This is a genomic window from Rhizobium sp. BK212 (genome assembly GCF_014197475.1).
Classification (GTDB): Bacteria; Pseudomonadota; Alphaproteobacteria; order Rhizobiales; family Rhizobiaceae; genus Rhizobium; species Rhizobium anhuiense.
The window spans coordinates 1-55,503 of record NZ_JACIFS010000004.1 but is presented as its reverse complement, the minus strand read 5'-3'; the positions used below and the strand labels follow the sequence as shown (position 1 = coordinate 55,503).

The 55,503-nt window shown below is 60.3% G+C and carries 57 protein-coding genes (1 of these 57 only partly in view); 31 read left to right on the top strand and 26 right to left on the bottom strand.

What is annotated here, in order from left to right:
- The 7 genes from infB to FHT79_RS14875 form a co-directional block, all read left to right on the top strand.
- Positions 1-1,841, top strand: the 3' portion of a protein-coding gene (gene infB / locus FHT79_RS14905; protein WP_097544483.1) for a translation initiation factor IF-2. It extends 910 nt beyond the left edge of the window; only the last 1,841 of its 2,751 coding nucleotides appear in the window; its start codon lies beyond the left edge, outside the window; it ends in the stop codon at positions 1,839-1,841.
- Between the two features lie 31 nt (positions 1,842-1,872).
- Complete coding sequence (locus FHT79_RS14900) at positions 1,873-2,481, top strand: YcxB family protein (RefSeq protein ID WP_183903587.1); 609 nt, start codon at positions 1,873-1,875, stop codon at positions 2,479-2,481.
- Positions 2,482-2,595: 114 nt separating this feature from the next.
- Positions 2,596-3,000 (top strand): 30S ribosome-binding factor RbfA, encoded by a 405-nt coding sequence (gene rbfA, locus FHT79_RS14895; RefSeq protein WP_047617355.1) that lies wholly within the window; start codon positions 2,596-2,598, stop codon positions 2,998-3,000.
- Between the two features lie 13 nt (positions 3,001-3,013).
- Positions 3,014-3,946 carry a tRNA pseudouridine(55) synthase TruB gene (gene truB / locus FHT79_RS14890; protein WP_047617637.1) on the top strand — a complete coding sequence of 311 codons (933 nt, stop codon included), beginning with the start codon at positions 3,014-3,016 and terminating at the stop codon, positions 3,944-3,946.
- A 267-nt stretch (positions 3,947-4,213) separates the two neighbouring features.
- Positions 4,214-4,483: a 30S ribosomal protein S15 gene (gene rpsO / locus FHT79_RS14885; RefSeq protein WP_047617353.1), complete on the top strand. Its 270-nt coding sequence runs from the start codon at positions 4,214-4,216 to the stop codon at positions 4,481-4,483.
- Positions 4,484-4,857: 374 nt separating this feature from the next.
- On the top strand, positions 4,858-6,996 hold the full coding sequence (pnp, locus tag FHT79_RS14880; protein ID WP_127431376.1) for a polyribonucleotide nucleotidyltransferase: 2,139 nt from the start codon (positions 4,858-4,860) through the stop codon (positions 6,994-6,996).
- A gap of 76 nt (positions 6,997-7,072) precedes the next feature.
- Positions 7,073-8,089, top strand: a complete 1,017-nt coding sequence (locus FHT79_RS14875; RefSeq protein ID WP_048338306.1) for a class I SAM-dependent methyltransferase — start codon at positions 7,073-7,075, stop codon at positions 8,087-8,089.
- A 98-nt stretch (positions 8,090-8,187) separates the two neighbouring features.
- On the opposite strand, the gene fabI is transcribed toward FHT79_RS14875, so the two are convergent.
- The 3 genes from fabI to fabA are packed head-to-tail and all read right to left on the bottom strand — an operon-like array spanning position 8,188 to position 10,792.
- Positions 8,188-8,994: an enoyl-ACP reductase FabI gene (fabI, locus tag FHT79_RS14870; RefSeq protein ID WP_063473396.1), complete on the bottom strand. Its 807-nt coding sequence runs from the start codon at positions 8,992-8,994 to the stop codon at positions 8,188-8,190.
- A 4-nt stretch (positions 8,995-8,998) separates the two neighbouring features.
- On the bottom strand, positions 8,999-10,231 hold the full coding sequence (gene fabB, locus FHT79_RS14865) for a beta-ketoacyl-ACP synthase I (protein ID WP_047617350.1): 1,233 nt from the start codon (positions 10,229-10,231) through the stop codon (positions 8,999-9,001).
- Between the two features lie 45 nt (positions 10,232-10,276).
- Complete coding sequence (gene fabA / locus FHT79_RS14860) at positions 10,277-10,792, bottom strand: 3-hydroxyacyl-[acyl-carrier-protein] dehydratase FabA (RefSeq protein WP_047617348.1); 516 nt, start codon at positions 10,790-10,792, stop codon at positions 10,277-10,279.
- 301 nt (positions 10,793-11,093) lie between these two features.
- Between fabA and irrA the strand changes: the two genes are divergently transcribed.
- A complete protein-coding gene (gene irrA / locus FHT79_RS14855; RefSeq protein ID WP_047617346.1) occupies positions 11,094-11,513 on the top strand; it encodes an iron response transcriptional regulator IrrA in 420 nt (139 codons plus the stop codon).
- Between the two features lie 13 nt (positions 11,514-11,526).
- Here irrA and FHT79_RS14850 read toward each other — a convergent pair whose 3' ends face one another.
- The gene (locus tag FHT79_RS14850) at positions 11,527-12,162 is read right to left on the bottom strand and encodes a trimeric intracellular cation channel family protein (RefSeq protein ID WP_183903586.1); all 636 of its coding nucleotides are present in this window, start codon (positions 12,160-12,162) and stop codon (positions 11,527-11,529) included.
- Positions 12,163-12,450: 288 nt separating this feature from the next.
- Here FHT79_RS14850 and FHT79_RS14845 point away from each other — a divergent pair, with 288 nt between their 5' ends.
- Entirely contained in the window at positions 12,451-12,924 is a 474-nt protein-coding gene (locus FHT79_RS14845; protein WP_029868354.1) for a hypothetical protein, read from the top strand.
- 97 nt (positions 12,925-13,021) lie between these two features.
- Here FHT79_RS14845 and FHT79_RS14840 read toward each other — a convergent pair whose 3' ends face one another.
- On the bottom strand, positions 13,022-13,810 hold the full coding sequence (locus FHT79_RS14840) for a YdcF family protein (RefSeq protein ID WP_183903584.1): 789 nt from the start codon (positions 13,808-13,810) through the stop codon (positions 13,022-13,024).
- Between the two features lie 67 nt (positions 13,811-13,877).
- Positions 13,878-14,600: a YoaK family protein gene (locus tag FHT79_RS14835; RefSeq protein WP_183903582.1), complete on the bottom strand. Its 723-nt coding sequence runs from the start codon at positions 14,598-14,600 to the stop codon at positions 13,878-13,880.
- 236 nt (positions 14,601-14,836) lie between these two features.
- Between FHT79_RS14835 and FHT79_RS14830 the strand changes: the two genes are divergently transcribed.
- The 3 genes from FHT79_RS14830 (at position 14,837) to FHT79_RS14820 (ending at position 16,585) form a co-directional block, all read left to right on the top strand.
- Positions 14,837-15,073, top strand: coding sequence for a DUF2798 domain-containing protein (locus FHT79_RS14830; RefSeq protein WP_097544485.1), 237 nt, complete (start codon positions 14,837-14,839; stop codon positions 15,071-15,073).
- 231 nt (positions 15,074-15,304) lie between these two features.
- Positions 15,305-15,610: a hypothetical protein gene (locus FHT79_RS14825; protein WP_183903580.1), complete on the top strand. Its 306-nt coding sequence runs from the start codon at positions 15,305-15,307 to the stop codon at positions 15,608-15,610.
- A 150-nt stretch (positions 15,611-15,760) separates the two neighbouring features.
- A complete protein-coding gene (locus FHT79_RS14820; protein ID WP_029868358.1) occupies positions 15,761-16,585 on the top strand; it encodes a universal stress protein in 825 nt (274 codons plus the stop codon).
- 113 nt (positions 16,586-16,698) lie between these two features.
- Here the strand turns inward: FHT79_RS14820 and FHT79_RS14815 are convergent, their stop codons facing one another.
- Together FHT79_RS14815 and FHT79_RS14810 are read right to left on the bottom strand one after the other, a co-directional pair.
- Positions 16,699-17,064 carry a hypothetical protein gene (locus tag FHT79_RS14815; RefSeq protein WP_047617335.1) on the bottom strand — a complete coding sequence of 122 codons (366 nt, stop codon included), beginning with the start codon at positions 17,062-17,064 and terminating at the stop codon, positions 16,699-16,701.
- Complete coding sequence (locus tag FHT79_RS14810) at positions 17,064-18,665, bottom strand: MBL fold metallo-hydrolase (RefSeq protein WP_183903578.1); 1,602 nt, start codon at positions 18,663-18,665, stop codon at positions 17,064-17,066. The genes FHT79_RS14815 and FHT79_RS14810 overlap by 1 nt, the downstream gene beginning before the upstream one ends.
- 125 nt (positions 18,666-18,790) lie before the next feature.
- Between FHT79_RS14810 and FHT79_RS14805 the strand changes: the two genes are divergently transcribed.
- Positions 18,791-19,624, top strand: coding sequence for a universal stress protein (locus tag FHT79_RS14805; protein WP_097544487.1), 834 nt, complete (start codon positions 18,791-18,793; stop codon positions 19,622-19,624).
- Between the two features lie 41 nt (positions 19,625-19,665).
- Here the strand turns inward: FHT79_RS14805 and FHT79_RS14800 are convergent, their stop codons facing one another.
- Complete coding sequence (locus tag FHT79_RS14800; protein WP_183903576.1) at positions 19,666-20,130, bottom strand: pyridoxamine 5'-phosphate oxidase family protein; 465 nt, start codon at positions 20,128-20,130, stop codon at positions 19,666-19,668.
- A 120-nt stretch (positions 20,131-20,250) separates the two neighbouring features.
- Positions 20,251-21,075, bottom strand: a complete 825-nt coding sequence (locus FHT79_RS14795; protein WP_183903574.1) for a universal stress protein — start codon at positions 21,073-21,075, stop codon at positions 20,251-20,253.
- A 131-nt stretch (positions 21,076-21,206) separates the two neighbouring features.
- Between FHT79_RS14795 and FHT79_RS14790 the strand changes: the two genes are divergently transcribed.
- On the top strand, positions 21,207-22,028 hold the full coding sequence (locus FHT79_RS14790; RefSeq protein ID WP_183903572.1) for a universal stress protein: 822 nt from the start codon (positions 21,207-21,209) through the stop codon (positions 22,026-22,028).
- On the opposite strand, the gene FHT79_RS14785 is transcribed toward FHT79_RS14790, so the two are convergent.
- The 3 genes from FHT79_RS14785 to FHT79_RS14775 all read right to left on the bottom strand — a co-directional run bounded on the left by FHT79_RS14785 (position 22,029) and on the right by FHT79_RS14775 (position 25,671).
- Positions 22,029-23,888, bottom strand: a complete 1,860-nt coding sequence (locus FHT79_RS14785; protein ID WP_183903571.1) for a heavy metal translocating P-type ATPase — start codon at positions 23,886-23,888, stop codon at positions 22,029-22,031.
- On the bottom strand, positions 23,885-25,147 hold the full coding sequence (locus FHT79_RS14780; protein ID WP_047617626.1) for a DUF4010 domain-containing protein: 1,263 nt from the start codon (positions 25,145-25,147) through the stop codon (positions 23,885-23,887). The genes FHT79_RS14785 and FHT79_RS14780 overlap by 4 nt, the downstream gene beginning before the upstream one ends.
- A 92-nt stretch (positions 25,148-25,239) precedes the next feature.
- Positions 25,240-25,671: a DUF3775 domain-containing protein gene (locus tag FHT79_RS14775; protein ID WP_183903569.1), complete on the bottom strand. Its 432-nt coding sequence runs from the start codon at positions 25,669-25,671 to the stop codon at positions 25,240-25,242.
- Positions 25,672-25,873: 202 nt separating this feature from the next.
- Here FHT79_RS14775 and FHT79_RS14770 point away from each other — a divergent pair, with 202 nt between their 5' ends.
- The gene (locus tag FHT79_RS14770; protein ID WP_183903567.1) at positions 25,874-26,857 is read left to right on the top strand and encodes a zinc-dependent alcohol dehydrogenase family protein; all 984 of its coding nucleotides are present in this window, start codon (positions 25,874-25,876) and stop codon (positions 26,855-26,857) included.
- 86 nt (positions 26,858-26,943) lie between these two features.
- Here FHT79_RS14770 and FHT79_RS14765 read toward each other — a convergent pair whose 3' ends face one another.
- From FHT79_RS14765 to FHT79_RS14750, 4 genes are all read right to left on the bottom strand, one after another.
- The gene (locus FHT79_RS14765) at positions 26,944-29,574 is read right to left on the bottom strand and encodes an HAD-IC family P-type ATPase (RefSeq protein ID WP_246714021.1); all 2,631 of its coding nucleotides are present in this window, start codon (positions 29,572-29,574) and stop codon (positions 26,944-26,946) included.
- A 101-nt stretch (positions 29,575-29,675) separates the two neighbouring features.
- Complete coding sequence (locus tag FHT79_RS14760) at positions 29,676-30,191, bottom strand: Hsp20/alpha crystallin family protein (RefSeq protein ID WP_183903563.1); 516 nt, start codon at positions 30,189-30,191, stop codon at positions 29,676-29,678.
- Between the two features lie 422 nt (positions 30,192-30,613).
- A complete protein-coding gene (locus FHT79_RS14755; RefSeq protein WP_063473404.1) occupies positions 30,614-30,913 on the bottom strand; it encodes a hypothetical protein in 300 nt (99 codons plus the stop codon).
- A gap of 66 nt (positions 30,914-30,979) precedes the next feature.
- Positions 30,980-31,627, bottom strand: coding sequence for a BON domain-containing protein (locus FHT79_RS14750; RefSeq protein ID WP_063473405.1), 648 nt, complete (start codon positions 31,625-31,627; stop codon positions 30,980-30,982).
- Between the two features lie 263 nt (positions 31,628-31,890).
- Here FHT79_RS14750 and FHT79_RS14745 point away from each other — a divergent pair, with 263 nt between their 5' ends.
- Entirely contained in the window at positions 31,891-33,381 is a 1,491-nt protein-coding gene (locus FHT79_RS14745; protein WP_028759091.1) for an acetyl-CoA hydrolase/transferase family protein, read from the top strand.
- Between the two features lie 101 nt (positions 33,382-33,482).
- Here the strand turns inward: FHT79_RS14745 and FHT79_RS14740 are convergent, their stop codons facing one another.
- The 5 genes from FHT79_RS14740 to FHT79_RS14725 all read right to left on the bottom strand — a co-directional run bounded on the left by FHT79_RS14740 (position 33,483) and on the right by FHT79_RS14725 (position 37,645).
- Positions 33,483-34,454, bottom strand: a complete 972-nt coding sequence (locus FHT79_RS14740) for an ABC transporter ATP-binding protein (RefSeq protein ID WP_028759092.1) — start codon at positions 34,452-34,454, stop codon at positions 33,483-33,485.
- Positions 34,455-34,470: 16 nt separating this feature from the next.
- Entirely contained in the window at positions 34,471-34,596 is a 126-nt protein-coding gene (locus FHT79_RS32400) for a hypothetical protein (protein WP_280178100.1), read from the bottom strand.
- A 15-nt stretch (positions 34,597-34,611) separates the two neighbouring features.
- On the bottom strand, positions 34,612-35,334 hold the full coding sequence (locus tag FHT79_RS14735) for a CBS domain-containing protein (protein ID WP_028759093.1): 723 nt from the start codon (positions 35,332-35,334) through the stop codon (positions 34,612-34,614).
- Positions 35,335-35,577: 243 nt separating this feature from the next.
- Complete coding sequence (adhP, locus tag FHT79_RS14730; protein ID WP_028757965.1) at positions 35,578-36,651, bottom strand: alcohol dehydrogenase AdhP; 1,074 nt, start codon at positions 36,649-36,651, stop codon at positions 35,578-35,580.
- Positions 36,652-36,919: 268 nt separating this feature from the next.
- Entirely contained in the window at positions 36,920-37,645 is a 726-nt protein-coding gene (locus FHT79_RS14725; RefSeq protein ID WP_028757964.1) for a response regulator, read from the bottom strand.
- Positions 37,646-37,772: 127 nt separating this feature from the next.
- On the opposite strand from FHT79_RS14725, the gene FHT79_RS14720 reads away from it, so the two are divergent.
- The gene (locus FHT79_RS14720) at positions 37,773-38,525 is read left to right on the top strand and encodes a cyclic nucleotide-binding domain-containing protein (RefSeq protein WP_028757963.1); all 753 of its coding nucleotides are present in this window, start codon (positions 37,773-37,775) and stop codon (positions 38,523-38,525) included.
- Between the two features lie 61 nt (positions 38,526-38,586).
- Here FHT79_RS14720 and FHT79_RS14715 read toward each other — a convergent pair whose 3' ends face one another.
- On the bottom strand, positions 38,587-38,988 hold the full coding sequence (locus tag FHT79_RS14715; RefSeq protein ID WP_246714018.1) for a hypothetical protein: 402 nt from the start codon (positions 38,986-38,988) through the stop codon (positions 38,587-38,589).
- Between the two features lie 289 nt (positions 38,989-39,277).
- Between FHT79_RS14715 and hemN the strand changes: the two genes are divergently transcribed.
- Positions 39,278-40,630 (top strand): oxygen-independent coproporphyrinogen III oxidase, encoded by a 1,353-nt coding sequence (gene hemN, locus FHT79_RS14710; RefSeq protein WP_183903561.1) that lies wholly within the window; start codon positions 39,278-39,280, stop codon positions 40,628-40,630.
- Between the two features lie 67 nt (positions 40,631-40,697).
- Positions 40,698-41,189, top strand: a complete 492-nt coding sequence (locus FHT79_RS14705) for a hypothetical protein (protein ID WP_028757961.1) — start codon at positions 40,698-40,700, stop codon at positions 41,187-41,189.
- 108 nt (positions 41,190-41,297) lie between these two features.
- On the opposite strand, the gene FHT79_RS14700 is transcribed toward FHT79_RS14705, so the two are convergent.
- The 3 genes from FHT79_RS14700 to FHT79_RS14690 form a co-directional block, all read right to left on the bottom strand.
- On the bottom strand, positions 41,298-41,756 hold the full coding sequence (locus tag FHT79_RS14700; RefSeq protein ID WP_028757960.1) for a pseudoazurin: 459 nt from the start codon (positions 41,754-41,756) through the stop codon (positions 41,298-41,300).
- A 158-nt stretch (positions 41,757-41,914) separates the two neighbouring features.
- Complete coding sequence (locus tag FHT79_RS14695) at positions 41,915-43,840, bottom strand: PAS domain S-box protein (protein ID WP_028757959.1); 1,926 nt, start codon at positions 43,838-43,840, stop codon at positions 41,915-41,917.
- A gap of 27 nt (positions 43,841-43,867) precedes the next feature.
- Entirely contained in the window at positions 43,868-44,599 is a 732-nt protein-coding gene (locus tag FHT79_RS14690; protein WP_028757958.1) for a helix-turn-helix domain-containing protein, read from the bottom strand.
- 228 nt (positions 44,600-44,827) lie between these two features.
- Between FHT79_RS14690 and ccoN the strand changes: the two genes are divergently transcribed.
- The 12 genes from ccoN to ccmE all read left to right on the top strand — a co-directional run bounded on the left by ccoN (position 44,828) and on the right by ccmE (position 55,461).
- Positions 44,828-46,450 (top strand): cytochrome-c oxidase, cbb3-type subunit I, encoded by a 1,623-nt coding sequence (gene ccoN / locus FHT79_RS14685; RefSeq protein WP_028757957.1) that lies wholly within the window; start codon positions 44,828-44,830, stop codon positions 46,448-46,450.
- Between the two features lie 8 nt (positions 46,451-46,458).
- The gene (ccoO, locus tag FHT79_RS14680; RefSeq protein WP_028757956.1) at positions 46,459-47,193 is read left to right on the top strand and encodes a cytochrome-c oxidase, cbb3-type subunit II; all 735 of its coding nucleotides are present in this window, start codon (positions 46,459-46,461) and stop codon (positions 47,191-47,193) included.
- An 8-nt stretch (positions 47,194-47,201) separates the two neighbouring features.
- Positions 47,202-47,354: a CcoQ/FixQ family Cbb3-type cytochrome c oxidase assembly chaperone gene (locus FHT79_RS14675; RefSeq protein WP_017969139.1), complete on the top strand. Its 153-nt coding sequence runs from the start codon at positions 47,202-47,204 to the stop codon at positions 47,352-47,354.
- Between the two features lies 1 nt (position 47,355).
- Positions 47,356-48,219: a cytochrome-c oxidase, cbb3-type subunit III gene (ccoP, locus tag FHT79_RS14670; protein WP_028757955.1), complete on the top strand. Its 864-nt coding sequence runs from the start codon at positions 47,356-47,358 to the stop codon at positions 48,217-48,219.
- 11 nt (positions 48,220-48,230) lie between these two features.
- Complete coding sequence (locus FHT79_RS14665; RefSeq protein ID WP_028757954.1) at positions 48,231-48,416, top strand: hypothetical protein; 186 nt, start codon at positions 48,231-48,233, stop codon at positions 48,414-48,416.
- Between the two features lie 174 nt (positions 48,417-48,590).
- Complete coding sequence (gene ccoG, locus FHT79_RS14660) at positions 48,591-50,159, top strand: cytochrome c oxidase accessory protein CcoG (protein WP_028757953.1); 1,569 nt, start codon at positions 48,591-48,593, stop codon at positions 50,157-50,159.
- Positions 50,156-50,641 (top strand): FixH family protein, encoded by a 486-nt coding sequence (locus FHT79_RS14655; protein WP_028757952.1) that lies wholly within the window; start codon positions 50,156-50,158, stop codon positions 50,639-50,641. Before ccoG ends, FHT79_RS14655 begins: the two co-directional genes overlap by 4 nt.
- Positions 50,638-52,923 carry a cation-translocating P-type ATPase gene (locus tag FHT79_RS14650; protein WP_028757951.1) on the top strand — a complete coding sequence of 762 codons (2,286 nt, stop codon included), beginning with the start codon at positions 50,638-50,640 and terminating at the stop codon, positions 52,921-52,923. Before FHT79_RS14655 ends, FHT79_RS14650 begins: the two co-directional genes overlap by 4 nt.
- The gene (gene ccoS, locus FHT79_RS14645) at positions 52,920-53,078 is read left to right on the top strand and encodes a cbb3-type cytochrome oxidase assembly protein CcoS (RefSeq protein ID WP_028757950.1); all 159 of its coding nucleotides are present in this window, start codon (positions 52,920-52,922) and stop codon (positions 53,076-53,078) included. The genes FHT79_RS14650 and ccoS overlap by 4 nt, the downstream gene beginning before the upstream one ends.
- A gap of 33 nt (positions 53,079-53,111) precedes the next feature.
- Entirely contained in the window at positions 53,112-53,783 is a 672-nt protein-coding gene (locus tag FHT79_RS14640) for a Crp/Fnr family transcriptional regulator (RefSeq protein ID WP_028757949.1), read from the top strand.
- A gap of 101 nt (positions 53,784-53,884) precedes the next feature.
- Complete coding sequence (gene ccmI / locus FHT79_RS14635) at positions 53,885-54,967, top strand: c-type cytochrome biogenesis protein CcmI (protein ID WP_028757948.1); 1,083 nt, start codon at positions 53,885-53,887, stop codon at positions 54,965-54,967.
- Positions 54,964-55,461, top strand: a complete 498-nt coding sequence (gene ccmE, locus FHT79_RS14630; protein ID WP_028757947.1) for a cytochrome c maturation protein CcmE — start codon at positions 54,964-54,966, stop codon at positions 55,459-55,461. The genes ccmI and ccmE overlap by 4 nt, the downstream gene beginning before the upstream one ends.
- Positions 55,462-55,503 lie beyond the last annotated feature (42 nt).

The window sequence follows — 55,503 nt, the reverse complement described above, 5'->3', positions numbered from 1 at the left end:
CTCGTGGCCGTTCGCTTTCGGCGATGCGCCGCCGGCAGGAGAAGTTCCGCCGCAGCCAGATGCAGGAAACCCGCGAGAAGATCTCCCGCGAAGTCGTTCTGCCTGAGACCATCACCATTCAGGAACTGTCGCAGCGCATGTCCGAACGCGCCGTCGACGTCATCAAGTACCTGATGAAGGAAGGCCAGATGATGAAGCCGGGCGACGTCATCGACGCCGATCTTGCCGAACTCATCGCCGGCGAATTCGGCCATACGGTCAGGCGCGTGTCGGAATCCGACGTCGAACTCGGCATCTTCAACGTGTCCGACGAAGATGGCGAACTGGTTTCGCGCCCGCCCGTCGTTACCATCATGGGTCACGTCGACCACGGCAAGACCTCGCTGCTCGACGCCATCCGCCATGCCAACGTGGTTGCCGGTGAAGCCGGTGGCATCACGCAGCATATCGGCGCCTATCAGGTGGAGCAGAACGGCCAGAAGATCACCTTCATCGACACCCCCGGCCACGCCGCCTTCACGGCTATGCGTGCCCGCGGCGCCCAGGCGACCGACATCGCGATCCTGGTCGTCGCAGCCGACGACAGCGTGATGCCGCAGACGATCGAATCGATCAACCACGCCAAGGCGGCCGGTGTTCCGATCATCGTTGCGATCAATAAGGTCGACAAGCACGAAGCGGATCCGCAGAAGGTCCGCAACCAGCTGCTGCAGCACGAAGTCTTCGTGGAATCCATGGGCGGTGAAGTGCTCGACGTCGAAGTTTCGGCCAAGACTGGCAAGAACCTCGACAAGCTGCTCGAGGCGATCCTGCTGCAGGCGGAAATTCTCGACCTCAAGGCCAATCCGAACCGGACGGCGGAAGGCACTGTCATCGAAGCCCAGCTCGACCGCGGCCGCGGTGCGGTCGCGACCGTGCTCGTCCAGAAGGGTACGCTGCGTCCTGGCCAGATCATCGTCGCCGGCGACGTCTGGGGCCGCGTGCGCGCGCTCGTCACCGACAAGGGCGACCATGTGAAGGAAGCCGGTCCGGCAATGCCGGTTGAAGTGCTCGGCCTGTCCGGCACGCCGCAGGCCGGCGACAAGTTCGCCGTCGTCGAAAGCGAAAGCCGCGCCCGCGAGATCTCGGAATACCGTCAGCGTCTGGCCCGCGACAAGGCGGCTGCCCGCCAGTCGGGACAGCGCGGTTCGCTGGAACAGATGATGATGCAGCGCCAGAGCGCCGGCATCAAGGAGTTCCCGCTTGTCATCAAGGGTGACGTGCAGGGCTCGATCGAGGCGATTGCCGGCGCGCTGGAGAAGCTCGGCACCGACGAGGTCCGCGCCCGCATCGTCCATTCTGGCGCCGGCGGCATCACCGAGTCGGATATCTCGCTCGCCGAAGCCTCGAACGCGGCCATCATCGGCTTCAACGTTCGTGCAAATACGCAGGCACGCCAGTTCGCCGAGCGCGAAGGCATCGAAATCCGCTACTACAACATCATCTACGACCTCGTGGATGACGTAAAGGCAGCGATGTCGGGCCTGCTGTCTCCGGAACGCCGCGAAACCTTCATCGGCAACGCCGAGATCCTCGAGGTGTTCAACATCACCAAGGTCGGCAAGGTCGCAGGCTGCCGTGTCGTCGAAGGCAAGGTCGAACGCGGTGCGGGCGTCCGCCTCATCCGCAACGACGTCGTCGTTCACGAAGGCAAGCTGAAGACCCTCAAGCGCTTCAAGGACGAAGTCTCCGAAGTGCCTATGGGTCAGGAATGCGGCATGGCCTTCGAAAACTACGAGGACATGCGCGCCGGCGACGTCATCGAGTGCTTCCGCGTCGAGCATATCACGCGCACGCTCTAATCTTTGAATGTCTCAACACAAGAGCAAGCCTTTGAAAAAGCCATCCGCCAAACTGGTGGATGGCTTTTGGCATCTCGAAACCGAATCGAGTTTGAGCGATACGATAGCTGCCGCTCAAGCGCTGGATGTCTTTCGTCGATTGAGCCGGCCAAGAATCTGGAGGTTCATAACTCAGATTTTCGTGGTTTGGCTTATCGTATTTTATTTTGCGGCCCTCTCAATTTTGTCGCTGATGATTGCCGGTATTCTCTTCAAGTTTAGCCCCTCCAGTGTCGATGAGGCTCTATTCGGATATTATTTCGTCTTACTATTCTGCACAGCAATGCTGTCGCTATATCTGCTGCTTCCAATTCTCTATCGATACCATAACCGTTCCATGTTGCCGCCGGGCAGCGAAGTTACACTTCCACGCGCCCAAGTGATAGGCAGACATACAATCGTCAACGAGCTGCCAGGCGCGAGAAGCGAGTGGCAATGGACCGCCGTGTTGGAGTTCATCGAGACAAAAAGCCATTTTTTCATAACTCATTCGGTTGGCTACTTTGTCGCTGTCCCAACATCGGCATTTTTGAACGAAACCGATGCGGCCTCTTTTGCGGAGCTATGTCGCAATGCGCTTGCCGAAGCCCGTAACCAGTAGGATTGTTCGCTTCACTTTTGGCACCTGCCGACTTGACCTTTTCGACCAAAAGAGTCATGGACGCTCTCCTTTGACGGGTTCGATTCCCAGCCGCATCGGCAAATAGAGATAACAATGACCAGACCAACTTCTTCCGCGCCTTCGCAGCGCATGCTGCGCGTTGGCGAACAGGTTCGCGCCGCTATCACCCAGGTGCTGCAACGCGGCGAAGTGCGCGACGACGTCATCGAGGCGACCGTGATCTCGATCTCGGAAGTGCGCATGTCGCCGGACCTCAAGATCGCCACCGCCTATGTGACGCCGCTCGGCGTTTCCGACCACAGCGTGGTCATCGAGGCGCTGAACCGTCATGCGAAGTTCATCCGCGGCCGGCTCGGGCCGCAGCTTCGGCAGATGAAATACATGCCGGAGGTGCGCTTCCGCGACGATACGAGCTTCGACAATTACAAGAAGATCGACGAGCTGCTGCGTTCGCCCGAGGTCCAACGCGACCTCGACGGCGATAATGACGAACAATAAACAGAAGAGACGCATGTCCAAACCACGCAAACCCAAGGGCCGGCCGATTTCCGGCTGGCTGATCCTCGACAAGCCGGTGGATTTCGGCTCGACGGAAGCCGTCTCCAAGATCAAGTGGCTCTACAAGGCACAGAAGGCCGGCCATGCCGGAACGCTCGATCCGCTCGCCTCCGGCATGCTGCCGATCGCGCTCGGCGATGCGACGAAGACCGTTCCCTATGTGATGGACGGCCGCAAGATCTACGAATTCACGGTGAGCTGGGGCGAAGAGCGGGCGACGGACGATCTCGAGGGCGAGGTGACCGAAAGCTCGGACAAGCGCCCAAGCGAACAACAGATCCGCGATATCCTGCCTGGATATATCGGCACCATCAGCCAGGTGCCGCCGCAGTTTTCCGCTATCAAGATAGCGGGCGAACGCGCCTATGATCTGGCGCGCGAAGGCGAAGCCGTCGACATCCCGTCGCGCGAGGTCGATATCTTCCGGCTGACATTGCTCGCCTGCCCGGATGCCAACACTGCGCATTTCGAAGTGGAATGCGGCAAGGGTACCTATGTCAGGGCGCTGGCGCGCGATTTCGGCCGAGAGCTCGGCTGCTACGGCCATGTGTCGGGGCTGCGGCGCACCTTCGTCGCGCCCTTTGCGGAAGAGTCCATGGTGCCGCTTGCCGATCTCGTGGCACTGGAGGCGATCGAGGATATGGACGAGCGGCTGGCGGCCCTCGACGCGCTGCTGATCGACACCTGCGAAGCGCTATCGGCCCTGCCCCATCTCGTCATCAACGACGACCAGGCACACCGGCTGAAGATGGGCAACCCGATCCTGGTGCGTGGCCGCGATGCGCCGGTTGCCGAAAGCGAAGCTTATGCGACGGCCCGCGGCAAGCTGATCGCGATCGGCGAAATCGGCCAGGGCGAGTTTCGCCCGAAGCGCGTCTTCGGCTGATCGGCTATCCCAATGCATGTCGCCCAAAAGTGCTCAGCGGTTTTGCGAATAACGACATGCATAAATCAAAGACCTAAAGCGCGTCGCATGAATCCGGATTGACGCGAAGCGCTTTAGAGAGGCGCAGTTTACGCCTCTTCCCTTTGCTGCCTGAATGGTTTATAGGCAGCGCCAGCATCGGGTCCGCCCGATTGCATTCGCGGCCAAAGCTGGACGACATCCCGGCTTTTGGCGACCTTTATCTCCTCTCTTAGAAAGGATCACCCGATGTCGATCACTGCTGAGCGCAAGGCTGCGCTGATCAAGGAATATGCGACCGTTGAAGGCGATACCGGTTCTCCGGAAGTCCAGGTCGCGATCCTGACCGAACGCATCAACAACCTGACCGAACACTTCAAGGACCACAAGAAGGATAACCATTCCCGCCGTGGCCTGTTGACGATGGTTTCGAGCCGCCGCTCGCTTCTTGATTATCTCAAGAAGAAGGATGAAGGCCGCTATTCCAAGCTGATCGCCAGCCTGGGTATCCGCCGCTAAGATTGTCCGGCGGGCGCTTCCGAGCGTCCGCCGGATCTGTTTCGGGACAAGGCTCCCGATGAAATGTTCCAGCCGCGCCCTATCTAAGCGGTGGAACGACCGGCGGACCCGGATGGGCCGGATCTGCCAAACCAACCGTTGACCTGTCATGGGGCAGGATTGCCGGATGCTTTCGGCCAAGGCTCATCAGTGAGTGCTGGCCCGGTTCCCCAGGGAACCTTCGCGTTTGCTGGAAATCCTCGGATTTCCCGGGAACCCGAGGATTGAAAAGCCTCCCGTTGTCTTGCCCGTGATACGTCACATTGATTGCGGTCGACTGTGCGCTGCGCCTTGATATCGGCGATGGCGCGTGCTCCCGCATTGAAGGACAAGACATGTTTGATACACACACCGTGGAAATCGAGTGGGCCGGCCGCCCGCTGAAGCTTGAAACCGGCAAGATTGCCCGTCAGGCCGACGGCGCGGTTCTCGCCACCTACGGCGAAACCGTCGTTCTCGCCACCGTCGTCTCGGCCAAGGCGCCGAAGCCCGGCCAGGACTTCTTTCCGCTCACCGTCAACTACCAGGAAAAGACCTACGCAGCCGGCAAGATCCCCGGCGGCTATTTCAAGCGCGAAGGCCGTCCGAGCGAGAACGAGACCCTCGTTTCCCGCCTGATCGACCGCCCGATCCGCCCGCTCTTCCCGGAAGGCTACAAGAACGACACGCAGGTCGTCGTCACCGTCATCCAGCACGACCTTGAAAACAATCCCGACATCCTGTCGATGGTCGCCACCTCGGCCGCGCTGACGCTGTCCGGCGTTCCCTTCATGGGCCCGGTCGGCGGTGCACGCGTCGGCTACATCAACGGCGAATATGTTCTCAACCCGCATCTCGACGAGATGGACGAATCGAGCCTCGATCTCGTCGTCGCCGGCACCTACGACGCCGTGCTGATGGTGGAATCCGAAGCCAAGGAACTCAACGAAGACGTCATGCTCGGCGCCGTCATGTTCGGCCACAGGGGCTTCCAGCCGGTTCTCGACGCGATCATCAAGCTCGCCGAAGTTGCCGCCAAGGAGCCGCGCGACTTCCAGCCGGAAGATTACTCCGCTCTCGAAACCGAAATGCTCGGCCTTGCCGAAGGTGAACTTCGCGAAGCCTACAAGATCACCCAGAAGGCCGACCGCTACGCCGCCGTCGATGCCGTCAAGGCAAAGGTGAAGGCACACTTCCTCCCCGAGGAAGGCGAAGCCCGCTACACGGCCGAGGAAGTCGGCGCGATCTTCAAGCATCTGCAGGCGAAAATCGTCCGCTGGAACATCCTCGACACCAAGAGCCGCATCGACGGCCGCGACCTCGAAACCGTCCGTCCGATCGTTTCGGAAGTCGGCCTTCTGCCGCGTACGCATGGTTCGGCGCTGTTTACCCGTGGTGAAACGCAGGCGATCGTGGTTGCCACCCTCGGCACCGGCGAAGACGAGCAGTATGTCGACAGCCTGACGGGCATGTACAAGGAGCGCTTCCTGCTCCATTACAACTTCCCTCCCTACTCGGTTGGCGAGACCGGCCGCATGGGCTCCCCGGGTCGCCGCGAAATCGGCCACGGCAAGCTTGCATGGCGCGCGATCCGTCCGATGCTGCCGACGGCTGAGCAGTTCCCCTACACGCTGCGCGTCGTCTCCGAGATCACCGAGTCGAACGGCTCGTCCTCGATGGCGACCGTCTGCGGCACCTCGCTCGCTCTGATGGACGCAGGCGTTCCGCTGGCCAAGCCGGTTGCCGGTATCGCCATGGGTCTGATCCTGGAAGGCGATCGCTTCGCGGTTCTCTCCGACATTCTCGGTGACGAAGACCACCTCGGCGACATGGACTTCAAGGTCGCCGGTACCGCCGACGGCATCACCTCGTTGCAGATGGACATCAAGATCGCCGGCATCACCGAAGAGATCATGAAGGTTGCCCTCGGCCAGGCCCAAGGCGGTCGCGCCCACATCCTCGGCGAAATGGCCAAGGCCATCACCGAAAGCCGCGGCCAGCTCGGCGAATTCGCTCCGCGCATCGAAGTCATGAACATCCCGGTCGACAAGATCCGTGAAGTCATCGGCTCCGGCGGCAAGGTCATTCGCGAAATCGTCGAAAAGACCGGTGCGAAGATCAACATCGAGGACGACGGCACCGTCAAGATCGCCTCCTCCTCCGGCAAGGAAATCGAAGCGGCCCGCAAGTGGATCCACTCGATCGTTGCCGAACCTGAGATCGGCCAGATCTACGAAGGCACTGTTGTCAAGACCGCCGACTTCGGCGCCTTCGTCAACTTCTTCGGCGCCCGTGACGGCCTCGTCCACATCTCGCAGCTTGCTTCCGAACGCGTCGCCAAGACGCAGGACGTTGTCAAGGAAGGCGACAAGGTCTGGGTCAAGCTGCTCGGTTTCGACGAACGCGGCAAGGTTCGCCTGTCGATGAAGGTCGTCGACCAGGCCACCGGCCAGGAAATTGCCAACGACAAGAAGAAGGAAGAAGCGGCCGAATAAGCCGCATCTCCCAGATTTGATTCCGGGCGCGGGAATCTTCCGCGCCCTTTTTGTATCCGAAGTCGAGACGAGATCCATGAGCCGCGAGACGCTGAAGACCCTGTTCCATCCCTTTGCCAGCGGCACAGTCGAGGCGCCCGGCGAGGGCGAGCGCGTGCTCTTCCTCGGCGCCGAGGCAGGCTTTGCGCTGCCGGACGGCTTTGCCGCCTCGCTCAGCGCCGTCCAGGGCTTCCGGCCGCTCTATCGGCAGCTGTTGGCGCAGCGGATCGAAGCGAAGCCGGAGATCGACGGCGACGACTACGATGCGGCTCTGGTGCTCTGCACCAAGCACAAGGGCGAGAACGAAGCCAACCTCGCTGCGGCGATCGCGCGCACGCGGGTCGGCGGGCTGATCGTCGTCGCCGGTGCGAAGGAAGACGGCATCCAGCCGCTACGCAAGCGGTTGGAAGGTTTCAATCTCGCCGTCGACCATATGCCGAAATATCACGGTGTCGCCTTCTGGTTCGGTCGCCCTGCCGATGCCGGCGAGATCATCTCGAAGCTGGCAAAGGCGCCGGTGCGCGTCGACGGCCGTTTCCATGCGACCGCCGGCATGTTCTCGCATGACCGGATCGATGCCGGATCGGAACTGCTCGCCTCGCGCCTGCCTGAGGATTTCACCGGCGACGTTGCGGATTTCGGCGCCGGATGGGGCTATCTCTCCGTGGAACTGGCGCGGAGATCGCGTGGACTGACCCGCCTCGACCTCTACGAGGCCGATCACGCGGCTCTGGAGGCGGCCAGGGACAATCTGGCGGAGAACTGCCCGAACGCGCCTGCGCGCTTCTTCTGGCACGATCTGGCGGGCGAACCGGTCAAGGACAAATACGATCTCGTCATCATGAACCCGCCCTTCCACGAAGGTCACGCCGCCGAACCTTCGCTCGGCCAGGCCATGATCAAGACCGCCGCATCCGCCCTGCGCGGCGGCGGCCGCCTGATGCTCGTCGCCAATCGCGGCCTGCCTTACGAGCCGGTTCTGGCAGCGAATTTCAGAGAAAGCGGTGAAACCTGCCGCAACGCCCGCTTCAAGGTGCTGTGGGCGAAGAAATAGGGCTCAAGCGGCTTCGATACCGATCATCCCAACCGATACAACAAAAAGGCCGTGCGCATCATCTGCGCACGGCCTTTGAGTTTCAATCGGGTCGTTGTTTATTCGACATCCGCCTTGCGCAGCGTTTCCAGCGTCGGCATGGAGGTGACGTTAAACCCTGCGTCGACAAAGTGGATCTCGCCGGTGACGCCGGCGGACAGGTCGGAGAGCAGGTAGAGCGCCGAATTACCGACCTGATCGATGGTCACGGTCTTGCGCAGCGGCGCATTGCGCTGGTTCCAGGAGAGGATCGCGCGCGCATCAGAGATGCCGGCGCCGGCAAGCGTGCGGATCGGGCCGGCGGAAATGGCGTTGACGCGGATGCCGCGCGGACCGTAATCGGCGGCGAGATAGCGCACCGAGGCCTCGAGCGCGGCCTTGGCAACACCCATGACGTTGTAGTTCGGGATGACGCGCGTCGAACCATTATAGGTCAGCGTCAGCATCGCACCGCCATCTTCCATCAACGGAGCGCAGCGCTTGGCGATCTCGGTGAACGAGAAACAGGAAATGACCATGGTGCGGCTGAAATTCTCCCGCGTCGTATCGGCGTAGAGACCCTTCAGCTCGTTCTTGTCGGAGAAACCGATGGCGTGGACGATGAAATCGAGCTTGCCCCAGCGCTCACCGAGCGCGTCGACCACGGCATCGACCGAGGCGATGTCCTCGACGTCGCAGGGCAGCACGAAATCCGAATTGACCTCGGCAGCCAGCGGCTTGACGCGCTTGCCGAGCGCATCGCCCTGATAGGTGAAGGCGAGTTCCGCACCCTGTGCGGCGAGAGCTTTTGAAATCCCCCAGGCGATCGAGTGGTTGTTTGCGACGCCCATGATGAGCCCGCGCTTACCCTGCATGATTCCCGACATGTTGTTATCCGTTATAACGCTGGAAGACCAGCGTGGCGTTGGTGCCGCCGAAGCCGAAGGAGTTGGAGAGGGCAATGTCGATCTTCGCGTCGTCGATCCGTTTGCGCACGATCGGCACGCCTTCGAATTCCGGATCGAGCTCGGCGATATGGGCGCTTTCGCCGATGAAGCCTTGCTGCATCATCAGCAGGGAATAGATCGATTCCTGCACGCCGGCGGCACCCAGCGAATGGCCGGTCAACGACTTGGTCGACTGGATATGCGGAATCCTGGAGCCGAATACCTCGCGGATGGCACCGATTTCCTTGCTGTCGCCGACCGGCGTTGAGGTGCCGTGGGTATTGATGTAGTCGACGTCGCCTTTGACGGTGGCGAGCGCCTGGCGCATGCAGCGGATAGCCCCCTCGCCCGAGGGGGCAACCATGTCGTAGCCGTCCGAAGTTGCTCCGTAGCCGACGATTTCGGCATAGATCTTTGCACCGCGGGCCTTGGCGCGCTCCAGTTCCTCGAGCACCAGCACACCGGCGCCGCCAGCGATGACGAAACCGTCGCGGTTGACGTCATAGGCGCGCGAGGCGCTGTCCGGCGTGTCGTTATATTTGGAGGACATGGCGCCCATGGCGTCGAAGAGGTTGGACATCGTCCAGTCGAGATCTTCGTGGCCGCCGGCAAACATCACGTCCTGCTTGCCCCACTGGATCATTTCGGCGGCATTGCCGATGCAATGCGCCGAGGTCGAGCAGGCCGACGAGATCGAATAATTGACGCCGTGGATCTTGAACCAGGTGGCAAGCGTCGCCGATGCGGTCGAGGACATCGCCTTCGGCACGGCGAAGGGGCCGATGCGCTTCGGGCTGTTGTTCTTCACGGTGATCTCGGCAGCCTCGATCAGGGTGCGGGTAGACGGACCGCCGGAACCCATGATGATGCCGGTGCGCTCGTTGTTGCCGATGTCCTTGTCCTCGAGACCGGAATCGGCGATCGCCTGCTTCATGGCGACATGGTTCCAGGCGCCGCCCTGCGACAGGAAACGCATGGCGCGGCGGTCGACCAGTTCGGCAAGTTCCGCCGAACCGAGCTTTGGACTGCCCCATACCTGGCATTTGAACCCATGTTCGGCGAAATCGCTCGAAAAGGAGATACCCGACTTTGCCTGCCGCAAGGATTCGGTGACTTCGGCCGCGTCGTTTCCGATCGAGGACACGACACCCAGACCCGTGACAACTACCCGTCTCATCTGATCAAACCTTTGTTGTTTTCGTCCGTCGCTCGAAATGCGGTTTCAGGCCGTCTTGTCTTTCGATAGACCGACGCGAAGGTCGGCCGCCTGATAAATGGTTTCGCCGTCCGCCTTCAGCCAGCCGTCGGCCGTGCCGAGGACCAGACGGCCGCGCATGACGCGCTTGAAGTCGATGCCATATTCGATCAGCTTCGTATGCGGCCGGACCATGCCCTTGAATTTCACTTCACCTGTCGAAAGCGCCATGCCGCGGCCTTCCTCGCCGAGCCAGCCCAGGAAGAAACCGGTCAGCTGCCACATGCCGTCGAGACCAAGGCAGCCCGGCATGATCGGATTGCCTTCGAAATGGCAGGGAAAATACCAGTCGTCGGGGCGCACGTCATATTCGGCCCTGAGGTAGCCCTTGTCGAAGGCTCCGCCGGTTTCGGAAATGTCGGTGATACGATGAACCATCAGCATGGGCGGCAGGGGCAGCTGCGCATTGCCGGGGCCGAACAGCTCGCCATGTGCGCAAGCGATGAGTTCGTCGTACGAGAAGCTGGACTGTCTGGTCGTCATAAAGTTTCTTTTTCCCCCCGCGTGAAGCCGATGGATGTGAACGTGTAGTCCAAGTTCTTCAGAAAATGAAGCACGAGCAAGGCAGCTTCATTCATCGCCCCGGACCAGGCTTGCGCCATTATTTGGTGGTCGCATACAGGAAGGCCAGGGCCGCGACCAGACCTATTTGCGTCAAAAGCCGGTTTTTGCCGCGTTTATCAGGCTCTTGCCCTCATTGAACTATTGAAAGGCTCCGGTGCAAAAGTTATACCGCTTGAAGAAACATGATTGCTTTATGCCAGAATAACCGGAGTTGGTCTTGATGACGGGTACGCTCCCGATCGCAATAGAGGTAAGGCTGCGCGGTGCAGGACTGCGCCCTACCCGCCAGCGTGTGGCGCTCGGCGACCTCCTGTTTGCCAAGGGCGACCGGCATTTGACCGTCGAGGAACTGCATGAGGAGGCGGTTGCCGCCGGTGTGCCGGTTTCGCTGGCAACCGTCTACAACACGCTGCACCAGTTCACGGAAGCCGGTCTGATCCGCGTCCTCGCCGTCGAAAGCGCCAAGACCTATTTCGACACCAATGTGTCCGACCATCACCATTTCTTCATCGAAGGCGAGAACGAGGTGCTCGACATTCCCGTCAGTAACCTGACGATCGGCAATCTGCCGGAACCGCCAGAGGGCATGGAGATCGCTCATGTCGACGTGGTGATCCGGCTGCGGGCAAAGCAGGGCTGACGACACCGCCGCTTCACATGACATCGTCGGGATGCCGGCCGGGCTTGTGCTTGTAGGTCGGGAAGGTCCAGCCGAACCACAGGGCTCCGCCGCGCACCGCAAAAGCCGCCACGACGCCGCAGGCAGACGCCAGATAGAGCTGCATTCCGAGCGCATTGGCCGCCGTGAACACACCGGCGCCGATGAGGGCTGCGGTCACGTAGATTTCCGGCCTCAACAGCACCGAAGGCTCGTTTGCCATCAGATCACGCAGGATGCCGCCGAAGGTCGCCGTCAGCGTGCCGGTGACGATCGCGATGGTCGGGGAGCCGGTGGCGGCAAGGCCCTTGGCGGCGCCGATCACGCAATAGGCGGCAAGGCCGATCGCATCCAGCCAAATCAGCAGACGATAGCGCGATTCCAGCAGGTGGGCGGAGAAAAAGACGATGACGCCCATGACGCAGCAGACGAGGATATAGCCTGGGTTCAGCACCCAGAAGACCGGAACGCGGCCGAGCACGATATCACGTACCGTACCCCCGCCCGTTCCCGTCACCATGGCGAAAAACAAAAAACCGATGAGGTCCAATTGCTTGCGTGACGCGGCGAGCGCGCCTGTCGCGGCAAACAGCGCAATGCCGGCATAATCGAGATAGACGAGCAAGGACATGCGAACCCCGAACCGGCAGACGTTCAGAGCATGATGCCGAAAAGTGTGAGCGGTTTTCTCATGACATCATGCTCTAACTCTTGAATTGACAACAGGATTCAGATTTTAGGCCAATTAGGCCTAAAATCATTCTGTTCTCGAGAACAGAACCACGGCGGCAAGGGCGGCGCAAGGCGGGGGCGCCATAAAGCTCGAGTCTTTACGTGATGCATGTCGTTGTCCTAGAACCGCTGCACAGTTTTGGCGACATGCATTGGGCCACAGAGCCTTTATCCAAAGAGGAAAGCCGTGAAAACGCTGGTGCTCGCCGTTCTGAATATCGTCCTGCTGCTTGTCATGCCGGCTGTCGCCTTCGGCCAGCAATCGCTGATTTCCGATCCTGAGATCTACGAGAAGAAACATTTCCAGGAGCAGTGCAAGACGGCCGAATTTGCCGACGGCTTCGTCACCCGGCAGGACATCAACAATGACGGTTTGATCGACGCGGTGGTCAATGAGGGTCAGCTGACCTGCGACGGGCAGAAGGGGCCGCAATGCAATGACGACGGCTGCACCTATAATTTCTACCTGCAGGTTGCCGAAGGCGGTTATTTCATGATCGCGACGGCGCAGATCTATGGCTACGACTTCGTCCAGCGCTTCGGCAACATGGTGCTGGCGATGAAGATGCATCCGCGTTTCTGCGACCGCACGGAGGGCGATCCCTGCATCGTGACGGCCCGCGTCCGCGGCACGAAATTCGTCACCATCTCGAAGAAATAGCTCAGCATATGACCCGAAATCGGAATCGATATTCGGGTCATGCGCAAAGTCAAAGCGATCGAGCGTCCTTGGCGCGTCCTGTTGGACGCGCGGCGCTCTATTGCGGATAAAGTTCCGACGTGCGGCCGGCGAGATAATAGCCGACCAGGCCGTACCATTCGCGGATGGCGGTTGCCAAGTTCTGGGCATTGAGGTTCGGCTGGGTGAAATCCAATCCAAGTCTCACCTGGCCGTCGGTGCGATAATCGGTCGGCCAGGGCACGATATCGATGCCGAGCTTGCGGAAGATGCCGACGGATCGCGGCATATGAAAACCCGAGGTGATCAGCAGGCAATGGGAAAGCCCCTGGCTTGCCAGGAATTCCTTGGTGTTGACGGCGTTCTCGAAGGTCGTGCGCGATTGTCTCTCCTCGATCAGGCGATCCTTGCCAACGCCGAAGAGCGGGAAGAACCGCTCGGATGCCGCCGCATCGCCTTCGTAGATGCCCGAGATCGAGCCGTCGCCGCCCGATACCAGAATGCGCGACTGCGGAAATTTTTGCGCGAGCCGCAGAGCTTCGACGAAGCGGTCGGCTCCGCCATTGAATTCTATGCCGTGGCGCGCCGTGTTCACCTCATTTTCGAAGGCGCCGCCGAGCACGATCATGCATTGCAGGTTGTCGGGATCGGCGGCCGGCTTTGCGAAGCGCTGCTCGAGACCCTGCATCAGGAGGTTGCCAGCCGTGGTGTAGAGCGTAACGAAAAGGATGAAGGCCGAACCAGCTGCGCCGAGGATACTTAAGATACGCCAGCGCAGAAGGCCGGCAATGAGGGCCAAGAAGACGAGGAAGAATGCCAGCGACAGCGGCTGAGCAAAAATCCAGACAAGCTTCGAAATCAGGAACAAGACCCACTCCTTGAGGATTGGCGGCGGTCCCTTCTATCCGATTCGACGGCAACAGGAATGCGACGGTCTATTTCGCGCGCCGCACGGCCGATCCGTGCGGCGGGATCTTCTGATTGAAGCGGCGCTGGAGCGGCCGCGGGATGAGCATGGCGACAAGCGCCAGCGCCATGGCAAAGAGGGAGACCAGCCACAGCGCATGCGCTCCGGTCAGCCGCGTCAGGACGGCGCCGACGATTGCACCAAGCACCATGCCGCCCCAGGGTACGACCTGGATCGTCCATTCGACACGACGATCACCGATAATCCAGCGGCCGATCCCGCGGCCGAAGCGCGACAGGGCACCGGTTACATAGGTCAGGCCGATCGGCAGGCCTTCGATGTGCTCGACGGCGGCGTTCACCATGCCCATGGAAAAAACGATCAGGTAGAACCGCGCGAAGAGCATGTTTTGCACCGTCATCATCGAGGCGAGCGCCAGGACGAGGCCGACGCAGCCAAGCACCACGAAGATGCGGCGTTGCGAAAGATGAGAGATGACGATGCCTGCCGCATTGCCGAGCACGAAGACGATGATGGCAGAGACCAGGACTGCCGCGTGATAAAGATTGCCCTCACTCAAGGCGAGTGCGGCCCGCGTCGTATTGCCGGTCATGAAGGAAACGAAATCGCCGGTGAGCAGAAGACCGGTTGCATCGGTCATGCCGGCGAGAAACGAAATCGAGCCGACGAGGGCGAGCCCGGTCAGGGTTCGTCTGGTCCGGATGATGCGGCGGCGTCTTGCTCTGGTCATTGGCTGAGGTCCTGGAGCCGAATCGCTGAGATTGCGGCAACAAGGATAATTCCTTTCGTTGAGGAATTGGCAAAGACGATCGGAAGGAGGTGAGGCGGACTTGAACGGCAAGACATTTTCGGCCATAGAGACGGCGTTGCTTCAGATCGAAGCTCCGTAAGCGTTTACGTCAATCAACGCGCAACCCGCCGGTCGGCGCTGCGCAATTGTCTGATCGGCACCTTACGGAGATCGAAATGCTCAAAGGCAAACTCCCTAAACGTTACAATACGATCATCATGCCGTTCATCCTCTCGCTGCTGATGACGTCAGTCGTCTCGGCGATCAGCATCGTGAGAGCCCAAGGCCTGACCGCGCCTGCCCTTGCTATGTGGCCCTCGGCATGGCTGCTCTCCTGGGCGATCGCATTTCCTGTCCTGCTACTCGTGCTGCCGGTGGTCAAGCGGCTGACGGCTGTGATCGTTGAGGCGTGAGGAGCGCAAGGCGCCGGCGGGCCGCGCAAGCGGCCTGCCGGAAGCTTTCCGCCGCGCACGCGTAGCTCCCACCCTGCAGGACCTTGCCATTCGTTCAGCAAGCCGTCTCTTTTGATGTGTATCAAGGCATGCTTTTCGAGCAGGGATAAGGTCCGGCAACTTGCCCCCGCAGTCCAACAACATTCCTGCGGCAGGTTTTCCAAAGAGATCAATCGGTCCGGAGATAGGGTGATGCCATTAAAACTGATCAGTGGAATGATGAAGTCGTCCGGCGAGGAAGCGTTGCTTACGATGGATGCGGGCGGCGCAAATCAGATGGTCGTCATTGACAGGGGAGCTCTTCAGGAGGTCGCAGAACCACGACGCTGCGACGAAAGCCGGCTTCAGGAAAATATCGATTTGTTCAGCCGGATTGCGTCGGCGAAATATGACTGCGGCGACGTCGAACCGGATGGGCGCATCCGAATTGGCGCGGACGATCTGCTTGCATGGCGGCAGAGTGCGCATGTCAAAAGCAAGCCGGCAAGCATAGCTTGATCGGTCCATAGCTTGCGCCGGCAAGCCTGTCGATCAACACCGTCGTCACGCAGAAGGGCGCCATCTTTGACGTACGTCAATTCATAATTCCAGGGCGGTGCGAGAGTGTGGCGAATATCAGCTCTCGCCTCTTTCCGTTTGGAGATCAGCATGAAGCAACACCTCTTTCTTCCGCTCCTCACCTATCCGGATGCGACTTCGGAATTCATGATCGCCAACGCCGTCGCACTTGCGCACCACATGCAGGCGACGCTGACCGTCTGTGCGGTGGAGATTACCGTTCCCGACGTGTCCAATGCCCTGTCGTCGCTGATCATCGATGCGGCGAAGATGGCGCGGGATGCCGGGGCGCTCAGCCGCAAGCGTGCCTCGGCGCTGACCCGGATGGCGGTGGATGCGGCAAAAGGCGCTTCCGTGGATGTGCGCACTCGCGAGATCAAGACTGCGGAGCCTTTCGTCGTCGAGGTCCTTTCGGAAGCATCGCGCGCCTACGATCTCGTGCTTCTGGAATCGGCCGGGATCTCCCGTCCGATCGTCGAGGCGGTGCTGTTTGCGTCAGGTCGGCCGCTCATCCTATATCCGTCCGCACCTTTCGGCGGCCGGATGGATCACGTCGCCATCGCCTGGGATGGCAGCCGCGCTGCCGCACGGGCGGCACATGATGCCTCGTTTTTCCTGGAACGGGCTTCCAAGGTCTGCCTGCTTTCCGTCATCGACGAGAAGCCGGTGGAATTCGAGACCGGCGATTATCTGGTGGAGAATCTGCTGAAGAGCGGTGTCGTCGCGGAGGCGACGCGCGTGCGTGCGCGCGGCGAACCAGTCGGAGAGGTGCTGCAGACCAAAGCCTTCGAATTGCGGGCAGACCTTCTCGTCATGGGCGGGTTCGGCCATTCGCGTCTGCGCGAATTCGTGCTCGGCGGCGCTACTCAAGCCGTGCTGACCAATATCAGCCTGCCTATCCTGCTGTCGCATTGAGCACTGGCACGCCGTCTTCAACGATCGAATTCGGAGCAAACGGCTCCGAACTCGTATCGCCAGAACAGTCGAAGGCATGGAACATATGCACGCCGGTTATTCTCCCTTCCAACCTAACGACCGGAAGGACCACGCATCGCCCTCAGCCGACGAATCGTCTCGCAGCCGCCAGGTTTCGATGAAACCGTCCGCTTCCTGCCGGCCGCTTCGGCCGCCGCCTCCACCAGTTGAAAAGCATATTCCACGGCCGCTTCCGTATCATCGTGGCAGAGCTTTTCCGCCTGGCAGCGGGTTTCGAGCGATCGTCTGATCCGGCGTTTGATGGCAGGCACAGCGGCATCGTTCGTGTGAGCGAAAAGGTGCCGCAGGCAGCTGGTAGCGACCACTTCCGAAACCAGAAGTTTTCCTTCGATTTCGCCGAGCGTCGGCACGGCAAATCGCGCTCCTCCGCTCTGGCAGTCACGATCTGTAACCAACATCATTGTTCTCCCATTTCATCATCGAGCGCTCTTTTCACCCGACGCAGGATCACCGCTCGTCCCTTCCGATCAGGTCGACGGCGCAAGCGCTCTTCCAAGTCGATAACGATCGACTGGTACTCATTGTGCCAATCAGGATGGCCAACCTCTTGTGGTGCAAGACGCGGGCGCGGGGAAGCAGGGCCCAAGAGTTCCGCGCCTTGCCGCGTCAGGCGGTAACAAGCATCGAGCGAGGGGATAAGGACCGTGATATCCGGCTGCTCCAATGCCAAACGGGATTTCAACTGGTCGCGCGCTGCATCTTCGCCATGAACCAGGAACAATCCTGTTCGAACCGGTTTGCGCGCTGCCACCCACTGCATCAATTCGGTCGCATCGGCATGACCACTATACGCCTCCAGAGAGTGAATGGTTGCACGCACGACGATTTCATCGCCTTGGATCCTGACCGTGCGCGCTCCGTCTTGGAGTAGACGTCCGAGCGTTCCCTCCGCCTGAAAACCGACGATGAGAACACTGCCCTCATCGCGCCAAAGCCAGTTCTTGAGCCGATGGCGAATCCGGCCCGCCTCGCACATTCCGCTTGCCGCGATGATAATGTGGAAGCCACGGATAAGGTCGAGCGCCTTCGATTGCTCGGCGGTTTCCGTGAAGCGCACGTTCTTCGAATTCAATGCTTTGACCAGCAAATTTCCGTTCGCCATGGCGCGCGCGTAACGCTTGAATATCGCAGTGGCGCGCGACGCGAGCGGCGAGTCGATCGCGATCGGACAGCGCGGCAGACTGCCTTCGTCCATCAGGATGTTGAGATCAGCCAGAAGCTCCTGGGTTCGTTCGACCGCAAAGGACGGGATCAGCAAAGCGCCGCTTGGATGATGGGCCTTCAGCACAATTTCAAGGAGCAGCCCGCGCCGTGCTTCATCCGAAACTTCGTCCCGCTCGCGATCGCCATAGGTGCTTTCGCAAATGACATAGTCGAACCCCTGGGGCGCTTCGGGTGCAGCCTCCAGCAATTTATGCTGAGGCCCGATATCGCCCGAAAACAGCATTCGGATCGGTTCATCCGTTCCCGAAAGCTCGATTTCGACGGATGCGGAGCCGAGAAGATGGCCGGCGTCCCAGAACCGGAAGCGGAGGTGGCCAGGAAGCTCGTGCCATTCCTTATGAGCGACGGCTTGAAATTGCGTCATCGCGACTCGTGCGTCATCCGCGTTGTAAATTGGTTCTATGGCGTCGCGTGATCTCCAGCGATTGCGGCGATTGAGCTGCTCGACCTCCGATTCCTGGATATGGCCGGAGTCCTGGAGCATGATCCCGCACAGGTCCAAGGTGGCAGCGGTACAGTAAATATGTCCGGCAAACCCGGCCTTCACCAGCTTGGGGACTAGGCCCGAATGATCGATATGTGCGTGGGTCAAAATGACAGCGTCAACGGCGGCCGGCTCGAAAGGGAAAGGACGATAGTTCAGCTCCTTCTCCGTTTTCGATCCTTGGAACATGCCGCAATCGATCACGATCCGAACACCACGATGGTCCAAAAGAAAGCAGGAGCCGGTCACCGATCCGGCTGCACCGTGAAAATATAAAACAGGATCTGACATGGCCTGCCCCCCAATTGTTTACACATCCTAGCCGGCGGGAACACCGACCGCTTTGCGGCAGATCAATGAATGGGGGAGCAAGGGAGATTAGGGTTGGTCAATTCCAACAAGAGAGGCAACTGGTCATGACCATCAAAACTGTTTTGAGCGTCCTCGGCGTCAATCACTTCGACGAAGACTTGAAGGGCGCCATCGACTTTTGCGAAACCCACGGCGCCCATCTCACCGCAATGGCGATTTCGATGGGCGCAGCGCCCCCTATCGGTTCCTACGAGGTTGTCTCGACGGTCTGGGTCGAAGAACGTCAGCGCGAAATCGATCGCCTGGCCGATAAGAGTTCCGAGATCAAAGCAGTCCTCGCAAGGAGCGAGGTCTCTTTCGAGGTGCAGGAGATCTACACCGAATTCGCCTGGGCGGATGAAGATATTGCAGAGCGGGCACTCTATGCCGATCTCGTCCTGGTCGGCCCTCAGGCTGCCCGTGACCAAGAACTGCGGCGCAGGGTTATCGATGGTGCCCTGTTCCGGTCGCCGACACCGATGCTGATCAACCCGAGAAAGTCCAATGTCGGGCTTGCTCCAAAAGCGATCCTGCTGGCCTGGGACTCCAGCGACGAGGCTTCGCGCGCGGCACGTCAGTCGATCGAGTTCCTGCAGGCTGCTGAATCGGTGCATATCACGCTCGTCGATCCGCTGGCATCATCATCGGCGAATGGCGAAGAACCAGGCGCTGACGTTGCCACCTTTCTGGCACGCCACGGGGTGAAAGTTGATGTGGATTGCGTCGCAAGCGGCGGCCGCCGCGTCGATGAGGTGCTGCGCCAGCATGCCGCCGATGTCGCTGCCGACATGATCGTCATGGGCGCATATAATCATCCCCGGCTTCAGCAGCGTCTTTTTGGCGGTGTAACGCGATCGATGCTGGAGGAAACAAAAATTCCCCTGTTCCTCGCCCATTGAGCAAGACGCCCGGGTTCATCCCGGGCGTCCTCCCCCGGCTTTCAATCGACGGAAAGCGCCGTTCGACCGGTAACCTCACGGACAAATATGCCGTAAAATATGTGCTCGGACTCCGAGGCCGTTGCCTGCGCCTGCGGCTGCGGCTTCAAGGCACCGATTTCCCACCAATCGAAGTGTTTTTGCAGCAACGACCAGGCTTGCAGCCTTTCATTGCGCCAAAGGTCTGTATCCGGAAACTCTTCGAAGCGCCCATCGACGACGACGCTCGTCCAGCCCTTGCCCGCGCCATGCTGGTCGATTTGCAGACAGACGTTTTCGTTCGCGCGCATCCAGTCGACCTTCCGGCCGGGCATGGAAAAACTGTAGATCACACCCTTTGCATAAGCGAAGTAGATCGGCACCAAGTAGGGCTTGTCATCCTTGCAACAGGCCAGGTGGCCAAACCGGGAATGCTCAAGAAAGGCGAAGCATTCTGCTTGCGTCAAGTCTTTCAGGATGTAGCTCATCGGTAACTCTCCTTGCCGCGACAAGTTCATATATTACCACCTGATCACACCCTGTCGTTGATGGAGCGCAATGACTGAAACTCCCACAGAGGCGAGACTCTCCCCGCCTTGGAGTACCGGTTAATTCGACAAAAGCCGGCTGATGGCGTTGTTATGGAGCAGCGTGCGGGTGATCCCTCCGAAGACACGTTCCCGAAATCGATTGTGGCTATACGCGCCTGCGACAATCAGATCTGCCGCCAACCTATCTGCAGCTTCGATGATCGTCATCCCTGCATCGCCTGTCTGTCGCGGCTCGATGATGCTCCGGGCTGGAACCGCATGGCGGGAGAGAAACCGAACAACATCATTCAGCGCTTGCTCATCGATCGGGTGGCTCTCCTCGATCGAAAGGACGACCACGTCTTGCGCCAAGATCAACAGAGGCATCGCGTCGACAATTGCCCGCCGCGATTCCTTCGTGTCCTTCCAGGCAATCACAATCGTCTGAGCTTCCAGAGGAGCCCGGGAGGCCGAAGGTAGCAGCGCCGGTCTGCCCGCCGACAGCAAAACGTCCGGTATGTTAACCGTGCGTCGGTAATCGCGTGCCTGACCCTTCTCGACATCAAAGAGGACAATAAGGTCGGCCGCTCGTGCATTTTCAACAACAAAGGTTGCCGGGTCGGCAGCCTTTGTCTGCCAGGAGACGTGGTTCCTGAACGGCGCATGTCGCATGATCCGCTCGTGCAGGTCGCGTTGTCGCGTCTCGACCGCCTCCATCTCTTCACGCATGATTTTGGTTCCGGATGTCGGTCCGATGCTTGGCTCGATCACGAATAACGGCTGGGCCGCGGATATGCAGACGAGTTCAGCATTGCAACGCTCAGCGAGGTTTATCGCAAAGGTGAAGCGATGATCGGGCTGGGCATCGATATCGAAATGCGTAAGGATGGATTTGAAAGTCATGGCTGGCTCCCTCCTTCGTTAGGACATTCAAATCATGCTCGCGCTTCTGCGATTTATCACCTTGATTTTCGTCAAAGCGCGGGCCGCACGAACAGGCGATGCTAGCTCCAATCATCGGGAGGACATCACCCATGAAAGCGCAATTTCATTTGCCCCTCGTCACCTATCCAGACGCAAGCTCCTTTTCGCTCCTTCAGAATGCTGTCGCTGTTTCCCTTCACCAAAAGGCTGATTTAACGGCAAGTATACCGTTGGTCAGAATTGAACCCGTGCAACCGCGACTTCCGTCATTTCTTGACGTGGAAAAAATGCGTGCGGATGCCGAGCACGTCAGCAGAGACAATGGCGCCGTTCTCGGGCAGACGCTGCGTGACTATGCGAAGCAAGCCGAGATCGAGGTTGAGATCCAGCCATTCGACGCGAGGCAACCGTTTGTCGCCCAAGCTCTTGCCGAGCTGTCGCGCGCATATGATCTTTCGATTCTGGAAGCATCCGAAATAATGAGACCGCTGATCGAGAGCGTGCTGTTTGAAAGCGGTAGACCGCTCCTGCTTTTTCCCACGGACAATTTCTCCGGGCGGATCGATGCTGTCGCCGTCGCCTGGGATGGGGGAGCCACCGTCGCGCAGGCACTGACAGGTGCCAGATTTCTGCTGGAACAGGCTTCGCGTGTCGTCCTGATTTCCGTGACGGACGACAAGCAGATTGACGAGCGCAGGCGAGACCACCTTGCGGCTGCACTTCGAAAGGCCGGCCTTGCCGTCGATGTCACGGCCGTCCAGGCGAACGGAGAACCGTCAGCCGGCGTCATCCAAGCTGCGGCGCTGGAACGCAAAGCTGATTTGCTGGTCGCCGGCGCGTTCGGTCATTCGCGGCTGCGCGAATTCGTTCTGGGTGGGGTCACACGGTCACTGTTGACGCGCCTTGAAATGCCCGCTCTCTTTTGCCACTAACTAGAGAGCACGGAGTGCGTTGCCGATCACGGCAACATCGATCACCTCCTGGAGAAGGGCGCCCTGCACAGGCGTGAGGTATCCCAGGCTCGCACAAACCATCGCGATCACCGATAGACCGACACCGCAAGCGACACTCTGAAGAGCGATCGCACGGGACCGCCGCGCGGTTTGCAGCAGAGTTCCAATCTGCCCCAGGTCATCCCGCAGCAACACGACATCCGCCGCTTCAGCGGCGGCGGCAAGATTGCGCCGGCCAACGGCAACACCGACGTCGGCAGCAGCAAGTGCAGGTGCATCGTTGACGCCATCACCGATCATCATGACGCGCCCGTAGGATCTTTCCGCCGTCACCCTCTGAACTTTCTCGGCCGGCTCAAGCTCGGCACTGATCTGATCAAGACGAAGAGCAAGGCCGACGGCGTCCGCGACTTCGGCCCTGTCACCGGTCGCAAGGCTAAGCCGCTTGACGCCCAAACGTCGAAGATCCGCGATCGCCGGGACAGCATCCTTGCGAACCGGGTCGGCCATGACGATCGTACCGGCGAGAGCGTCATCGATCGCGACATAGGCTGTGACCGTGCTGTTGTCCTTCGGGCCAGGGCGAGTGGCGGACCTTGTCTTGCCGGCAATGAAATCCCATCCGCCAACGGCTACCTTGCGTCCGTCCACATATCCCTCGATGCCTTCTCCTGGCACTTCTGCGAGTTGGGCAGGTTTGGCAAGCCTCAGGCCACGTCGCTTCGCTTCTTCGACAATCGTTTGACCAATCACGTGGCCAGAGGCTTGATCCACGGATGCCGCGAGACGCAAAATCTCCTCGGCATCCCGATCGGTCTCGATTCTGACAACAGCAGGCTCTCCAGTCGTCAGCGTGCCTGTCTTGTCGAAGACGACGACCGAGATGGTCGCGAGGACCTCGAGGACATGAGCTCCTTTGACCAGGACGCCTGCACGGGCAGCTTTCGACATTCCCGCCACGAGTGCGACGGGAACGGCGAGAATCAGCGGGCAAGGTGTCGCGACGACAAGAACTGCAACAATCCGCGTGGGATCACCCGACAACCATGCGGCCAGGCCGGCGATCACCAGGGTCATCGCCAGGAAGGCGAGGGAGAAGCGGTCGGCCAATCTCGATATTGGCGCTTTCGAGTTTCGGGCCTGGCTCACCATGCGGATTATTCCGGCATATGTACTTTCGCTTGCTGAGCCGGAGGCGATCATTTCAAAAGCATCGCCGAGATTGGAAGACCCGCTCATGATCAATTCACCGCTTTCCCGCCGCGCCGGCAACGGCTCGCCGGTGAGAGCCGCCTCGTTCAAGAGCGCGTGACCGGCTACAACCTTGCCATCGACAGGGACCACGTCGCCCTTTCGGACGAGCAGCTTGTCTCCCGGGGCAAGTGCCGCGATGGGAACCTCGGACAGGCCGGATGCGGTGACACGAACAGCGCTACGGGGGGCGCGAGACAGAAGTTCGCTCATACCGCTCTCTGCGCGCCCTTGAGCAAAGCTTTCCAGAAACTGCCCGCCTGCATACATGACAGCAACGATGGCGCCGGCAAAATATTCGCCAAACCAGAGCGCAGCAGTCATGGACAGGGCCGCGATAAGATCCAGGCCGATATCGCCACGCCTCAAACTGAGTGCGACGTCAACAGAAAGCGCGACGATGACAGTGATCGTCGCGCTGACCAGAGCGGTGGTGGACCAGAAATGCAGATCGCCATGCCACCACCGCAACAGACCGCCGACGATGAGGCCCGTGATTGCGATAGCCGCGAGCGAAAGAGGCCAAATTGGGTGAATAACCGCGAAGGTTATTGGGAGGCGGTAATTGATACGCGAAGAAGCACTCATGCCAGAACCAAGCCGGCAATCCCGGCAAAAGTCGCGACACAGCCTGCGATCGCGAAACGAATTGCATAGGCGATGCTCCCAACACTTGCCGCAAGAACGGCCTTCGCAAGCATATTGGCGAACGCCGCGACCGCGATCGCGCGAGCGGCTGCATCTGCAGGCACCTGGATGGATGACAGTTTCGCCACGGCAAGTGTTATCGCATCGAGATCGCCCAGTCCGGTGATGAACGCAAGGGCGACCAATGACTGGGTTCCGAAGGCGATAAGGGTCAAGCGTGTCAGGACGGTCACGACGGCGAGAACAAGCGCGAAACGCAGCACGACCATGACCTCAAGCGGGTTTCGCGGCAAAAAATCAGTGCTCTCGTCCGGGCGCCGCAACGATGCGGCAAGGCCGCCTCCGATGGCGAAGATCACGGCAGCGGGAGCGAGCGATGGAGCCAGCTCCCTGAGCACGGCCGGTGCAATGAGGCCGCAAATCAAAAGCACCCGGGCGAGAGAAACGGCTCCCGCCAGCATCGCTCCGGCTGAAAGCAGCGGTGAGAGGGCGGGCATCTGTATCGACTGGCGGGCAAAGGAAATCGTCAGGGCTGTCGACGAGACGATACCGCCGCTGGCGCCGGTCAACAGGATTCCGGCACGGGCGCCGCCAATCTTGATCAGGACATAGCCGGCAAAGGAAAAGGTTCCCACCAGGATCGTCATCATCCAAAGCTCGAAGGGATTGATTGCCTGCCAACGATCGACCGGCTCATTGGGCAGGATCGGGAGGATGACGACCGTCATCGTCAGCAGGATCAGGGCGGCCCTCAGCTCGAGCCAGGTCAGGCGCCGAAGAAATCCATGCAAGGGTTCCCGCGCGGCGAGAAGGGCCGTTATTGCAACCGCGCTTGCTGCCGTTGCCGTCATATCTGCAACGACCGCGCCGAAACCGAGTGCGAAGACCGTTATTGCGGCAATCGTGCCGGTTGCACTGTAGTCTTCGTCATGTGTTGCCTGCATGCGGCTGAAAACGAGGATTGTGACGCAAAAGGAAACAAAGATAGCCGTCGGCAGAATTGGCCCTGTGACGGGCTGCAGGAAACCGCAGAAGCCGCCCAGGAAACTTGACAGGCCATAGGTGCGGATTCCCGCCACCCTTTTGCCTGGCGCGGCCTCACGATCCTGCCAGCCGCGCTCGATACCGACCAGGATGCCGATCGCAAGCGCGAGGCTGAGGCGCTGGAATGCTTCTGTCGTTACCAATGATGTCATCATCTGATGGTCCAGACGTGCCGGTCCATCCATCGCGGAAGGTACCTGCGCCGTCTATGTCGTTGCCGTTCATTTCGTATCATGCGCCGGCAATGTCAGAGCCGGCCCAGCGCATCGTTTGTGGACGTCTCACCGAACTGGTCGAGCGCCTCCTCGAGATAATCCGGCAGGAGAGGCGTGCCGAGAAGATAGGCCGCTGTGCGTCTATTGTGCGCATCCGCTGCTCGGCTGCGAAGCTCATCCCAATCACCGACATTCCCATCGTCTCGACCGAGCCACGCCAAGGCGACCAGATCGATCTGTTCGTCTTCGTTGAGAGCCCAGATTGCACTCCTGAGTTCGGTCTCGACGGGATCGTCGTCATGATCTTCCAGCACTCCGATCATGTTGTCGTCGCTCGGGTTCGAGCCCGGATCCGGCTCGGTGACGACATCCTTGACGTCGAACTCCTTAGCCTTGAGGATGAGATAGCGGACGGTCTCCGGGGAAATGCTCGGCATCCATGCCTCGTTCACAGGGTCATTCATAAGTGGCCTCCGCGCCCAATATTTCATTTCAATTATATACCATGTGACATCGGGCTGCCGTTGCATTGAGAAGGATCAATCTACCCCACCGTCACATGACGAAAACGGCGAACGAGAATGGGCAGGACGTAGGCTTGACGCTCGTCCATGCCGATCGTCGCGTTTTCAAGACCGTAACGGTTTGCGAAATGAGGAGACGCTGATGCAGGCGATGATTTTGGAGGCGATCGGGACCCCTTTACGTCTGGTGGAGCGCGCCGATCCCGCGCCGGGCAAAGGCCAGTTGATGTTGAAGGTCGAAGCCTGCGCCGTCTGCAGGACGGATCTTCACGTCTGTGACGGCGATCTTCCGAACCCGAAGCTCCCCCTTGTTCCCGGCCATGAGATCGTCGGCGTCGTCGAGGCGGTCGGAGAAGGTGTCGCGGCGTCACGCATAGGGCAAAGGGTCGGCGTACCCTGGCTCGGCCACACATGTGGCCGCTGCTCGTTCTGCCGCAGCGGAGAGGAAAATCTCTGCGACCAGCCGCAATTTACCGGCTATACGCGCGACGGAGGTTTTGCCACCCATGTCGTTGCCGATGCAGCTTACGCATTTGCGCTCGACAGCGAGGACGATCCGGTCGCTCTTGCGCCGCTGTTATGCGCGGGACTGATCGGCTGGCGCTCGCTGAAGAAGGCTGGAGACGGCGCCCGGATCGGGCTTTACGGCTTTGGCGCAGCCGCACATATCATCGCGCAAATATGCCGCTGGCAGGGCCGCCAGGTCTACGCTTTCTCACGCAGCGGCGACGCTGCAGCGCAAGGTTTTGCGCTCGGCCTTGGCGCTGCCTGGGCAGGGGGTTCGGATGAGGCTCCGCCTGTCATGCTCGACGCCGCAATCATCTTCGCACCTGTCGGCGAACTCGTACCGGCTGCACTGAAGGCGGTGCGGAAGGGCGGAAGGGTCGTCTGCGGAGGTATCCACATGAGTGAGCTTCCGGCCATGCCTTATGCGCTGATCTGGGGGGAGCGAAGCGTTGTTTCGGTCGCAAATCTGACGCGTGAAGATGCGGAGGAATTCTTCCCCATTGCCCGACAGGCAGGCGTCAGGACCCACACGACCGTCTATCCGCTTGCCGAAGCCAATACGGCGCTCCACGACCTGCGTGCCGGCCGATTGAGCGGGGCGGCTGTCTTGAAGCCCTGAGCCGATGAGTCATCGCTGGCCACTGCATGATGGGATTTCACGGGCGCACGCCATTTATCGCCATGGCGGGCCGCCGCGTCTTGTCGTCAGTTGTCGCGGTGCTGCCTGCGCCACCATTTGTCCACCTCGGAGACCGCAAGCAGAGCGCAGGCGAGCGCCAGAAGCGTTGCCCATTCGCTAGGAGATACCGGTTGCAGGGAGAGTATGTCGCTGAGGAAGGGGAGGTGCATAGCGAGCATGTGGACCGCCTGGGCGACGAGCACAGCGGCAAGCAGGAGCAGGTTACCGCCAAAACCTTGCCTGAAGAGAGACTGATATTCCGAGCGGCTGTTGCAGGTCTGGACGTTCTCGAAGAGGACGAAGAGCAGGAGCAGCATGTTGCGAGCCGCCCCTTCCGAATAGCCGTTCAGCAGCAGCCAGTAAAAGATGGCAAAACCACCAAGACCCATGACGAGGGTGGAAAGCAGCACACGGCGCAACATCAGCCGGTCGAGGATCGGTTCCGAGGGCTTGCATGGCGGACGGCAGAATTCGTCGCCTTCGGCCTTTTCGGCACCGAGCGTGACATCTTGGATGCCGTTGGTGACCAGGTTCAACCACAGCAATTGCACCGGCAGCAGCGGCATCGGCAGGCCGAGCGGAATTGCCAGCATGAAGAGCAGCACTTCAGCCGCCCCGGTCGAGATGAGCATGAAGATCACCTTGCGAATATTGGCATAGGCGACCCGGCCCTCGCCGATACCGGCGACGACGGAGGAGAAATTGTCGTCGGTGATGATGATGTCGGCGCTGTCCTTGGCGACATCCGTGCCTTTGCGACCCATGGCAACGCCGACATGGGCGTGTTTCAGCGCCGGCGCATCGTTGACGCCGTCGCCGGTCATGGCGACGAAATGGCCCTGCCGCGCCAGCGACAGCACGATCGAAAGCTTCTGTGCCGGTTGCGCGCGCGCATAGAGCCGCGTGCGGGCGGTCAAAGCATCGAGGATCGCCGGCCCCTCCTGCTCCGCTTTGGCGATTTCGGCGCCGGTTGCGATCTGGTCGTCCTCGAAATCCAGGCCGGCTTCGGCGGCGATGGCGGTCGCCGTGCGGGGATCGTCGCCGGTTATCATGGCGACCGCGATGCCCGCGGTGCGGCAGCGACGAATGGCATCGGGTACTTCGGGCCGGATCGGATCCTTCATACCGACGAAGCCCAGAAAGACGAGGTTGACGAGATGATGGCGGCCATAGATGTCGTCGGAAGCCGCTGCCATCTCGCCATAGGCGAAGGCGAGCACGCGCAGACCGCGGCCGGCAAGTTCTTCCTTCTGTTTGATCAGCGCTGCCTTGTCGAGAGCGACGAAACCCTTGCCTGTGTCCATTCGATCGGCCATGGCGAGCACCGTCTCGGGCGAGCCCTTGACGAAGACATGGACGCTGTCTTCCGCATCGTGGAAGGAGGCGGCATAACGCAGGTCCGGCTCATAGGGAATGGCGCTGAGGGCGGGAAAATCGGCGCGCAGATGCCTGTGATCGATGCCGGCCTTTCGGGCCGCCGCCAGCAGTGCGATGTCGACTGTGTCGCCGGTGCCGCTCCAGCCATCAGCTTGCTGCTGAAGGGTCGCCTCATTCGGCAGGGCGGCAGCCTTCAGCAGCGAAAAGGCTCTTTCGGCAGCAACTTCGCGGGTGACGCCGGGTGCGTGCAACTCGCAGCGATCGAGGTCATGGCCGGCGTCGAAGAAGAGGCGGGTTCCTTCCGGCAGGATCATTTCCGTCACCGTCAACTCGTTCATGGTCAGGGTGCCGGTTTTGTCGGTGGCAATCATCGTGCACGAGCCGAGCGCTTCAACGGCCGTCATGTTGCGGACAATGACATTGGCCTTCGACATGCGGCGCATACTGATCGCCAGCGCAACGGTGATGGCGACGGGCAAACCTTCGGGAATCGCGCTGACGGCAAGACCGACGCTCATCAGGAAAAGATCGTGAAGTGAAAGGCCCCGCGCCAGGCCGGCAGCAAGAAGCAAGGCCGTGGCAACGGCGACCGAGTAGGCAATGTTGCGCGAGAAATACTCAAGCCGGATCAGCAACGGTGGCTGCGAACGTGATCTTTCGCCGATACTGGTTGCAATCCTGCCGAGTTCGGTGGCCGACCCTGTCGCCGAAACGCGGCCGCGACCGCGCCCTCTGACGATCATGGTTCCGGCGAAGACCTGGGAGGAGCCGCTGCCGTTTGCGAACTTGCGCACCGGCACGGATTCTCCCGTCAGCAGGGATTCGTCGCATTGAAGGTCGTCGCAGGCGAAGAGCGTGAGATCGGCCGGCGCGCGCCTACCGGATTCCAGCACGAGAAGATCTCCCGGAACAAGGTCGGTTGCGGCAATGGTCTGCTGCATTCCATCGCGGATCACCAGCGTGCTGGGCTGTTCGAGATTACGCAGGGCAGCGGCAGCCTTGCCGGCCGAGTATTCCTGGAAAGCGCCGATCGCGCCGTTGAGAATGAGGACTACCGCAATGAAGGCCGCGTCCTTTAGGTCGCTGACAATGGCGGAAACCGCCGCGGCGCAGATCAGGATGTAGATCAGCGGGCTCAGGAACTGGTGCGCGAAGACGAGCAGGAAGCCGGGAGCAATTGATTTCGGCAACTCGTTGCGGCCGAAGCGACGCAGCAGCGCTTCGGCTTCGGCTTGCGAAAGCCCTGTCTCATCGCAGCGGATTTGAGCGGCGTGGTTCATGCCCTCATAGGACGGGATGTCCGGCAGCCTCGCCTTGATCTTCATCAAGGAAATCGTCCCAAGAGAGGGCGCGCCGTTACGGCGCGCCCGCATCGGAAGAGTCAGCCCGCCTTGATCGGGATCTTGCGTTCGCTCTTCAGGGCGTCGTTGCTTTTCGGCAGCTTTACCGTCAGCACACCGTTGGCAAAAGACGCATCGATCTTGGCGCTGTCGACGCTCGGCGGAAGCTGGAATGCGCGGTGGAAGGCGCCGTAACGGCGTTCGGAAAGATGATACTCCTTGTCCTTCTCCTCTTTGGTCTCCTGCTTTTCGGCCGTGATGGCGAGAATGCCGTTTGTGACTTTCACGTCGACATTGTTGGCGTCGATACCCGGCAGTTCAGCCGTGATTTCATAACCATTGTCTCTCTCGACGAGATCGACGGCCGGAGAGACGATCGTCGAGAGCGCCTTGTCGAAGGACAGTCTCGAAAAGGGGCGATGCCAGAAGCTCGGCGTGAAATCGTCGAAGAGCCGATCGATCTCCGAGCGCAGGCTCTCGAAGGTGGAAAGGCCCCTCTGCGGGGTCTTGTTCTTCTCATCGGTCTTGATCGGCAGTTTGGTGGCTGTGTTGGCCATGTTCTTGCTCCTCTGTCGTAACGTGTGGGACCGTTTCGCGGCGGGGTCGGCAGACGATCGCCGCAATAACCGAACTTCGCGTTCGGCAACGGACCGATCAAAGCCGATAACGGGCAACGCGGCATTGATCGCCGTCAATGTGTGTTTCGCCGCGATGCCCGGGCAATCTCCGTGAGACGGCAGAGCAAAATCGCCCATGCATAGGTGCAACACGAGGCTTTGAGGCAGGTGGATCGGGACGAGCCAACATCGCACGGCGCCGGTGCGCAGGACGGTGCCTCTGGGCAAGGAAATTTGCGAAAACGCTCTCTCGCGAGCAAGTGTTGAGAACCTTCGCGGGCGCCGGTTTCGGCTTTGCCGTCAACGGTTCAGACGACAGCGACAGCTTTTCTTCCGCATCAGACAGTGATCTTCTTCATTGATCAGTACAGATCTTTGCCGCTTCGCCCAACGAACTCCGTTCGAAGGCCCTGATCGTGCGCTTGCTTGAGAAAACGATCGGCGCTCAGCATGTCGAGGGCGATGCTGTCACCCAGACATTGGCATAGCGGACCACAGAACTGTTCGTGGACCCACGCTCGGGCGCGGGCCGACAGAATGACGATTCGCCATTCATCATCCGTGCTTCGCTCAAGCCGGAAATCACGGTCGGAATGATAGGGCGGAGGGCTGCCCGCCGCCGCAAGCAGTGCTTCTCCCGTCCGGGTGGGTATCGTGTCCATGACAAATATAACCTGTTTCAGCGCTCCGATGGCGGCCAGGGGGCCGCCATCGATGTCAGACGTCGATCAACCGACCGAGAGCTGATCATCGAGTGTGGTGATCCCGGGCGCCGACCAAGCGGCTCGCTCGGCAGCGCGTCGTTCTGCCCAGGTCCTGACCTTGCCTTTCAGCGTCACTTTGCCGCCGGAAACATCGACTCGGATTGCCTCGGCCTGCAACTCCGCATCGCGCTCGAAAGCATCCTCGATGCGTTTCCTGACGTTGGCCGCGCTGGCCTTGGGTCTAACCTCGACCAGATTCGAGAGGCCGACAATGCCGGCCAGGTCTTTGACGGCATCTGACGCAGCGTCCTTCTGATATTGCCACTCGACCGCGCCGGTTAAGGTTACCCAACCCTTGAGGACCCGCACCTGCACCGCTTCCTTCGGGATGCAGACATTCCAGTCGATCATCTTTACCGCCCGCTGCGCGATATCGTCGTCGTCGGTGATGCGAGCGCCAAAGATACGAACCTCGATTTCCTGGGCGATGCCGCGAACCCCCTTCACGCGTTTGACCACGTGCTCGACCGCCTCCTTCTCCGAATACGTGCGGACATGTCCGGTGAGGGAAACGATGCCATTATCAACGGCCACGCCAATATTGGCCGCATCGACACTTGGCTCGAATTCGAGTTCGTCCAGAATGGCCTGTCTCAACGCAATGTTGTTCATAGCCTTCTCTCCACTTGGTTTCATCGACATGAACAGCGATAGGCCGCAATAGCCGGGACGTCGTTGATCCGGGTCAATAAAGCGAATTCCAAGAGTTTTGTGACGCCGGCGAAGGTATCGCCATGTCCCCCGCACGATCCCCGTCAGGTTTTTGAGCCGTGTCAATGTGCAAGGCCGCTACGCCGCCAGAATGACATGACGGCCGAGACGCCGTCAGGGACATCAACCTCCCCGTTCCAATGTCGCATTGAGGATCGCTCGCTATGTTCAGAAACCGTCTCCGCAGCGCGAAGCTCTGGGATCGTATTGTCGGTGCCGAGGAAGCGGCGCTCCTGATTACCAATGGGATGACCGTCGGCATGAGCGGCTTTACGCAGGCCGGCGAGGCCAAGGCCGTGCCGCTGGCGCTGGCGGAAAGGGCAAGGCGCGATCCGCTGAGGATTACGCTGATGACTGGCGCCTCGCTTGGCCACAATCTCGATCGAACCCTCGTCGAGGCGCATGCCGTCGCGCGGCGCATGCCTTTCCAATCGGACCCGGTCATGCGCGAGGCGATCAATGCCGGCGAGGTGATGTTCATCGACCAGCATCTTTCCGAGACCGTCGAGTCCCTGCGCAGCGGACAAGTCCCGCCAGTCGACGTCGCCGTCGTCGAAGCAACCGCGATTACAGAAGATGGCGGCATCGTGCCGACCACCTCCGTCGGAAATTCGGCAAGTTTCGCGATTCTCGCCCCGAAAGTGATCGTCGAGATCAACCTCTCTCAGCCGGAAGCTCTCGAGGGACTCCACGACGTCTACATTCCGACCAAGCGGCCGAGCCGCGAGGCAATCCCGATCGTGGCGCCCGACTGCCGCATCGGCGTACCGTTCATTCCTATCCCTGCGGAAAAGATTGCGGCAATCGTCGTCACGCAAAGCAGCGACAGTGCCTCCACGGTGGAGCCGCCGGATGCGCAGACCAACGCGATCGCGGGCCATCTGACAGAATTCCTGTCGCACGAGGTGCGGCGTGGCCGGCTGACGGAAAGGCTGCAGCCGCTGCAGGCAGGCATCGGAACGATCGCCAATGCGGTGCTTCATGGCTTCACCGCGACGCCCTTCCACGATCTCACCCTCTATTCCGAGGTGCTGCAGGATTCGACCTTCGATCTGATCGATGCCGGCAAGCTCGCCTTTGCTTCCGGATCTTCCATGACGCTCTCGGCGCAAAGGCATCGCAGCGTGCTTTCCGAGATCGGGCATTACAAGCAGCGGCTGGTGCTGCGGCCGCAGGAGATCAGCAACCATCCCGAAGTCATCCGCCGGCTCGGTATCATCGCGATCAACACGGCATTGGAATTGGACATCTACGGCAACGTCAACTCGACCCATATCGGCGGCACACACATGATGAACGGTATAGGCGGCTCCGGCGATTTCGCCCGTAACGCCTATATGTCGATCTTCGTGACAAAGTCGCTTGCCAAGGACGGGGCGATCTCACGCGTCGTGCCGATGGTCAGCCATGTCGATCATACCGAGCATGATGTCGACATCCTCGTTACCGAAATCGGTCTTGCCGATCTTCGCGGACTGGCGCCGCGGGAACGCGCCAAAGTCATTATTGCCAATTGTGTGCACCCAAGCTACCGCGAGCTACTCGCGGATTATCATCGGCGGGCGCTGCTTCGCGGCGGGCACACGCCGCATCTGATCGAAGAAGCCTTGGGATGGCACGATAAGCTGCGCCGAACGGGACGGATGTTGTCGTAGGTGGCCGTAAGGCATCCTCAGAAATTCCGTGACACTCGTAGAAACGAGATCGGGAAGGCGGCGGACACCCGAACAGACAACCTTGTCCGCGATTCAAGCCTTTAGCGCGTCAGCGCCGGCACTTCGTCCCTGGAAACGCCTTCGCCCCGCAAAGTGGTGGCGGCATCGCTCGCATCGCGGATCAGGGCGTATTTGACCTGAGTGACTTTGAGATCGCGATACCAGTCAACCAGTTCTCCCCAGGGATCAGTGATCTTGGCCAGACCGGAGATGAACGCGACGACGGTTCCTATCTCGGTCTTGCCGGTGACGACATAATAGCCGCCGAGTGCGAAGATGCCGACATAGCCGACCTGCGTCATCAGATTCATCAGAAAATTCATGGTGAACTTGATCCGGTAGATGCTCATATTGGTCGAGAAGAGCCGCTGCACCCGGCCGCTCTGGGCATCGAGAGCATCGCTGGTGACGACGTGCCGAACCATGCCCTCGCTGACGTGTCGCATCACCGTGATCTTGGTCTCGACCCGGCGGTTGATCGCCATTTGCATCAGCGGCACGAAGCCGATCTGCGGCAAGAAGACGACGGCGACGGCAAGCGCCATCAGCGGCTGCAGGTAGATCATGTAACCGCCAACCGCAATCAGGATGCCGGCCTGCAGGAGGGGCTCCGAAACGCTGGTGCCGACGAAGCCGCCGACGGGTTCCGCCTCGGCCAGGACGATCGAAAGCTGGACACCTTCGGCGAGCGCATCGACGGGAGATTCGCGAGAGCACTCGGATGCGGCGAGCACGCCCATGCGAAGCCAGCGGATCGCGACCTCGCCGATCCATCCGCGATAGAGGTTCAGCGCCAGCTTTGTCAGACCTTCCAGCAGGGCGAGGCCGAGGTAAGCGAAAACAAGAATCAGGATGGCCTGGTAGGAAGCGCCCCCAGTGGCCGCGTTGATGATGCGCCTTTGCACCTCAAGCGGCGCCGTACCGGCGAGGAAGAGGAGGATCGAAAGGGCGGCGATCGCGATCTGATGATGGCGACCCATGAGGAGCACGAAACCGAACAGGTTTTTCGGCATTTGACGTCCTGACCCCTCACCCTTCCGATGAGACGACGAGTTTTTCCATGTCGGCAACGAGAAGTACGGACGGTGCCGACGTTGCGAGCATCGAGGTGGCCAGCAGTTGCGCCATGCGAACGTTGGGAGCCGGGTGTTCCATGATCTTCCCTCGAATTCAGGCCTGTCTGGCCTCGCTCTCCGGCGGCGGGATTGCGACGCCGTAATAGGGATCGACCCAGACGAGCTGGTCCTTGATCGACGTCACGCCCGGGACATTCTCGACCGCGACTTTCGCGGCGAGACGTTCGCGTTCGTCGAAGATGGTGCCGTTCAGTTCGGCAACGCCGTTCGTGACCCGGCAATGGATGAAGCCGTTACGGCTCCAGCTCTGCCGGGCAAGCTCGGCGTCGATCGCCGCCTGGATCTGCGCATCGTTTGCGGAAACGGCGGCGGCCGGCAGGGCTTGCGAGAGTGCGCGCAGCAGGTCGGAGCGGGCAACGATGCCGACGAGCCTGCCGTTGGCGACGACAGGCAGGCGCTTGATATCCTGACGCTCCATCAGCCTGACGGCGTCGGAGATCGAGGCGGTTGGCGCGATCGCGGAGACCGGGGCGGTCATCACTTCCTCGACCCGTCGCCCGTGCGCGCGGACATATTCGTCGGCGATCTTGCCCGGGCTGGTCAGCCATTCGAGCAGCCAGGAACGCTTGCGTTCCGTGTTCAGTTCACTGCGGCGCAGGAAATCGCCTTCGCTGACGATGCCGACGAGCGCTCCGTTCGCATCAACGACCGGCAGGCCGCTGATCCTGTTGTCGAGCATTAACTTCGCGGCGTCGGCAACGGAACAGGATGCCGTTACGGTGATCGGCGGTGAGGTCATGATGGCTTGAACGAGCATTTTCAACTCCTGACAAAGACAGGTTTGGGATCATGCTGGTGGCGCTCTGAAGCTTTCGAACGCGTCGGCATTTGCCGACGAAACCAGTGGAACGAAGGTAACTGCGATGAAAGCGAAATGCTTTGATCAGCGTCAAAATCAAAAAGGCAAGGAAAACGGCGCGGGCAGATGAACAGGGTATTGGGCGACGCGCCGCCTGTGTCCCCGCCGCTTCGGCCGGCGGGAACGCTGCGCAGCGGCCGGCTATGCCGCGGACTGCCCCGGAGTTGCGACTGCGCTCGCCTGTCCGGCGATGTCGAGCACTATGCGCCCCTCGATCGTTCCCGCCTTCAGCCCGTCAAAGATGTCGTTGATGTCATCGAGCGGCGCGGTGGCGATCTCGGCTCGGACGCGACCTTCTGCGGCGAAGGCGAGCGCTTCATCGAGGTCGCGGCGTGTCCCGACGATCGAACCACGCACGGTGATGCGCTTCAGCACCACGTCGAAGATCGGTGTCGGGAAATTGCCCGGCGGCAGGCCGACAAGACTAATGGTGCCTTTGCGGCGTACCATACTGAGGGCCTGCGAGAAGGCGGGCGGCGAGACGGCGGTGACAAGCACGCCATGCGCTCCGCCGCTCGTCACCTTCAGCACTTTCTCGATCGTGTCTTCGGAAAGCGCATTGAGTGCGAGATCGGCGCCTACCTGGCGGGCAAGGTCGAGCTTGGCGGCGGCGACGTCGAGCGCGACCACCTTGAGGCCCATCGCCTTGGCATATTGGATCGCGACGTGGCCCAGCCCGCCGATCCCCGATATCGCCACCCACTCACCTGGGCGCGCCTCGGTTTCCTTCAAGCCCTTATACGTCGTGACGCCGGCGCAGAGGATCGGCGCAATCTCGGCGAAGTCGACATTTTTGGGAAGGCGGGCGGCGAAAGCGGCGGAGGCGATGACATATTCGGCAAAGCCGCCGTTGCAGCTGTAGCCGGTATTGTGTTGGTGTTCGCAGAGCGTTTCCCAGCCGGTTTCGCAATATTCGCAGCGAAGGCAGGCATCGTGCAACCAGGCGACGCCGACCGCATCGCCTTCCTTGAAATCAGTGACACCGGGACCGAGGGCGGTCACGATGCCCGCTGCCTCATGGCCTGGAACGAAGGGCGGCGTCGGCTTGACAGGCCAGTCACCTTCGGCTGCGTGCAGATCGGTATGGCAGACGCCGCATGCGACGACCTTCACCAGAATTTCGCCCGGCCCGGGCACAGGCACCGGCACGCATTCGATTGCGAGCGGTTTGCCGAATTCGCGCACCACTGCGGCCTTCATCAGTTTGTTCATCATGATCTCATCCCTTCGCGATGTTTGTTCGGCGGGGATGATGGAGGCGGCGCCCGGCGGCGCATTGATTCATCGCAAAGCGGTTCTTGACGACGTTCATGGCACATTGCGCACGCCGGCTTGATCTCGTCTCTTGCGATATGTCGAGGAGTGCGGGCCGGAGTCATCCTATCCCGTGCGCAAAAACATCTGACGATGCAACTGCTTCATGAAACCATCGGCGGACGACGACGGAAGTGGCCGCCGCAAGCGTCACCATGTCCTGAACTCGTCAATCCAGCCTGGCAGTAAAGACGTAACCGACGCCGCGTACGGCCTTGATGAATTGCGGTCTCTTCGGATCTGTTTCGATCTTGCGGCGCAGCCGGACGATCTGGGCATCGATCGTCCGGTCGAAGGCTTCGAGGTTTCGGCCCCGGGTCAGATCCATCAGCACGTCACGGGTTAGCACCCGGCCGGCATGCCGCACGAAGGTTGCCAGCATGTCGAATTCGCCGGTCGTCAACTCGATCTCCGCGCCGTCGGGATCGAGAAGCTGCCGGCGGCTGAGATTGAGCTTCCAATCCTCGAAACCGATGATCTCCTCGCTGACCGGCTCGGCATTGCGTGCCGAAGATTGCCGGCGGCGCAGGATCGACTTCAACCGTGCGTGGACTTCTCTGAGATGGAAGGGTTTGGCGATGTAATCGTCGGCGCCGACTTCCAGACCGACGATCCGGTCGACGACGTCGTCGCGGCCCGTCAGCATCATGATCGGAACATCGGATTGGGCGCGAATTTCGCGGGCAAGATCAAGCCCGTCCGTGCCGCCGGGAAGGACAAGGTCAAGCAGGATGGCATCGAAACTCTGCTGACGCAGGCGTACCCGCATCTCGATGCCGTCAGAAGCGGAAGAGACGGTGTAACCCTCGCCCTCGAAATAGCGCGTCAGCATCTGACGAATGCGCGGATCGTCGTCAACGACGAGAAGATGCGCGTCATGCTGAAGTGTTGCCATCGCCCATCCGTCAAGCCGCTGCTTGTTACAGACTGTTACCCAATGGCACCGTCTTTAACACGCGTGGCATCAGCGTGTCACCAGCGTCGGGTTAGTTGTCCTCATCGACAGCACAGAGGGAACGGTCATGCTGCAGACAACCAATTTTCATCACGCGCTGGAAATCGCCAATGCGGTGCTTCTCGGCTCCGAACAGAGCTGCCTGCAGGCGCTTTTCAACAAGCAGCCGGTCGAACGTCTGGCAGCCGGGGAATCGCTGTTCTTCGAGGGCGACGCCGCCAAACACCTCTTCGAAGTGGTGGAAGGAAACCTGCGCATCTTCAGGATCATCTCCGATGGCCGCCGGGTCATCACCGGCTTTCTGCAAGCTGGCGACATCGTCGGCGTGTCTTTGAAGAACCACTATCTCTACAGCGCCGAAGCCATCACCGACACCAGGGTCCGCCGCCTCTCGCGCAAGGCTTTCGAGGCCGAAGTCGGCAACTCGCCGGCGCTGCGGCCAGAGGTCTTTGCCCGCCTTCGCGACGAGATGGCCGCCGCCCAGAACCAGATGGTGCTGCTGTCCTGCAAGAACGCCGAGGAGCGGGTCTGCAGCTTCCTGCTGAAGCAGCTTCATCGTGACCCGGGCCATAGCCGGTCCAATGCCATTGTCGAGCTGCCGATGACCCGGCTCGACATTGCCGACTATCTCGGCCTGACGATCGAAACCGTATCGCGAATGATGACGAAGCTGGCGAACAAGGGGATCCTGGTATCGGCCGGCCGTCATTGCGTTCGCATCGTGAAATATGGAATGCTGGTGCAACTCTCCGGCGACGATGACGAATATGATGGCGACGAACGCGGCTTGCTCGCTTACGCTGGAAGGCAACGCCAATGATCCTGAAATGACGAAAGTGCCGGAATGAAACTTCCGGAATGCCGAGCGGCGCGGCGCAAATTTATGCGACGCGCTTTGACGACGCTGCGTCCGGCGGCATCGAGCGATGTGCGGTTCGTATCCCCGCCATTTCGGACGATTGCCACGCGCGACGCCATCTGCGGACATCATTTGCAGTGATCATGACCACGTCACCGCCGGCCTCCTTTGAACCGAGGCCGTTCGCCGCGATTTCGCAGAACGCGTCGACATATTGAAGGAAACGGACTTCGGTTGCGCGAGGTGGCGAGGCTACGGAGAGCAGCGCGCGCCTGGAAACAATGACGGTTTTCATGTCTGCGCCGAAACGCACATCGATGCGCCCAGACTTATCTCGTGCATTCAGGCTTGCTGTGACGACATCGTGCGGCACTTTCATCTCCTTTGAGCCGGCATCTCCGTTGAGCAGGAGCCTGCGTTGCATGAACTGCTGCCGGCCAGTGGTGCTCCCTCTCAAGGTACGAGATCAGCACAAAGACACTTTGACCTCGGTCAACTCCACATCATTTGCCGTGCGGCAACTCATGGAACTTGGGGGCATGACGGCGTGTGTCGGAACGCGTTGCCCGCGAGCGGATGGATCAGCGGGCCGACTTTGACGCCGAGCTGAGATGGACGACGATTTCCCCGGTGGACGCCAACATTGACCTAGAACAAGGAAGATCGCGCGCTTCGACGTCATAAACCATTCTGTTTTGTCAAAGGATGCGACAATGTCCGACTGTCTGGTCGCCAAGTATGGCGACGCGCGGTTCCCGCGCTACACGAGCTATCCAACGGCGCCAGCCTTTTCAGCCACGGTGGGGCCGGATGAATATGCGAGGGGACTCGCCAACATCGCAAAAGCCGGACCCGTCTCCGTCTATCTCCACGTCCCGTTCTGCCGCTCGATGTGCTGGTACTGCGGTTGTCACACGAGCATCACCCGGCAGGATGGTCCGGTTCGCGAATACCTGGATGTCATGAGCCAGGAGATCGAGCTTGTATCCTTCGCGGCCGGAAACGACGTCCCCGTTAAGAACGTTCATTTCGGTGGCGGCACCCCCACGATCATGAAGCCGCAGGAGTTTGCCGCAATCATGGCCAAGCTGCGGAGCGCCTTCCGGTTTGAGGCAGATGCGAGCATCGCGGTAGAAATCGATCCACGCACATTGGCTGCTCCAATGATCGAGGCGCTCGGTGAAAGCGGTGTCGATCGCGCAAGCCTCGGCGTTCAGAGCTTCGACCCGATCGTGCAAGCCGCGATCAACCGAACACAATCCTTCGAACAGACCGAGATTGCGGTCAGCGGGCTGCGCTCCGTGGGCATCTCCAGTATCAACTTCGATTTGATCTACGGCCTTCCGAACCAGACCGTGCAATCCTGCATCGACACCGCCAGACTGGCCGCGCAGCTGCGTCCGGAGCGTTTTGCCGTTTTCGGTTATGCGCACATACCGGCCTTCAAGAAGCACCAGCGCCTCATAGATGAAGCGTCGCTTCCGGATGCAAAACAGCGAAACGAGCAGGCCGAAGCCATCGCGGAAGAGCTTGCGAAGGCCGGATATGCGCGCATCGGGCTCGATCATTTTGCGCTGCCGGACGATCAACTCGCGATCGCTGCGCGCAACGGCACGATGAGAAGGAATTTCCAAGGTTACACGACGGATGATTGCGATACGCTGATCGGCCTCGGCGCTTCGGCGATCGGGCGGCTGCCGATCGGCTATGTCCAGAACCATGTGCCATTGGGGCTATATCAGGAGCGGGTTGCTTCCGGCATCCTGCCGACAGCCAAGGGATATCTTCTCACCGAGGAAGATAAGCTCCGGGCCAAAATAATCGAACGGCTTATGTGTGATTTCGAAGTCGATCTCGCAGGATTGAGCAAAGAGTCAGGTTTTGACATCGAATTCCTCATCGACCGAAACGATCGGCTCAGTGAGCTTGTCGCCGATGGCGTCGCGGCGATTTGCGGAGATCGGATTGTCGTGTCTCAAGACGCACGGTTCATGGTCCGCGCCGTTGCCGCGGCATTCGACGCCTATTTCGGTTCGCACGGACGCACGCACAGCAAGGCCGCTTGAGCGAGAAACCAGCCCTTGCTCGGCGCGCTGCCATGGCCCGCCAGCTTGTTGCTGCAGAGGTAATAGGATGAAGAACCCAATCCCGGACAGTTTCGGAGAACTCGAGAGCTACTATGAGCAGCTTATGTCGTGGTGCGACGTGCTGCAGGCAATTGCCGACTTTCTGCCTTGCCATATCGAGGAAGGCCTCTGCCGCCGTCTTTCACGCGGTCTGATCCCGCTATTGCTGACGACTCACCGGCTGGAAGAGCACTTGGTCTCGTCGGCGCTCGGACTGATCATGGAGGTCGAGGAGCTGTCCGATGCGAGAGAACACCGGCAAGCCGGTCGCCTATTCGATCATGATGCGGCTCAGCACCTCGTCTTCACGCTGGAAACCCTGAGCGAGGGGCGCTGCCGGCTCTCCTGGGAAGCCGTAGGATATCAGCTGCGTTCGTTCTGCTGTTCGATGCGCCGGCATATCAAGTCGGAGCGGGAGATCATCAGGTTGCTTCAACGGGCAATGAAGGACGAACCGCCGTCGCGTCCCGATGCAGCTGCGCAAACGGAGGCGGCCTGAGCAATGCGACGCGGCCGCGAGCTGCCGTGCCGATAATCGCGAAGCAGCACGCGCTGAACGCGACGGTGCGGACGGCGCGCAAGCGTGCCGTCCGCACCTGTCGATCAATCACTGGGTGATCTGAGCCGGGGTGATCTGCGCGAGGTCGGCATCCAGCCTTTTGCGCGCCATGTTCGGCACCTTGGCGATCTTGATCGCGTCAAGATTGACCGGGTTGTCGCCGACCTGGATCAATGCAACCATGCCCATGCCCACATGCGGCGTGCACTTCAAGACATATGCGCCCGGAATATCGAACTTCGCCTGATACTGTTCGCTCGGCCTGGATTTGAACTCAGGAACGCCATCGGGAATGAGACCCTTGAACGTCTCGACGTTGTGGCTCTTGTCCGTGGGAATGAACGTGACAGTATCGCCCGGAGCGATCTTCAGGAAGCCGGGCTCAAACACCATCGCGCCGTCCGCGCCCTTGTTCAGCATCTGAACCTGGTGGTCAGCAGCCATCAACGGTGCAGCCGAAGCGATCAAGGCTGCCGTTGCAGCGATCAGACCGAATTTCAAACGCATTTGCATATCTCCTGTTCTCCGAGGTCCGGTTCGGCCTCGCGGACGTTTTTTAAGACATGCAGGACGCCGGTTCTTTGATGCGGGTCAAACGCGGGAGAAACCACACGCACCGCGCGGGCGAAGGCGCAAGAGCGGGTGAGCTGCACCGCCGACAGATGTCACCTTGCGTCGAGAAGTTCGCGGATCCTCAACGCCAGCTCCTTGGCGGTATAGGGTTTGCGCAGCCACCGGGCGCCCGGAACCGTATCATTGCCCGCGAGACCCGGTTCGGAGTATCCCGACGTGAAGAGCACGGCAATGTCCGGCCGTAAAATACGCACCTCTCTTGCGAGCTCGTCACCCGTCATCCCGCCCGGCATCACGATGTCGGTAAAAAGCAGCGCGACGTCAGTGTTTTCCTTGAGGAGATCGAGCGCGCGGTGACCGTTTTCGGCTTCGCGCACCGTATAGCCCATCGAGGCGAGCCTAGCGACGGCGACGCGGCGAACACGGGCGTCATCTTCGACGACGAGCACGACTTCGTCCCCTTGCGGCAGTTGGCTCTCACCCGCGCCATGGTCCGGTGCCGCCTCTTGAGGCTTCCCGCCATTGGTTGCGGGGAGATATATCCGGACTGTCGTGCCGCGCCCCACCTCACTGTAAATCTGCAGATGGCCACCCGATTGCTTGACGAAGCCATAGACCATGCTCAGTCCGAGACCTGTGCCGGAGCCGACTTCCTTTGTCGTGAAAAATGGCTCAATCGCATGCTTCCTGACCTCCTCCGTCATGCCGGAACCGGTATCCGTCATCGTGACCAGCACGAAATTGCCGCTGCGTAGCTCCGGATACATTTTCGCATAGTCGGCATCGAGATAGACGCGCGAGATCGTCGTCGTCAGACTGCCGCCCCTGGGCATGGCGTCCCTTGCGTTCAAAGCGATGTTCAGAATGGCATTCTGGAGCTGCGAGCTGTCCACAAGGACGTTCAGGCCAGATCCATCGATGACGGTCGACAACCTGATATTTTCGCCGAGCGTTCGACGGAGCAGATCCGAGAAGCCGCTCACAACTTGACCAAGATCGGCGTGCTTCGGATTCAACGGCTGTCGGCGACCGAAAGCGAGCAGTTGAGCCGTGAGAACAGCTCCGTCCTCCGCCGCGGCCTGAGCCTCTCCCAGCATTTCACGAAGGTTGCCGGGCGGCAGTTTGTCCTCGATCATTTCGAGATTGCCGCTGATGACGGTGAGGAGGTTGTTGAAGTCGTGCGCGATGCCTCCGGTCAACTGCCCGACAGCTTCCATCTTCTGTGACTGGCGAAGATCTTCCTCGATTTTGTAACGGCTGGTGAGATCGCGGATAAAACCGGTGAATATCCGCTCTCCGTTTGCCGTCGCTTCGCCGACGTGGAGTTCCATCGGAAATTGCGAACCGTCGGCCCGCTGACCGGTGACGACACGCCCGTAGCCGATGATACGTTTCTCGCCCGTATCGATATAGTGGTCGATGTAGCCGTCGTGGGCATCGCGATAGGGGTTCGGCATCAGGTTGCTGACGTTGCGGCCGCAAATTTGATCGGAAGACATTCCAAACAGCTTCTCGGCAGCCTTGCTGAACGAAAGCACCATTCCCTTGTCATCGATCACCACCATGGCATCCGGCACGGTGTCCAGGATCGAGCTCAGATGCGCTTCGCGGGATTTGACTACCTCTTGCGCTCGCTTCAACGCGCTGACGTCGCTGTTTGTCTGGATGACGGCAAGATCGCCATCCGGCAAATTGACCAGCACGCAACGAGAGGCAACATGAATCTCGTGCCCGCTCTTGTGACGATGAATGATTTCACCCTGCCAGAAGCCGCGCGACTTCAGTTGGTTGCGGATGTTTTCCACCGGTTCGGGGAACTGCGTCGCCAGCAATTCGTGCACCTCCTCCCCGACCGCTTCCTCTCTTGCCCAGCCATACATGTTCTCGCAGCCAATGGACCAATGCGTGACAGTTCCCTCAAAACGATGGATCAGGATGTCGGCTCCGTCCAGCACGTGCACCATGGCATCCAGTTCCTGGGACGATACGGTTCGCGGTGATATGAGGCGGTGAGGCATGAACGTCGATCCTGCGGCTTCGTTACGTCAGTGCAAGCTGACCCTATGACAGGATTTCTCCGAAAAATCATCAGCGTCGCCGGACAACTGCTTAAGAAGGGCGCGATTGACGATTCGCAAATCATGCCTGCCCTCTGGAGCGACGACGTTTCGCGATGCAAGTTTGGTGAGGGTGCGAGACACGGTTTCAATGGTCAAACCGAGATGGTCTGCAATGTCCTGCCGGTTCATGGGGACGCGCAGCAGGCTCTGCCGCGCCTGGGGATTGCGACGGGATACAAGCTTCGCGATGAAACTGCACAGGCGCTCTTCCGCATTCTTCTTCGAGAGCAGTACCATCTGTTCTTGTGCGGCAGCCGTCTCCTGGCAGAGCAGGGAAATGTATGCGGCGTGAAGAGCATCCGACCGGGCGACTTCGTCCTGGAAGCCTTTCCGGGATACGCGGCGAATCCGGCATTCGGTCACGGCTTCCGCGGTGAAGAGGAAATCGCGTTGCAGCGATGCACCGATCAGGTCGCCGGCGAAGCAAAACGCGGTTATCACACGGCGGCCCTCGCCGACGATTCGATAGAGACGAACAACCCCCTCCACGACCTGGAAGAGATGTTTGGCCTCGTCGCCCTCCCAGCAGATGGCTCTCCCGGCGGAGATGGGCTCCATTGCGGAGGAGAGGAAGAGCGCGGACAAAGATCGACCGGCATAGATCGTTTCGTTCGTCATTTCGGCATGTTCGAACGCTTGGTTTTTCTGCATCAGCATCGTCGTGTCCCCCATTGTCAGGACGTGTACTAGAACGCCCCTGCGTCACACCGGAATGAGCGGACGGTGCCAACGGGTGAAAGTTTGTAACAGTTTGTAACTGCGGCGGTCCGCGCCCGTCTTACTGTCCGCTCGTTGATGTAGATCAAGGAGCAATTCGCCGCTTCGTGACAGTCCTGCCGAGAAAGCCGGCCGCGACGCGGTCGTCTGTGCACTGGGGACGACATCATGAATTACACAACGGAAACGATGGTGATCACGGTCGCGGCGTTTCTAGCGTTGCTAGGAGCCGCATTCGCCCATGATCATCTCTTTGCGATCCATATGGGCATACTTTGCCTCTGCCTCGTCATCGGCGCTTTGCTGCTGGTCAGGAACGTTGACTTTTCACCGACAGGCCAGCAGCGCAAAGTCGACATATCCGGCTATTTCGATGAAGTCGTACGATACGGCTTGATCGCTACCGTGTTCTGGGGCGTGGTCGGTTTCCTCGTCGGAGTCGTCATCGCGCTGCAGTTGGCCTTTCCCGACCTCAACATCGCGCCTTATCTCAATTTCGGAAGGCTGCGGCCCGTTCACACGTCGGCGGTCATCTTCGCCTTCGGCGGCAACGCCCTCATCATGACATCGTTCTATGTCGTGCAACGCACTTGCCGCGCGCGTCTTTTCGGCGGGAGCCTCGCCTGGTTCGTATTCTGGGGCTACCAGCTTTTTATCGTGATGGCTGCGACCGGATATGTTCTCGGAATCACCCAAGCCCGCGAATATGCCGAACCCGAATGGTACGTCGACCTGTGGCTGACCATCGTCTGGGTCGCCTATCTCGCCGTGTATCTTGGAACGATCCTCAAGCGCAAAGAGCCACACATCTACGTGGCAAACTGGTTCTATCTCGGCTTCATCGTCACCATTGCGATGCTGCATGTGGTCAACAACCTGGCGGTTCCGGCCTCGTTTCTCGGCTCCAAAAGCTATTCCGCCTTCTCGGGCGTACAGGACGCGCTGACCCAATGGTGGTACGGCCACAACGCCGTCGGCTTCTTCCTCACCGCCGGCTTCCTGGGCATGATGTACTACTTCGTGCCGAAGCAGGCCAACCGACCCGTCTATTCATACCGGCTTTCGATCATCCACTTCTGGGCGCTGATCTTCATGTACATCTGGGCCGGCCCCCATCATCTGCATTACACGGCACTGCCCGACTGGGCCCAGACACTCGGCATGGTTTTCTCGGTGATGCTCTGGATGCCCTCCTGGGGCGGCATGATCAACGGTCTCATGACCCTTTCGGGCGCCTGGGACAAAATCCGCACCGATCCGATCATCCGCATGATGATCGTCGCCATCGCCTTTTACGGGATGTCGACCTTCGAAGGTCCGATGATGTCGGTGAAGACAGTCAATTCGCTCAGCCATTATACAGAATGGACGATCGGTCATGTTCATTCCGGCGCGCTCGGCTGGGTGGGAATGATCACCTTCGGCGCGATCTATTATCTGACGCCGAAGCTATGGGGACGCGAGCGCCTCTACAGCCCGCGGATGGTCAACTGGCACTTCTGGCTCGCAACCCTCGGAATCGTCATCTACGCCGCCGTGCTTTGGGTTGCCGGCATCCAGCAGGGGTTGATGTGGCGCGAGTACAATTCCCAGGGCTTCCTCGTCTATTCCTTCGCGGAGACGGTCGCGGCCATGTTCCCCTACTACGTGCTGCGCGCAGTGGGCGGAACGCTTTACCTGGCGGGTGGTCTCGTCATGGCCTGGAACGTGTTCATGACGATCCGCGGCCGCGTGCGCGACGAAGCTGCGATCCCAACCACTTTCGTGCCCCAAGCACAGCCTGCCGAGTGAGGTGAGACATGGCATCGATACTTGATAAACATAAGATCCTCGAGAAGAACGCGACGCTTCTTCTCGTCGGCTCGCTGCTCGTCGTGAGCATCGGCGGCATCGTCGAAATCGCACCGCTGTTCTACCTGCAGAACACGATTGAAAAGGTGGAAGGCATGCGGCCGTATACGCCGCTCGAGCTGGCCGGACGAAACATCTACATCCGCGAAGGCTGCTACCTCTGCCACAGCCAGATGATCAGACCGTTCCGCGACGAGGTGGAACGCTACGGCCATTACTCGCTCGCGGCCGAGTCCATGTACGATCATCCTTTCCAATGGGGATCCAAACGAACCGGGCCGGATCTGGCCCGCGTCGGCGGACGCTATTCCAACGAATGGCATGTCCAGCATCTCGCCGATCCCCGGGCAGTGGTGCCGGAGTCGATCATGCCGAGTTACGCCTTCCTCAAAGAGCAGAGGGTGACGGTCAAGGACGTGGGAATGGACCTGAAGGCCAACGAGGACGTGGGCGTACCTTATAACGACGACATGCTGGCGAATGCGGAAGCCGACATGAAGGCCCAAGCCGATCCGAACGCAGATACGACGGCCCTGCTTGCCCGCTATCCGAAGGCGAAGACCGGCGATTTCGACGGCGATCCCGCTGCGCTGACCGAAATGGATGCCTTAGTGGCCTACCTGCAGATGCTCGGAACGTTGGTCGATTTCTCGACCTACGACGATGCGACCGGCTACCGGTGAGGTGATCCATGGAAACCTACACTGCAATGAGACACTTCGCCGACAGCTGGGGCCTTTTGGCAATGGCGGCATTCTTCGTCGGCGTGGTTGTGTTCACCCTTCGCCCAGGCAGCAAGCAGACGGCGAAAGAGGCCGCCGATATTCCCTTGAAGGATGATTGAGATGTCGGAAAAACATATCGATGAATTTAGCGGCGTCGAAACGACCGGACATGAATGGGACGGCATCCGCGAACTCAACAATCCGATGCCCCGCTGGTGGGTGTGGACCTTCTACGCCACCATTGTCTGGGCGTTGGGCTATGCGATCGCATATCCCGCGATCCCGATGATTACCGACGCTACGAAGGGCATGCTCGGTTTTTCCAGCCGCGCCGAACTGCAGCAGAACCTGGACCAGGCCAAGGCATCGCAAATGCAATTTCATGATCTGATCGCCGCCAAGACGGTACAGGAAATCGATTCCGATTCTGCCCTTCGCGAATTCGCAATCGCCGGCGGCGCGTCAGCATTCAAGGTGAATTGTGCGCCATGCCACGGCTCGGGAGCAAGCGGCGGTCCTGGATTTCCGAACCTCAACGACGACGATTGGCTGTGGGGCGGAGACCTGGATGCCATCCAGACGACGATCGCGCATGGGATTCGCTTCGACGGGGATACGGACACTCATGCTTCCGAGATGCCGCCCTTTGTCGATGTTCTGGATCCCATCCAGACAAGGCAGGTCGCGGCTTACGTCTGGGGGCTGACCAATACACCGTCGGACCCCGGTCTCGCAGAGGCGGGAAAACAGGTCTTCGTCGACAACTGTGCCGCATGTCACGGCGAGGATGCCAAAGGAAAAGCCGAAATGGGCGCGCCGGATCTCGCTGATGCGATCTGGCTGAAGGCCCGCGGCGAGGATGCGATCATCCGCCAGGTCGCTTCTCCGAAGCATGGCGTCATGCCCGCCTGGGCAGGGCGCCTCGGCGATACGACGGTCAAGGAACTGACGATCTTCGTGCATTCGCTTGGCGGCGGAACGTAAGGAGCAGAGCTATGGCGGCTCACGGCCACAATCCGATCCTCGATCTCTACGGCACGCCGCGCGCAGCGATACGATCACGTGTGTCGGCGCGTGCCAAGGCCCTGCCGCCACCGTCCGATCAGGATGATCCGGCAAAGATCGGCAGTTCGATCATCAGTTTGACCTGCCTCAAAGACCACGAGCAGACAAGCCGCTAGCTGCAGACTTGTCGAGGACGTCCCAGCGGTGTTCGTTCCCCGCGGTTCCTCCAGGCCACGCCCTCTCTCCAGGGCGTGGCCTTTTCCATTGGCGGGAAGACCTTCGTCTTGATCTGTATCAAGGAAAGGATGCGCGGCGGATGGGACAAGGTCGGGTGAAATCGGATAGGTCCCATGAACCTCTACACTGCACCAGATCCCGACAGCATCGAACGGCTCAGCGTCGAGCCGGTCAACGCCCGTCGCAATCGGCAGCCTCTCTATGCACCTCGGAAGAAGGTTTTTCCCAAGCGTGCAGAGGGGCGATTCCGTCGATTCAAATGGATCGTCATGCTGGTCACGCTCGGCATCTACTATCTCGCGCCATGGATTCGCTGGGATCGTGGTCCTTACGCGCCCGACCAGGCAATCCTCATCGACCTTTCCTCACGACGCTTCTTCTTTTTCTTCATCGAAATCTGGCCTCAGGAATTTTATTATGTGGCTGGTCTCCTCGTCATGGCGGGGTTCGGCCTGTTTCTCGTCACTTCCGCGGTCGGCCGCGCCTGGTGCGGCTACGCCTGTCCGCAGACCGTCTGGGTCGATCTCTTTCTCGTCGTCGAACGCGCGATCGAAGGCGATCGAAACGCGCGAATGAAGCTTGACGCCGCTCCCATGAGTTTTGCCAAGCTGAGGAAGCGTGTCGTCAAACATTCGATCTGGCTGCTGATCGGCGTCGCCACGGGCGGAGCGTGGATTTTTTATTTTGCCGACGCGCCGAGCCTGCTTGTTTCGCTATTCACTGGCCGCGCTCCTGCAGCCGCCTACGCCACGGTCGCCGTCCTTACTGCGACGACCTATGTGCTCGGCGGCCTCATGCGCGAGCAGGTTTGCACCTATATGTGCCCGTGGCCACGCATCCAGGGTGCGATGCTCGACGAGAATTCTCTCGTCGTCACCTATCATGACTGGCGGGGCGAGCAGCGGTCGCGTCACGCGAAAAAGGCGCAAGCCAAAGGCTTGCCGGTGGGCGATTGCGTCGATTGCAATGCCTGCGTGGCGGTGTGCCCGATGGGTATCGACATTCGCGACGGACAGCAGATGGAGTGCATCACATGCGCGCTCTGCATCGACGCCTGCGACGGTGTCATGGACAAGCTCGGAAAGCCTCGCGGCCTGATTGCCTATGCCACGCTGAGCGAATACGCGAGCAACATGTCACTGGCGACCGACGAAGGGCGAACGGCCGTCCAGCCGTCCAGGGTTCGAAACGAGGATGGAAGCTTCGTCCCGGCGATCCGGCACTTCAACTGGCGCATCGTCTTTCGTCCGAGAATCGTCTTTTACGCGGTCGCCTGGGCATCGGTCGGCGTGGCCATGCTCGTCCACCTCGCCTTTCGCGAGCGCCTTGAACTCAACGTCGTTCACGACCGAAACCCCCAATATGTTCTGGAAAGCGACGGCTCACTGCGGAATGGCTACACGCTTCGGATCCTGAACATGGTGCCGACGCCGCGGGATGTGAACATAAGCCTGGTCGGGCTGGAGGGGGCGACGATGCGTATTCCCGAGTTCGGCAAGGAAGACGCTCGCCGCTTTACCGTCCATGCCGAACCGGACGCAGCCACGACGCTCAAGGTCTTCGTTACGCGCAAGCCCACCGGCGCCGCAATCAATGAATTTCTGTTCGTGATCGAAGATACGGATCGCGCCGATCGGGCAACCTACCGCGCGGCGTTCAATGCACCGGGAGACACCAAATGAAGACCTCTGCCCAAGGTTTTACAGGCCTGCACATGCTGGTTGCGACCTCGACCTTCTTCGCTGTGGTGATCGCGGTGAATGTCACCATGGCCTTCTATGCCTCCTCCAGCTGGAGCGGTCTGGTCGTGGAAAATACCTATGTCGCCAGTCAGGAGTTCAACCGCAAAGCGGCGGCGATGAAGGCAATGGCGGCTTCCGGCGTCGCGGGCGATCTCTCCATAAGAGGGCATCAGATCCGCTACGACATTCACGACAAGAGCGGCGCGCCTGCGGCCGTCGACGAGGTCGTGCTGAATTTCAAGCGACCCGTCGGAGATCACGAAGACTTCCACCTCACGCTCAGAAAAACAGCCGAGGGACGGTTCGAAGCAGATCACAACCTGGCCGAGGGTGACTGGATCGTCGAGGCCATCTCGCGAAACGACGGCTTGGTCGTCATGCACGAGGCCAAACGCATCGATACCAAGGAGTTGGACCGATGACCTGCTGCACCATGGACGCGGAAAGCGTGCTTGCTCTCAGCATGACGTCATCCAGTGCCGAAGAGGTCCGCCTTGCCAGCCAGCCGCTCGGCGGCGGACTGCGCCAGTTGGACTTGAGCGTTCCTGATATTCACTGCGGTGGCTGCATTTCGACCATAGAAGGGGCGTTGCTGACACTTCCTTTCGTCAAGACGGCGCGCGTCAATCTTACGGCTCGAAGGGTAACCTGCGTCTACCAGGAGGAGATGGAGACACATGCCGCCGATCCGTCCGAGATCCTCGCAGCGATCAACTCGGCCGGATATCGCGCGCATCTCTTTACCCCCTCGGCCGCCGAAAACGACAGAACCCGCAATCAGCTTCTCCTGGCGATCGGCGTTTCCGGCTTTGCGGCCGCCAACATCATGTTGCTTTCGGTATCGGTCTGGTCTGGCGCAGATGCCGCGACACGCGACATGTTTCATTGGATCTCGGCGATGATAGCAGCGCCCGCGCTGGTTTATGCCGGGCGTTTCTTCTTCAAATCGGCCTGGAATGCGCTCCGCCACGGGCGCACCAACATGGACGTTCCGATCTCTCTCGCCGTGACGCTCTCCTATGCCGTTTCACTGTGGGAGACCATCCATCACGGTGAACATGCATGGTTCGACGCGTCGGTTTCGCTGCTCTTCTTCCTGCTGATCGGCAGGACCCTCGATCATATCATGCGGGAAAAGGCTCGGGCGGCGATCAACGGACTTGCAAGGCTGGCGCCGCGCGGGGCCTTGCTGATCAATCCGGACGGGTCCCGACGTTACATTGCGGTAGAAGAGATCGCGGTGGGAGATGAAATCTCGATAGCGGCAGGCGAAAGGGTTCCCGTCGATGGCGTAGTCGTCATCGGAGAAAGCGACGTGGATCTCTCCATCGTCACCGGCGAGAGCAGCCCCGTCGCCGTCGCCGGTAACAGCGAGGTGAGTTCGGGCGCGATGAACCTGACCGGCTCGCTCGTCCTGCGCGCGACGCGCATTGCCAAGAATTCGCTTCTTTCGGAGATCATCGGCCTGATGGAAGCCGCCGAGGGTGGAAGAGCTCGCTATCGCAGGATCGCCGATCGCGCTGCGGCGCTCTATTCGCCGGCCGTGCATCTGTTGGCGCTGGTCTCCTTTCTTGCCTGGGGCCTCCTCGGCGGAGACTGGAAACAGGCAATGCTGGTCGCGGTAGCGGTCCTGATCATTACCTGCCCATGCGCATTGGGCCTTGCCGTGCCCGTGGTCCAGGTCGTCGCCGCGGGGGAGCTTTTCCGCAAGGGCATCATGGTGAAGGACGGTTCGGCACTCGAAAGACTGGCCGAGACCGACACTGTGGCCTTTGACAAAACGGGCACCTTGACGATGGGCAGGCCGCGCCTTGTCAGAGTGGACGCCATGGAAGAGAACAGCACGGCAATCGCCCGCGGATTGGCCGTGCATTCACGGCATCCTCTTTCTCAGGCTCTGGTGCGGGGCACCGAAACCGCCCCCATGTCCTTCGACAGCGTCACGGAAATCCCCGGCGGGGGACTGGAAGCCAGGAAGGGCGCTGACGTCTATCGATTGGGCAACACGGCATTTGCCTGCGGAACCAGCTTCGTGCCCCGCACCGCCGATAGTCCGTTCTCGGAAGTGGTCTTGTCGCAGAACGGCGTCGATCTTGCCCGCTTCTTCTTCGATGACACGCTTCGTCCGGGCGCTCGTGAGGCCATCGGCCAGCTCGACGCAGCCGGCCTTGAAACGCTGATCGTGTCCGGCGACCGGCAGATCGTCGTCGACAATACGGCGCATGCTCTGGGCATCGGCAGGGCTTTAGGCTCGCTGACGCCGAAACGGAAGGTCGATGAATGCCAGAGGCTGAACGGCGAAGGGCGTCGCGTGCTCATGGTTGGCGACGGGATCAACGACGCTCCCGCCCTTGCTGCGGCCCATGTCTCGATGGCGCCGGCCACGGCCTCCGATATCGGCAGACAGGCCGCCGACCTCGTTTTCTTCAACGATCGCCTCGACGCTGTGCCGGATGCGATTGCCGTTGCGCGAAGCTCCGCCAGCCTCATCCGGCAGAACTTCGCTCTCGCCATCGGTTACAACGTCCTGGCGGTGCCGATTGCCATCGCCGGATTGGCGACGCCGCTCATAGCGGCGGTGGCAATGTCGACATCTTCGATCATCGTCGTGATGAACGCACTGCGCCTGAACGCGTTCGGCAAGCGTCCGGCTATCCAGATTCGGGGGCGGGTCGGCCGGAGTGCGGAGGTCAAGGCCGCATGAACATGTTGATCTATCTCATACCCATCGCACTGCTGATGGGAGGAATGGGACTGCTGGCATTTCTTTGGTCGCTGAAGAGCGGCCAGTATGACGACCTTCAGGGGGCCGCCTGGCGAATTCTCGCCGAGGACGAAACCGATCGGAGAAAACCCTAACCGCAACCGGGTCCAAACACGAAAGGAAGATGGATGCTTGCGAAAAATTCAGTCCTTCTGCAGTCCGACCTGTTCGCTGGTTTGGATCAGGCGACCGTGGAGCAATTCACCGCAACGGCTGAGGTTCGCACCTTCGCTCCCGACGAGAAGATCATAAGCGAGGGCCAGCAGGCATCGTTCGTCTACTGCGTTACGAACGGATTTGTCCGGCTTTCAAAATCGGAATCCACCGGGCGCGAGGCTGATATCTGCGTGTGCGAGCCGGGCGACACGTTCGGCGAATATCTTCTCTCAGGCGGCGGCTCCTATGCCTATAGCGCGTGGTCCGCCGACGGGGCCGAGGTCGCGCTGTTCGAGCTTGCGGAGTTGCAGGCATTTGCCGACCAACATCCGGTCATTCACCGGAACGTCATGCGCATCATGGTCAGGCATCTGCTCGGCGCGATGGATTGTATTGCCGGTGACCGGCTGCTCACGGCGGCGCAACGTGTGGCAAACTACCTGATGAGCCGCTGCCCCGCCGCGGCGTCCACCTCGCAGGTCTCGTTCCGCCTCCCTTACCGGAAGAGAATCCTGGCCGGCAAATTGGGCCTGGCGCCGGAAGCCCTGTCGCGAGCGTTTGCGACGCTCGCGACATCGGGCGTCGAAGTCAGAGGCAAGGTCGTCCTGGTCGATAGCGTCGACCTGCTTCGCGAAGCGTGCTGAACCCGAAAAATTGGGATGGAAGAGCTCGTCGTCGTTGACCGGAATCAATGTGCCGCCCCCCGGCCTCGGTATGTTCAAGCGCAAAAGGGCGTCTGGACGTTATGGTTATTTGGATTGTTTTCGCGGTCATCACGACTGCCATAATCGCCTCTCTTCTTTATCCGCTTGCGTCAGGCCGCGTCCGGTTCAGCGAGGGCGCGACTGACGCCGCCCGGGTCTATCGGGATCAGCTTTTCGAACTCGACAGGGAATTGCTGGCGAACGAAATCGGCTGCAACGAGTATGAATACGCGCGGGCTGAAACAGCCCGGCGCCTTTTCAAGGCAAGCGAGCAGAAGCAAGAAGAAAGCCGCAGGTTGCCGCATCCGCACAGGTGGCTGAGGTTGGCGATCGCCGCGTTTCTGCCTTTGGCGAGCATTGGCCTCTATGGTCTTGCGGGTTCGCCCGACATGCCGTCGCTGCCGTTGCAAGCGCGATTGGAGGATCCTGGCCAGGACATTGCAATACTGGTCGCGAGAACCGAGCGCCACCTCGCGAGCCAGCCGGATGATGGCCGCGGATGGGATGTGATCGCTCCAATCTACCTCAGGGCCGGCCGGATCGCCGACGCACGGTCGGCTTACCGCAATGCCCTGCGTCTGTTAGGCCCGGACATTCATCGCCTGGGTGGCCTTGCCGAAGCCCTGATGGCGGAGGCGCAGGGTTCGGTGGACAAGGAGACGTTAGACGTCCTGCGACAGATCGTTCAGCTCGAACCTGAAAACCCCCGCGCCCGTTTCTACATCGCCCTCGGCAGCGAGCAGACGGGACGAACCGCTGAGGCGCTGATGAACTTTGAGGCACTTGCCAGGCTGTCGCCAGCGGATGCGCCGTGGCTGCCTCTCGTCAATCAGCACATCGCCGCCAATGGCGGAGTTCCGCTGATCGCCACCGGGACTGCGGATCGACGTCAGACGATCGAAGCCATGGTGACGGGTCTGGACGCAAAGCTTTCCGAAAGCCCGGACGACTTGAATGGCTGGCTCAGGCTCGTCCGCTCTTACGCCGTATTGAACGATAGGGATCGTGCTGCCGGCGCCCTGAAGCGCGGGCTTGCAGCCTTTCCGCCGGCCGGCGAACAGGGCCGGCAATTGCTGGCGCTTGCCCGGGAACTCGGCATAGCAACGGAAGGAATGGCGCAATGACGCGCAAGCAGAAGCGCCTGGCGGTGATCGCCGGCGGCATGGGCTTCATCGCCGCCGCCGTGCTGCTGGTCATGTTCGCCTTCAGCCAGTCGGTCGCCTATTTCTACATGCCGGCCGATCTGGCGAAGACGCCGGTGGCGCCGCAAACCCGCATCCGGCTCGGCGGCCTGGTCGGCGAGGGTAGCGTCGTGCGCGGCACCGGCTCGACGGTGGAATTTGCCGTCACCGACGCCAGCGCCAATGCCGTGAAGGTGAGATATACCGGCATCCTTCCCGATCTCTTCCGCGAGGGCCAGGGCGTCGTCACCGAAGGCATGTTTACGCCGGGAACGAATGTCTTCGTCGCCGATACCGTGCTGGCCAAGCATGACGAGACCTATATGCCGAAGGATGTGGCCGACCGGCTCAAATCCCAGGGGCTGTGGAAGGAAGGGCAAGGCCAGGACGTTCCGGGCAAGCAAGCTCAGGGCCAGGAAGTGAAGGCGACGCCATGATCATCGAGATCGGCCATTACGCGCTGGTGCTGGCGCTGGCCA

What these genes read in the sequence shown, in the direction of transcription:
- rbfA (WP_047617355.1), top strand. Translation starts at nt 2,596, where the DNA reads ATGACCAGACCAACTTCTTCCGCGCCTTCGCAGCGCATGCTGCGCGTT.
- truB (WP_047617637.1), top strand. Translation starts at nt 3,014, where the DNA reads ATGTCCAAACCACGCAAACCCAAGGGCCGGCCGATTTCCGGCTGGCTG.
- rpsO (WP_047617353.1), top strand. Translation starts at nt 4,214, where the DNA reads ATGTCGATCACTGCTGAGCGCAAGGCTGCGCTGATCAAGGAATATGCG.
- pnp (WP_127431376.1), top strand. Translation starts at nt 4,858, where the DNA reads ATGTTTGATACACACACCGTGGAAATCGAGTGGGCCGGCCGCCCGCTG.
- FHT79_RS14875 (WP_048338306.1), top strand. Translation starts at nt 7,073, where the DNA reads ATGAGCCGCGAGACGCTGAAGACCCTGTTCCATCCCTTTGCCAGCGGC.
- fabI (WP_063473396.1), bottom strand. Translation starts at nt 8,994, where the DNA reads ATGTCGGGAATCATGCAGGGTAAGCGCGGGCTCATCATGGGCGTCGCA.
- fabB (WP_047617350.1), bottom strand. Translation starts at nt 10,231, where the DNA reads ATGAGACGGGTAGTTGTCACGGGTCTGGGTGTCGTGTCCTCGATCGGA.
- fabA (WP_047617348.1), bottom strand. Translation starts at nt 10,792, where the DNA reads ATGACGACCAGACAGTCCAGCTTCTCGTACGACGAACTCATCGCTTGC.
- irrA (WP_047617346.1), top strand. Translation starts at nt 11,094, where the DNA reads ATGACGGGTACGCTCCCGATCGCAATAGAGGTAAGGCTGCGCGGTGCA.
- FHT79_RS14850 (WP_183903586.1), bottom strand. Translation starts at nt 12,162, where the DNA reads ATGTCCTTGCTCGTCTATCTCGATTATGCCGGCATTGCGCTGTTTGCC.
- FHT79_RS14835 (WP_183903582.1), bottom strand. Translation starts at nt 14,600, where the DNA reads ATGACCAGAGCAAGACGCCGCCGCATCATCCGGACCAGACGAACCCTG.
- FHT79_RS14830 (WP_097544485.1), top strand. Translation starts at nt 14,837, where the DNA reads ATGCTCAAAGGCAAACTCCCTAAACGTTACAATACGATCATCATGCCG.
- FHT79_RS14825 (WP_183903580.1), top strand. Translation starts at nt 15,305, where the DNA reads ATGCCATTAAAACTGATCAGTGGAATGATGAAGTCGTCCGGCGAGGAA.
- FHT79_RS14820 (WP_029868358.1), top strand. Translation starts at nt 15,761, where the DNA reads ATGAAGCAACACCTCTTTCTTCCGCTCCTCACCTATCCGGATGCGACT.
- FHT79_RS14815 (WP_047617335.1), bottom strand. Translation starts at nt 17,064, where the DNA reads ATGTTGGTTACAGATCGTGACTGCCAGAGCGGAGGAGCGCGATTTGCC.
- FHT79_RS14810 (WP_183903578.1), bottom strand. Translation starts at nt 18,665, where the DNA reads ATGTCAGATCCTGTTTTATATTTTCACGGTGCAGCCGGATCGGTGACC.
- FHT79_RS14805 (WP_097544487.1), top strand. Translation starts at nt 18,791, where the DNA reads ATGACCATCAAAACTGTTTTGAGCGTCCTCGGCGTCAATCACTTCGAC.
- FHT79_RS14800 (WP_183903576.1), bottom strand. Translation starts at nt 20,130, where the DNA reads ATGAGCTACATCCTGAAAGACTTGACGCAAGCAGAATGCTTCGCCTTT.
- FHT79_RS14795 (WP_183903574.1), bottom strand. Translation starts at nt 21,075, where the DNA reads ATGACTTTCAAATCCATCCTTACGCATTTCGATATCGATGCCCAGCCC.
- FHT79_RS14790 (WP_183903572.1), top strand. Translation starts at nt 21,207, where the DNA reads ATGAAAGCGCAATTTCATTTGCCCCTCGTCACCTATCCAGACGCAAGC.
- FHT79_RS14785 (WP_183903571.1), bottom strand. Translation starts at nt 23,888, where the DNA reads ATGAGTGCTTCTTCGCGTATCAATTACCGCCTCCCAATAACCTTCGCG.
- FHT79_RS14780 (WP_047617626.1), bottom strand. Translation starts at nt 25,147, where the DNA reads ATGATGACATCATTGGTAACGACAGAAGCATTCCAGCGCCTCAGCCTC.
- FHT79_RS14775 (WP_183903569.1), bottom strand. Translation starts at nt 25,671, where the DNA reads ATGAATGACCCTGTGAACGAGGCATGGATGCCGAGCATTTCCCCGGAG.
- FHT79_RS14770 (WP_183903567.1), top strand. Translation starts at nt 25,874, where the DNA reads ATGCAGGCGATGATTTTGGAGGCGATCGGGACCCCTTTACGTCTGGTG.
- FHT79_RS14765 (WP_246714021.1), bottom strand. Translation starts at nt 29,574, where the DNA reads ATGAACCACGCCGCTCAAATCCGCTGCGATGAGACAGGGCTTTCGCAA.
- FHT79_RS14760 (WP_183903563.1), bottom strand. Translation starts at nt 30,191, where the DNA reads ATGGCCAACACAGCCACCAAACTGCCGATCAAGACCGATGAGAAGAAC.
- FHT79_RS14755 (WP_063473404.1), bottom strand. Translation starts at nt 30,913, where the DNA reads ATGGACACGATACCCACCCGGACGGGAGAAGCACTGCTTGCGGCGGCG.
- FHT79_RS14750 (WP_063473405.1), bottom strand. Translation starts at nt 31,627, where the DNA reads ATGAACAACATTGCGTTGAGACAGGCCATTCTGGACGAACTCGAATTC.
- FHT79_RS14745 (WP_028759091.1), top strand. Translation starts at nt 31,891, where the DNA reads ATGTTCAGAAACCGTCTCCGCAGCGCGAAGCTCTGGGATCGTATTGTC.
- FHT79_RS14740 (WP_028759092.1), bottom strand. Translation starts at nt 34,454, where the DNA reads ATGCCGAAAAACCTGTTCGGTTTCGTGCTCCTCATGGGTCGCCATCAT.
- FHT79_RS32400 (WP_280178100.1), bottom strand. Translation starts at nt 34,596, where the DNA reads ATGGAACACCCGGCTCCCAACGTTCGCATGGCGCAACTGCTGGCCACC.
- FHT79_RS14735 (WP_028759093.1), bottom strand. Translation starts at nt 35,334, where the DNA reads ATGCTCGTTCAAGCCATCATGACCTCACCGCCGATCACCGTAACGGCA.
- adhP (WP_028757965.1), bottom strand. Translation starts at nt 36,651, where the DNA reads ATGATGAACAAACTGATGAAGGCCGCAGTGGTGCGCGAATTCGGCAAA.
- FHT79_RS14725 (WP_028757964.1), bottom strand. Translation starts at nt 37,645, where the DNA reads ATGGCAACACTTCAGCATGACGCGCATCTTCTCGTCGTTGACGACGAT.
- FHT79_RS14720 (WP_028757963.1), top strand. Translation starts at nt 37,773, where the DNA reads ATGCTGCAGACAACCAATTTTCATCACGCGCTGGAAATCGCCAATGCG.
- FHT79_RS14715 (WP_246714018.1), bottom strand. Translation starts at nt 38,988, where the DNA reads ATGCAACGCAGGCTCCTGCTCAACGGAGATGCCGGCTCAAAGGAGATG.
- hemN (WP_183903561.1), top strand. Translation starts at nt 39,278, where the DNA reads ATGTCCGACTGTCTGGTCGCCAAGTATGGCGACGCGCGGTTCCCGCGC.
- FHT79_RS14705 (WP_028757961.1), top strand. Translation starts at nt 40,698, where the DNA reads ATGAAGAACCCAATCCCGGACAGTTTCGGAGAACTCGAGAGCTACTAT.
- FHT79_RS14700 (WP_028757960.1), bottom strand. Translation starts at nt 41,756, where the DNA reads ATGCGTTTGAAATTCGGTCTGATCGCTGCAACGGCAGCCTTGATCGCT.
- FHT79_RS14695 (WP_028757959.1), bottom strand. Translation starts at nt 43,840, where the DNA reads ATGCCTCACCGCCTCATATCACCGCGAACCGTATCGTCCCAGGAACTG.
- FHT79_RS14690 (WP_028757958.1), bottom strand. Translation starts at nt 44,599, where the DNA reads ATGCTGATGCAGAAAAACCAAGCGTTCGAACATGCCGAAATGACGAAC.
- ccoN (WP_028757957.1), top strand. Translation starts at nt 44,828, where the DNA reads ATGAATTACACAACGGAAACGATGGTGATCACGGTCGCGGCGTTTCTA.
- ccoO (WP_028757956.1), top strand. Translation starts at nt 46,459, where the DNA reads ATGGCATCGATACTTGATAAACATAAGATCCTCGAGAAGAACGCGACG.
- FHT79_RS14675 (WP_017969139.1), top strand. Translation starts at nt 47,202, where the DNA reads ATGGAAACCTACACTGCAATGAGACACTTCGCCGACAGCTGGGGCCTT.
- ccoP (WP_028757955.1), top strand. Translation starts at nt 47,356, where the DNA reads ATGTCGGAAAAACATATCGATGAATTTAGCGGCGTCGAAACGACCGGA.
- FHT79_RS14665 (WP_028757954.1), top strand. Translation starts at nt 48,231, where the DNA reads ATGGCGGCTCACGGCCACAATCCGATCCTCGATCTCTACGGCACGCCG.
- ccoG (WP_028757953.1), top strand. Translation starts at nt 48,591, where the DNA reads ATGAACCTCTACACTGCACCAGATCCCGACAGCATCGAACGGCTCAGC.
- FHT79_RS14655 (WP_028757952.1), top strand. Translation starts at nt 50,156, where the DNA reads ATGAAGACCTCTGCCCAAGGTTTTACAGGCCTGCACATGCTGGTTGCG.
- FHT79_RS14650 (WP_028757951.1), top strand. Translation starts at nt 50,638, where the DNA reads ATGACCTGCTGCACCATGGACGCGGAAAGCGTGCTTGCTCTCAGCATG.
- ccoS (WP_028757950.1), top strand. Translation starts at nt 52,920, where the DNA reads ATGAACATGTTGATCTATCTCATACCCATCGCACTGCTGATGGGAGGA.
- FHT79_RS14640 (WP_028757949.1), top strand. Translation starts at nt 53,112, where the DNA reads ATGCTTGCGAAAAATTCAGTCCTTCTGCAGTCCGACCTGTTCGCTGGT.
- ccmI (WP_028757948.1), top strand. Translation starts at nt 53,885, where the DNA reads ATGGTTATTTGGATTGTTTTCGCGGTCATCACGACTGCCATAATCGCC.
- ccmE (WP_028757947.1), top strand. Translation starts at nt 54,964, where the DNA reads ATGACGCGCAAGCAGAAGCGCCTGGCGGTGATCGCCGGCGGCATGGGC.